Origin of the sequence: Streptomyces sp. NPDC060027 (genome assembly GCF_042737005.1) — a bacterium.
In the GTDB taxonomy this organism is placed as follows: domain Bacteria; phylum Actinomycetota; class Actinomycetes; order Streptomycetales; family Streptomycetaceae; genus Streptomyces.
Window position 1 is genome coordinate 1 of sequence record NZ_JBHWVI010000023.1, and the last position, 57,100, is coordinate 57,100.

Consider the following 57,100-nt stretch of genomic DNA (forward strand, 5'->3'; position numbering starts at 1 on the left):
GCGTGACCGGGCGCGCGGTTCCCCGTACCGGTTAAGGCTTCTGGCCCTCGACCTTCGTCCCGGACGCGTCGGAATCGGGCGCCTCGGACCCGTCGGAATCATCCGTGGCCTCGGACGCGTCGTCGGAAGCGTCGGGTGCCTCGATCCCCTCGGACACCTCAGAGACCTCAGGGACCTCGGACACTTCAGACACCTCGGCGGACTTGGTGTCCTCGGCGTCCTCCGTGTCGTCGCCGTCCTCGAAGTAGGCGTCCAGGACGGCGTCGAGCTGTTCCTCCCACTCCTTGAAGCGTGACCGGGCGCTCGCCTCGATCTCCAGGGGATACCAACGGCGGTCCGGCGTGTGCACCGTGACGGTGAACCGCTTGCCGAAGCGCGGCGACTCCGTCTCGACGGCACCGATCTCGTCCCAGCGGAACTCCGCCTCCTGGTCGTCCAGACGCAGGCGTACGCCGCTGTGGTCGGCCGTGACCGAGGCGCGCCGGTCGGATGCCTCGAAGGCGGGTCCGTCGGGGTCGGGGCCGGATTCCGGTTCCGACCCGCCCTCCTGTTCCGACCCCGAGTCTGTTTCCTCTTCGGTCACGGACTCCTTCGGGGTCTCGGCGGCGGGCGCCTCGTCGGACGCCGCGTCGTCGGAGACCGTCTCGTCGGAGACGGTCCCCTCGGCGGCGGCCTCCTCGGTCTCCTCGACCTCGTCCTTCGGCTCCGCCGGCACGGGTGACGTAAGCCCGGGGATGTAGGCCGGGTTCACCGCGGCGGCGTCCAGGGGCTGGCTCTTCGAACCTATGCGCTGCTCCACAGCGGAAGTATGGTCGAAGATCCTGTGTCGGACACAGCCAGCCCCGACTTAGCGATGCCTCTGTTACACGAAGGGGCACCGCGGCTATACGAAGAGGCTCACCGCGGCGGCCACGGCGAACCCCGCGACGGACAGCACCGACTCCAGAACGGTCCAGGTCCTGAGGGTGTCGCGCTCGCTGATGCCGAAGTACTTGGCCACCATCCAGAAGCCGCCGTCGTTGACGTGCGAGGCGAAGATGGAACCCGCCGAGATCGCCATGATGACCAGGGCGACGAAGGCCTGGGAGTGGTCGCCCTCGACGAGCAGCGGAGCGACGATGCCGGCCGTGGTGACGATCGCGACCGTCGCCGAGCCCTGGGCGACGCGCAGGACCAGGGAGATCAGGTAGGCCAGGAAGATCACCGGGAGGCCTACGTCGTTGAAGGTGTCCGAGAGGGCCTGGGCGACTCCGCTCGCCTTCAGCACGGCTCCGAAGATGCCGCCGGCGCCGACCACGAGCAGAATGTTGCCGACCGGCTTCAGGGACGAAGTGGACACGGTCTCCAGGGACTTGCGGGACCAGCCGCGCCGGATGCCGAGCAGGTAGTAGGCGAGGACCAGGGCGATCGTGAGGGCCACGAAGGGGCTGCCGAAGAACTCGATGACCGAACGCAAGGTGGAAGGATCGAGGGCGATCGAGGAGAACGTCGCCGCGAGGATCAGCACCAGGGGCGTACCGATGATGCCGAGGACCGTGCCGAGCGGCACCGGCTTCTCCTGCGGCTCGGCGCCGTCCTCCGCGCTCCCGGCTCCACCCGGCCGCAGGGTCCCCGCGGCGCGCTGTTCCTCGATGACGGCCAGCTTGGCCTCGGCGGCGGCCTCGACCATGTCCTGCGGTACGGGGACGAAGATCCGCTTGCCGATCCAGGCGGAGTAGACCCAGGCGGCCAGCACGGCGGGGATGCCGCAGACGATGCCCATGAGGATGACCCAGCCGAGCTGGACGTGCAGCAGTCCCGCGGCGGCGACCGGGCCGGGGTGCGGCGGCAGGAAGGCATGGGTCATCGACAGGCCGGCGAGCAGGGGCAGGCAGTAGAGCAGGATCGATTTGCCGGAGCGCTTGGCGGCGGCATAGACGAGCGGCGCGAGGACGAAGATGCCGACGTCGAAGAAGACCGGGATGCCGAAGATCAGGCCGGTCAGGCCCATGGCGAGCGGGGCCCGCTTCTCGCCGAAAAGGTTGAGCAGCCGGGACGCCAGCACCTCGGCGCCGCCGCTGACTTCGAGGATCGCCCCGAGCATCGTGCCGAGGCCGATGATGATCGCGACATGGCCGAGGATGCCGCCCATGCCCGTCTCGATGACCGACACCGCGGTGGACTTCTGGACCGTGCCGAACAGTTCCGTGACGGAGAGTCCGGCGGCGAGGCCGACGGCTATGGAGACGGCGAGCAGGGCGACGAACGGCTGGAGCCTGACCTTGATGATCAGGAAGAGGAGGAGCGCGATTCCGAGGGCGGCGACCGTGAGCAGTCCGGCCGTGCCGTCGAGAAGGAGCAGGAGACCACCGGTGTGGGGTGGTGTCTCCGGGGCCGGGGCTGTCGCTGCGAGCGGATACGACGACATGTCGGGGGGCCTCGTTTTCGTCAGTCCATCGGGCTTTCGGGCAGGGCGGATCGCGGTGCGGCACCCCGGATTCGGCGGGTGCCGCACCGTGACGACGTACGCGGTGCGGGAGGTGATCGGGCGTCAGCCCGGGGAGAGGACGTCAGCCCGGAGAGCGGACGTCCTGCCGGTGAGCGGACGTCAGCCGAGAACGGCGAGTACGTCGATCTCGACGAGGAGTCCGGCCGGCAGGCCGACGTAGACCGTCGTGCGGGCGGCGGGGGGCGCGGTGAGGCCCTGGTCCTCGAAGTACTGGTTGTAGATCTGGTTCATCTCGGCGAAGTGGCCGACGTCCGTGAGGTAGACGCGGATCATCATCGCGTCGTCCCAGCCGGAGCCGCCCTCCTCGAGGATCGCCTTGACGTTGGCGAGGGTCTGCAGTGTCTGCTCGCGCAGGGTCGGCCCGGCGGGCGTCGGGGGCTTGCCCTCCTCGGCGGGCAGGAAGCCGACCTGGCCGGCGACCTGGAGGATGTTCCCCTTCTTCACGCCGTGCGAGAACTTGGCGGGCGGGGTGGTGTGGGTCTTCGGGGTGAGGGCGATCTTGTCGGTCATGCGGTGATCATTCCTTCGGTGCTTCCTTCGTGGGGGCTTTGCCGGAGTAGTCGCGGCTGATGGCGTCCGCCGTACGGCGCACCAGCGGGAGCAGGGTGAGCAGTTCGTCGGCGGTGACGACGACGTTGGGCGCGGAGACCGACATGGCGGCACAGACGCGTCCGTCGGCGCCGCGGACGGGGGCCGCGACGCAGTTGATGGATTCCTCGTGGCCGCCGAGGTCGGTGGCCCAGCCCTGTTCGCGTACCGTCGCCAGCTCCTTCAGGAAGGCGGGGGCGCTGGGGGTCGAACGGGCTGTGTACATGGGGTAGTCGAGCTTGTCGGCGAGGGCGCGGCGCTCGGCCTCGGGCAGGTCGGCGAGGAGCAGTTTGGCGACCGCCGCGACGGTGATGGCGACGGGTTTGCCGATCCGCGAGTACATGCGCACCGGGTAGCGGCTCTCCACCTTGTCGATGTAGAGGACCTCGTTCTCCTCGTGGACGGCGAGGTGGACGGTGTGTCCGCACTGTTCGTTGAGGCGGACGAGGTGGGGGTGCGCGATCTCGCGGACGTCGAGGTTCTCGACGGCCTCCTGGGCGAGGGCGAAGAGGCGGGCGCCGAGGCGGTAGCGCTGGTCGGACTGGCGGTACACGAGGCCGTGCTCGTGCAGGGTGCGCAGCAGACGGAGTGCGGTGGACTTGTGGACGCCGAGGCGGTCGGCGACCTGACCGAGGTCTGCGGGGCCCTCGGCGAGCAGGGGCAGGATGCTCAGCGCTCGGTCGACGGTCTGGCTCATGGCGTGCGTACCTCCTCGGCGGCCCGTGCGTCGGCTTCGGTCCAGCCGGGGCCGAGTCGAAGTGTCTCCCACGCGCGGTCGTCGAGAGCGGCCAGCCGGTCGGCGTGCCCGCGGGCGGGCGGTTCGGCGAGGTCGCCGGGCACGGTGAGGGCGGCGGCGGCCATCAGGTGGCCGTGGCGCAGCCGGTCGCGGACGGGGAGGCCGCGGAGGGTGGCGGAGAGGAACCCGGCGGCGAAGGCGTCGCCGGCGCCGACGGCCGCGACGACGTCGACGCGCAGGGCCCGGACGAAGGTGGCGGTGCCGGTGGCGTCCTCGGTCCCCTCGGGGGCGTCGTTGTCGAACACGACGGCTCCGCCCTTGCCGTACTTGACGACCAGGAGGTCCGGTTCGGGCAGTGCCTCGCGGATCGCGCGGGCCCCGCGCAGCCCCCAGGCCTCGCGGGCCTCGTCGTCCCCGACGAAGACGATGTCGGCGCCGCGCGCGAGGTCGAGCAGGACGCGCGGCCCTTCGGGGTCGCGCCACAGCCCCGGGCGGTGGTTGACGTCGAAGGAGACGAGGGGGCGACCGGGCCGTGGGGCGGTCAGTTCGCGCATCAGGGCGAGGCAGTCGTCGGAGAGTGCGGCGGTGATGCCGGACAGGTGCAGCACGCGGCCCGAGCGGGCGGCGGCCAGGTCCATGTTCCGCGCGGTCATGGCGGAGGCGGCGGATCCGGCCCGGTAGTAGGCGACTTCGTGGGCGTCGGTCCCCCGGTCGCCCGCGGTGCGGAAGTAGACGCCGGTCGGGCGGTCGGGGTCCCGGCGTACGGCGGAGGTGTCGACGCCGTACGCGGTGATCGCCTCCACCAGGTGGTCGCCGAACCCGTCGGCGCCGACCCTGCCGACCCAGCGCGCGGAGTGACCGGCACGGGCGAGCACGCACGCCACGTTGGACTCCGCGCCGCCGATGCCCCGCTCGAACGACGGCACGTCGGCGAGGCGCCCGGCCCGGGTGGGCAGGAAGGTGACCATGGACTCGCCGAGCGCCACCACCTCGACGGTGTCGAGGTCGGCGTCGGAGGACGCGGCACCTGCGGGTCCGTTGCTGGTCACGTCGGTCGGGGCTCCTCGCTCTGGCGGCCGACGGCGGCGAACGGCACCGTTGACCCTGCGTTGGCTGGGATGTTAGACAGCAGTGAGCGACATACGCAATGAGCGTTGCACAGTGTGCAACGCATCCGGGCAGACCAAGGAGGCCCCATGAGTGCCGACACCGCCGCCGCACCGCTGGCCGCTCTCGCGGCGGACCGCGTCGACCACCGTTTCAAGGGCCTGCCCCCGGACGCGGACGGCCTGAGCGTCGGCGAGTTGGCCGCCCAGCGCCGCAACCTCTTCACGGACGGCTTCACCACCCCCGTCCTCGCCCTCTCCGCCGAGCGCCTGACCCACAACCTCGAACTCATGGAGACGTACGCCACCCGGCACGGCCTCGCGTTCGCCCCGCACGGCAAGACGTCCATGGCGCCTCAGCTGTTCTGGCGGCAGATCGAGCGCGGCGCCTGGGGCATCACCCTCGCGGTCCCCCACCAGGTCCGCGTGGCACGGGAGTTCGGCATCGACCGGATCTTCCTCGCGAACGAACTCGTCGACGCGGCGGCCCTGCGGTGGATCGCCACCGAGCTGGCCAGGGACCCCGGCTTCCGGTTCGTCTGCTACGTCGACTCGGTGCGCGGTGTGGAGCTGATGGACGCCGCGCTGCGCGGGAGCGCCCGCCCGGTGGACGTCGTCGTCGAGCTCGCCGCCGGCGAGGGCGCCCGTACCGGCGTGCGTACGGAGGCGCAGTGCGCGGCGGTCGCGGACGCGGTGGCGGCGACGGCGACCCTCCGGCTGGTCGGCGTCGCGGGATACGAGGGCGAGGTCCCGGACGCGGATCCCGGGCGGGTGCACGCCTGGCTGCGGCGGCTGACCGCGCTCGCGGTGGAGTTCGACGGTTCCGGACGTTTCAAGGGCCTCGACGAGGTCGTCGTCAGCGCGGGGGGCAGCGCCTGGTTCGACGCGGTCGCCGACGTCTTCGCGGAGATCCCGGAACTCTCCCTCCCCGTCCTGAAGTTGCTGCGTTCGGGTGCGTACGTCTCGCACGACGGCGGCCACTACCGCAAGCTGACGCCGTTCGCCCGCGTCCCGGAGGAGGGTGCCCTGCACCCGGCGTTCCGCCTCTGGTCGCAGGTCGTCTCCCGGCCCTCCGCCGAGCAGGCCTTCAGCAACGCGGGCAAGCGGGACGCGGCCCACGACCTCGACCTCCCCTTCGCCCAGGTGGTGCGCCGGGACGGTGCCGAGCGTCCCGCGGCCGGTATCGAGGTCAGCGGGCTCTCCGACCAGCACGCCTGGCTGCGTACGGCGCCGGAGGCGGATCTGGAGGTCGGCGACTGGCTCGGCATGGGCCTGTCCCATCCGTGCACGTCCTTCGACAAGTGGCAGCTGATCCCGCTGGTCGAGGCGGACGGCACGGTCGTCGACTACATCCGCACGTTCTTCTAGAAGCCGGAGACGCCCCATGGATCACGCCGACCTGGTCATCCAGGACGTGGACGTCGCCGACGGCAGCGGCGCGGCCACCTACCGCGCCGACGTGGCCGTCAAGGGCGGCCGGATCGTCGCGATCGTCAAGGAGGCCGCAGCGGCCGGCTGCCAGCGGCCGCGCGGCACCCGCGAGCTGGACGCCGAGGGTCTCGTGCTCTCCCCCGGCTTCATCGACATGCACGCGCACAGCGACCTCGCGCTGCTGCGGGACCCGGACCACAGCGCGAAGGCCGCCCAGGGCGTGACCCTCGAAGTCATCGGCCAGGACGGCCTGTCGTACGCGCCGGTCGACGACCGTACGCTCGCCGAGGTCCGCCGGACGATCACCGGCTGGAACGGCCACGGCGACGACATCGACTTCACCTGGCGCTCCGTGGGCGAATACCTGGACCGTCTGGACCACGGCTTCGACGGCGAGGGCATCGCCGTGAACGCCGCCTACCTCGTCCCCCAGGGCACCGTCCGCATGCTCGCCGTCGGCTGGGAGGACCGCGAGGCGACCCCCCAGGAGCTGGACCGGATGCGGCGGTTGGTGGCGGACGGGCTGCGGGAGGGCGCGGTCGGCATGTCCTCCGGGCTGACGTACACCCCCGGGATGTACGCCGAGGACGCCGAACTCACCGCCCTGTGCAAGGTGGTGGCGGAGCACGGCGGCTACTTCTGCCCGCATCACCGCTCCTACGGGGCGGGCGCCCTGGAGGCGTACGAGGAGATGGTGACCCTCACGCGAGAGGCGGGCTGCCCGCTCCATCTCGCCCACGCCACCATGAACTTCGGCGTGAACGAGGGGAAGGCGCCCGACCTCCTCGCCCTGCTGGACAAGGCGCTGGCGGAGGGCGCGGACATCAGCCTGGACACCTATCCGTACACCCCGGGGTGCACCACGCTCGTGGCGATGCTGCCGAGCTGGGCGGGCGAGGGCGGACCGGAGGCGGTTCTCGCCCGGCTGCGGGACGACGCGACCGCCGAACGCGTCCGGCACCACATGGAGGTCGTGGGCGCCGACGGCTGCCACGGTGTCCCCATCGAGTGGGACACGATCGAGATCTCCGGGGTGTCCGACCCGGACCTCGGGTCGTACGTCGGCCGCACGGTCCGGGAATCCGCCGACCTGCGCGGCGAGGCCCCCTGGACCACCGCCCGCCGTCTGCTGATCGAGGACCGCCTCGGCCCGACGATCCTGCAGCACGTCGGCCACGAGGAGAACGTCCGGGCGATCATGCGGCACCCCGTGCACACCGGCGGTTCCGACGGCATCCTGCGCGGCGACAAACCGCATCCGCGCGCGTACGGCACCTTCCCGCACTATCTCGGCCGGTACGTGCGGGAATTGCGTGTCCTCTCCCTGGAGGAGTGCGTCGCCCATCTCACCGGCCGCCCGGCGGCCCGGCTGCGACTGCCCGACCGCGGCCTCGTCCGCGAGGGGTACCGCGCCGACCTGGTCCTCTTCGACCCGGCGACGGTCGCGGCGGGGTCGACCTTCGCGGCGCCGCGCACCCTGCCGACCGGCATCCCGCATGTCCTGATCGACGGCCGTTTCGTCGTCGAGGACGGGCGCAGGACGGACGTACTGGCGGGACGGGCGGTCCGCCGCACGGCGTGACCGCCCGCCCTCCCGCGGCACTACGGCTTGGGCAGGACGCACCCGCTCGCGGTCAGGTCGAGCTTGTTGCCGGTCGTGAAGCAGGCCGGTATCTGGTAGGTCTCCTCGGCGTAGTTGATGCCCTGGCGGACGGTGACGTTGCCGCTCGCGTCGACCTCGCACGGGTTGTTCACCGTGCAGCGCTCGCCGTCCTCGTTGCCGGTGTTGTTGACGGCGACGACCTTGCCGGTGGACTGGTCGACGACCGGCGAGCCCGAGGTGCCGCCGATGGTGTTGCAGGCGGAGGTGTAACGGACCGAGTCCTTCCAGGTCCAGTCGCCCTCCTTGAGGCGGTACACGAAGCCGTCGATGCTGCAGTTGTAGAGCCGCTTCCAGTAGCCGGAGGCCACGGTGATGGCGGTGCCGGCGGTCGGGTGCGTGTTCTGCACGGTCAGCGCGTTGATGCCGTACGAGTTCTTGATGGTCGCGTAGGTGCTGGTGAGCTGGTAGATCGTGATGTCCGTGTCGGTCATCGTGGAGTAGGCGACCTTGCTGGCCCGCAGCGTGGCGACCTTGGTGCCGGCCGCGTTGAGCAGACCGAAGGTCCGGCTGGACGACTGCCCGACGATCACCTCACCGGGGTCCGGGAAGCCGGTCTCCAGGCAGTGGCCGTTGGAGAGCACGAGCGCCGGGTCGGTGTCCGCCGAGTTGGGGAAGCGGACGACCGAGCCGGAGCAGTTGCTGAGCGCGACGGTCCCGGCCAGGTTGACGGCCTGGAGCGTGGGCGCGGCCGCCCCGGTGTCCGCCGGGACGGCCTTGGCCGACACGTGCGTGGGGGCGGACTCGGGCGCGGGTGCGGCGACCGCGGGTGCCGCGCCCGCCCCGGTCATCACCAGGGCGAAGAGAGCGGCGACGAGAGGCTTTCTCATGTGGGGGTCCCCTCTTGCGACTTGGGGCGGCCGAAGGTCATCCGGTCGCCTTCCGTTGACCGGAGGTCTTCCGGCCATCTGTTTGTCATGTGCATTGTGAGGGGGGAGGGAAAGGCGGGCAAGGAGCGGTTTCCGGCCTAGGGAGTGTCCGCAACACGCCCTAGGGGGCGGCCTGTTCGTACGCCTCCTCGGCGGAGCGGAAGAGCAGCGCGCCGCTCGTGGCGACCCGCGCGTCGAGCGCCCCGGCACGGGCCTCGCGGTTCGGGGCGGTGCGGCCGGTGAGGAAGACGGCGGGTCCGGGACACCACTCGCTCTCCCGCCGGCCGAGCAGGGCGGTGAGTCCCGCACCCCGGTCCGGTCCGGTCCGCGCCGCGCCGCGCCGCGGAGATGAGCAGGTCGATCCGGGTGACGCCGAGGACGTGCTCGGCACGGTCCCGTTCCCGGTCCGTGGCCACCCGGACGCAGGCGCCCTGCGCCTACAGCAGCTCGGCGAACCGGGTGTCGCGCCCGGGGTGGCCGTCGAGCCTCTTGATCCGGCGCGGGTTGCGGGCACACGAGAATTCCGTGCCCTATCTCCCCGGGCGGCAGGGCCGACCCACGGGGACCGGCGGCTACCTGTGCCGCCCTCCGCCGCCGCCATGCCCATGGCCATGGCCGCCGATGGAGCCACCCGTCGCCGAGGCGGACGCGGAGGTCGGGGGCGCGGTGGACGCGGAGGCCGGAGGCGCGGTGGACTCGGGGGGCGTGGAGGGGGCGGGCGGCGTCGGGGCCATGGAAGGGCCCCCCGCGCTGGTGGTCGCGCCCGGCGAGGCGGCGCCCGCGCTCCCGGACGCGGTGGCCGAGGCGGCGGCCGACGCCGACGCGGTGTCCGGCCCGGTGGCCGGCGGCTGAGCCGACGTGGCCGCGGTGGATCCCTCGGCCGACTGCGCGGGCCCCGTCGCGAGACGCACCGGCCCGGCCGTCCTCACGGGCGTGCCGCCCGTCCCGTCGGCCGCCCCGGAGTCGAAGGCCCCCACGAAGACGACGCCGAGGACGACGACGCACGCCGCGCCCCCGGCCACGGCCAGCCGCCGGGTCAGCCGGGCACGCCGGCGGCGCAGCAGCCGCTCGTGCCGCCCCGCCGGGTCCCCGGGCACGGCGCCGTCCCCGGGCACCGCGTAGAGAAGGGCGGTGTCGTCGCCGTCCGTGTACGCCTTCCGCCAGCCGTGCGCCTCGGCCGGATCGGTGTACGTCTCATAGGCCGGAGGAGTCTCCCCGTCGCCCTGTGGGAGGTACACCTTCGGCCGGGCTTCGGAATCGCCGGACTGCCAGGACATGATCGCGCATTCTAGGGACCACCAGGGCTTTCGGAGTAGCGCGCGGACAAAGAGGCTCGAATCGCCACGTCTCACGTGGTGAAAAACACGCCCCGGTGTGCGTTACACGGCCGTAAGCTCACGGACATGCAGGTGATCCAGTCCACGAAGCTCGCCAACGTCTGCTACGAGATCCGGGGTCCGGTTCTTGAGGAGGCGATGCGGCTCGAAGCGGCCGGTCACCGCATCCTCAAGCTCAACACGGGCAACCCGGCAGCCTTCGGGTTCGAGTGTCCGCCCGAGATCCTCGAGGACATCCTCCGCAACGTCTCCTCGGCGCACGGCTACGGAGACGCCAAGGGCCTGCTCGCCGCCCGCCGCGCGGTCGTGATGCACAACCAGACCCTCGGCATCGAGACGGACGTCGAGCACGTCTTCATCGGCAACGGCGTCTCCGAGCTCATCGTGATGGCGATGCAGGGCCTGCTGGACGACGGCGACGAGGTCCTCGTACCGGCCCCGGACTACCCCTTGTGGACCGCGGCGGTCTCCCTGTCCGGCGGCACGGCCGTGCACTACCGCTGCGACGAGCAGTCCGACTGGATGCCGGACCTCGCGGACGTGGAGCGGAAGGTCACCGACCGCACCAAGGCGATCGTCATCATCAACCCGAACAACCCGACCGGCGCGGTGTACGACGAAGCCATGCTCCGGGGGCTCACGGACATCGCCCGGCGGCACAATCTGCTGGTCTGCTCCGACGAGATCTACGACAAGATCCTCTACGACGACGCCACGCACACCGCGACCGCCAAGATCGCCCCGGATCTGCTCACCCTCACCTTCAACGGCATGTCGAAGGCGTACCGCGTGGCGGGCTACCGCGTCGGCTGGATGTCGATCTCGGGGCCGCGCGCGCACGCGGAGTCCTACATCGAGGGACTGACGATCCTCGCGAACATGCGCCTGTGCGCGAACATGCCGGGGCAGCACGGGGTGGTGGCGGCGCTCAGCGGGCGGCAGACGATCAGCGACCTGGTCCTGCCGGGCGGGCGCCTGAAGGAACAGCGGGACGTCGCGCACGAGCTGCTGACGCAGATCCCCGGTGTGACCTGCGTGAAGCCGAAGGGGGCGCTGTATCTCTTCCCGCGTCTGGACCCGAAGGTCTTCAAGATCAAGGACGACCGGCAGATGGTGCTCGACCTGCTGCGCCGCGAGAAGATCATGGTCGTCCAGGGGACCGGCTTCAACTGGCCCGAGGCGGACCACTTCCGGGTGGTCACCCTGCCGACGGTCGGGGATCTGACGGACGCGGTGACCCGGATCGGCACGTTCCTGGACGGCTACAGCCAGCCGTGACGCCCGCGGGCGGAGCGGGGCGCGCTCACCCTGTGTACGCGTCGCGACCCATTCCGCGAACCGGCTCAACTTTAGACGGAATCCAAGCTAGGATGGCTTCCTGTCAGGCACAGGAGGCCATCCCATGTACGAACCGATCCGCACGAAGTCGGTCCACACGATGGCCGGCACCCCTTCCTCCGATTTCCCCCACCGGTCGCGCGAGGAGGAGCTGGACATCCAGCTCGCCGGTCACCTCGCGGCATTGCTCGCCGTGACGGACGAGATCCGCGCGCTCGCGCCGTCCGCGGACCTGGACGCCGGCGCCGACCGGCTCACTGAGCAGGTGACACGGCTGCGCGGCGGCACCGCGCCGGTCCGCGCCCCGGCCGCCGCGGCGCCCCCCGCGTCCCGCCTCGCGACCCTTCACCGTCGCGCCCACGCCCTCGCGGGCCGCGCCCTCGTCGTCGCGGCCTCCCGCGCCGACACGGCCGCCGCGATCCTCTCCGCCGAGCGCATGGACGCGCACGCCCTGGCCGTCGGACCCCGCGAGCTGGCCACCCACTGAGCCCCGGGCTCCCCGAGCCCGAGGCCCCTCGTACGGCCCCGGTCCGCGCGCTCCCGCAGCGACGCGCGGACCGGGTGCCACAAGCCGCCGCGCCGACCCTCCGCGCCCTTCACGCGCCCGCGTAGCGGCGGTCCTCCCTCCGGTTGCGTACCGGGACGCGGTGGTCACCCGGTGTTCACCCCCCGAGACCGGGAACGTTGGATTCCGAGGTGCACGCTCCAGGCGTGAGACGCATCGCAGGAATCGTCCTGGCGGTCCTGTTGATCGGCGGAGTGGCAGCAGCCGTCGTCGCAGGCCGCACTGGTCAGGACAAGGGCACGGCAACGAAGACCGTGCAAGGAGTGATCGGTTCGGAGAAGGCGGAGTTCTTCGCCGACCCCGACGTGGTGAAGGCCCTCGCTGCCCAGGGCTACACCGTGAAGACGGAGACCTCGGGGTCCTGGGCCATGGAGGGCCTCGACCTCAAGGGGTACGACTTCGCCTTCCCCTCCAGTCAGGCCCCGGCGGACGAGCTCGCGGACAAGTACCACGTCCGCCGGCCCCTGCCCCGGCCCTTCTACTCGCCCCTCGTCGTGGTGGCCCACCGCAGCGCGGCCCGGGTCCTCGCCGCCAACGGTCTTGCCACCCTCGGCAAGAACACCGGCACGCTGAGAATGGCCGCCTATCTGGACGCGGCCCGGCACGAGCGGACCTGGCAGCAGCTCAAGGGCGCGAAGGCGCACGGCGAACTGACCGGCACGCTGTACATCGCCAGCACCGACCCTGAGACCTCCAACTCCGGCGCCCTCTATCTGGCCGCCGCGTCCTATGTCGCCGACGGCGGGCGTGTCGCCGCCGACAGCGCCGCCGTCGACCGCACGGCGCCCCTGATGCACCGCCTCATCAGCGTCCAGGGTGCCCAGCAGTCCAGCACCGACGCGGAGTTCGGGGACTTCGTCAGCGGCGCCGGCAATCCGCTCGTCCTCGTCTACGAGTCACAGGTCGCCGCCCTGCTCGCCGAGGGCCAGGACACCGGCGACCTCACGGTCCTCTACCCGGACACCACAGCGAACAGCGACCACACGGTCGTACCGCTCACGCCCGAGGGCCGCGCGCTGGGTGAACTCCTCAGCAAGGACCCGGAGTTGCGCAAGCTCGCCGTCCGGCACGGATTCCGGCCGCAGGGCGCGACCGCCGAGTTCACGGCGGCCACCGCGGCCCACGCCACCTATCTCAACCAGAAGCTGACCGGCGTCCGGCAGGCGCCCGTGCCCGCCTCCAAGGTGCTGCACGAGATGGCGCGCCGGGCCGGGAACTAGGGGGAAGCGCACATGACCACCGAAGAGACATTCACCCTCACGCCGCCCGAGGCCGTCGCGCCCGTGCCCCGCGAGAAGGCCGGCGGACTCGTCCCCGTCGACCCGGGTACGCGGGACGAGATGGCGCGACGCGCCGCGGAGTACGTCGGCGGACTTGCCCACCTGGACGCCCGCTCGCCCGAATTCGCGGGCAAGGTCGGGGAGATCGCCGGGCTGGGGTCGAGCGAGATGCGCGGCGCCGCCGCCCAGTCCAACCGCATGCTGGAGCGGACGATCCGCAGTCTGCCCTCCCAGGGCGAGGACGCCCAGTCGCAGGTCGCGGGCTCGCTCGTCGAACTCCGGCGCGTGGTCGAGGACCTGGACCCGCGCGACCTGTCCGCGAGCAAGGGCAGGAAGTTCCTGTCCAGGCTGCCGGGCGGCAACAAACTGCGCGACCACGTCGCCAAGTACGCCTCCGCCCAGGGCACGTTGAACAAGATCGTCGGCTCGCTGCGCGGCGGCCAGGACGAACTGCGCCGGGACAGCGCGGCACTGGGGACCGAACGCGTCCGGCTCTGGGAGACGATGGGCAAGCTCCAGGAGTACGTCGTCCTGACCCAGGCCCTGGACACCGCGGTCGAGGACCACATCGCGGGCGTCGACGCCGCGGACCCCGCGCAGGCCGACACGCTCCGCTCCGACGTGCTCTTCCCGGTCCGGCAGAAGCACCAGGACCTGCTCACCCAGCTCGCGGTGTGCGCCCAGGGCTATCTGGCGATGGACGTGGTCCGGCGCAACAACGAGGAACTCATCAAGGGCGTCGACCGCGCGGCCACCACCACGGTCTCCGCGCTGCGCATCTCCGTGATGCTCGCCTCCGCGCTCGACAACCAGCGCAAGGTCGTCGACCAGGTCAACGCCCTGCGCGGCACGACCGAGGACCTCATCCGCGGCAACGCCGAGATGCTCGCCACCCAGAGCGGCGAGATCCAGCGCATCGCCGCCGACCCGGCCGTCGGCGCCGAGACCCTCCGCGACGCCTTCCAGCAGATCTACCGCACCCTGGACGCGATCGACACGTACAAGGTGCAGGCGACCGAGACGATGGCCGCGACCGTGGAGTCCCTGACCACCGAACTCCAGCACGCCGGTGCCTACTTGGAGCGCAGCCGCGCGCAGGGAGCCCTGGAGGGCGGGCTCGGATGAGGGCGGTCCGACGGACGGCCTGCGCCGTCCTGGCCCTGCTCGCGGTCACCGCCTGCACGGCCACCCAGAAGGAACGGAAGCCCGGCGGCGACGCCGCCCCCGAGCCCGGCACCCTCCGCGTCCTCGCCTCCAGCGAACTCTCCGACATGAAGCCGGTACTGGACCGGATCGAGCAGGACACCGGCATCACGGTCGAGCCCACCTACATGGGCACGCTCGCCGCCGTGGACCTGATCGCGCGGGGCACGGCGGACGACCGGTTCGACGCCCTGTGGCTCTCCTCCAACGCCTATCTGCACCTGCGCCCCGACGCCGCGAGGAAGGTCGTCTCGGAGACGCCGGTCATGTCGAGCCCGGTGGCCATCGGCGTCAGGACGACGACGCTGAGCGGCCTCGGCTGGAAGCCGGAGGACGTCACCTGGTCGCAGGTGGAGAAGGCCGTGACGGACGGGAAACTGACGTACGGCATGACCGATCCGGCGCGTTCCAACTCCGGTTTCTCCACCCTGATCTCGGTGGCCTCCGGACTGTCCGGCGCCCAGTCGGCGCTCACGGACGCCGACGTGGACAAGGCGACGCCGCAACTGCGGGAGTTCTTCAAGGGGCAGAAGCTGACGTCGGGTTCGTCGGGCTGGCAGGCCACCGCCTACGAGCGCCGCGGCACCGTGGACGCCCTGCTCAACTACGAGTCCGTCCTCAAGGGCGTGCGAGGCCTGACGGTCATCCGCCCGCGTGACGGCGTGGTGACCGCCGACTATCCGCTCTCCTCCCTGGCAGCGTCCTCCAAGGACACCCGCGAGACCGTCCGGCGCCTCGCCGAGGCGCTGCGCTCACCGGCCACCCAGAAGCGGATCACCGAGCGGACACACCGCCGCCCGGTCGTCGCCTCGGTCGCCCCGGCGGCCGGCCTCGACACCGGACGACGGCGTGAACTCCCCTTCCCGGGAAGCCGGTCCGTCGCCGACCGGCTCCTCGACTCCTACGAGAACAAGCTGCGCCGGCCGTCCAGGACGGTCTACGTCCTCGACACCTCGGGCTCGATGGACGGCGACCGCCTCGACCGGCTGAAGAAGGCGCTCCGCGATCTGACCGGCGACTTCCGCGACCGCGAGGAAGTGACCTTCATGCCGTTCGGCTCGGAGGTCAAGAGCGTCCGCACGCACGTCGTCCGCCCGGAGAACCCGAAGGCCGGGCTCGACGCGATCCGCGAGGACACCCGCGCGCTGAGCGCCGACGGCGACACCGCGATCTACACCTCGCTGGAGAAGGCGTACGAGCATCTGGGCGCCGACGACGACACGTTCACCTCGATCGTGCTGATGACGGACGGCGAGAACACCAGCGGCGCGGGCCCGTCCGACTTCGACGCGTTCTACGGCCGGCTGCCGGGCGGGCAGCGCCAGATCCCCGTCTTCCCCATCCTGTTCGGCGACTCCGACCGCGGCGAACTCCAGCACATCGCCGACCTGACCGGCGGCCGTCTCTTCGATGCCCGGAAGAGCTCGCTGGACGGCGCCTTCGAGGAGATCCGTGGCTACCAGTAAGTTCGCCGGCTTCCTGGAGTCGCGCAAGAACCTCGCCGGCAGCGCGTGCGGGATCGCCGGACTCGCGCTGACCTTCGCCGGGGTCGCGGGCCCGTACTGGCCGGCCGTCGTCGCGGGTCTGTACGGCGCGGGCGCGCTGATCGCCCCGCCGGAACGCCCCGCCCTTCCCGACTTCCCGGACCCCTCGGCCCAACTGGAGGAACTGCGGGCCGACTTCGACAAGCTGCGGGCGTACCTGGACGGCGTGGAGCTGCCCCCGGCCGCCGCGGGCCGACTCACCGAGCTGACCGAGGTCCTCGCGGCCCTGCTCGACCCCGGCTGGGTCGCCGAGGTCCTCGCCCAGGACCCGGAAGGCGTGCACGCCCTGTCGCGCGCCGTACGGCAGGACATCCCCGAGGCGGTCGACACCTTCGTCCGCACCCGGTGGTGGACCCGCCTGACCCCCGGCACCGAACCCCCGGAGCGCCACCTGGAACGTCAGCTCGGCCTGCTCCACGAGGAGTCGGAGCGGCTCGCGGCGGCCCTGCGGGAGACGGAGGCGCGCCGCCAGGAGTCGCACACCCGGTACCTGGAGGACCGCGGCCGCTCGCAGTGACCGCGGCCTTCCCCGGTGCCGGCGGCCGTCGGCGGTGACCGCGGCACCCGCCGGCCATGACCGCGGATCACGCGCTGGCCGCGATCACCACCAGGATCACGACCACCAGCACGAGCAGCGCCACCTTCAGCGCCGCGGGCCAGGGCTCACCCGGCGTCGGTGGCTGCGGCGGCGCGCCCTGCGCCGGCACCGCGGCGGGCCCGTTGAACACGTCGTGCCCGGTGAGCGCCGCCCGGGTGCACCAGGGGCACGCGGTCAGATGCGAGCCGAACGCGTGCAGCGGGCGGCCCGGGCAGACCCGTACCAGCGCGCGCTCCTTGTCCAGGGCGCGCAGCCACGCCTCGGCCGGGGGCCGGGTGGCCGGGTCGTGCACGCCGGGGCCGAAGGCGGAGCGGGCCAGGGCGAGGAGTTCGGGCGGGAGCACGGAGGGGTCGATGGTGCCGCGCGGGATGACCACCCGCTCGGGGCGCACGACGTACGAGCAGCTGGCGGCGATGTTGTCCTTGACGGTCGACTCGGAGGCGCTGTCGTGCGGGACGCCGCCGAAGGGGTGGTTGCCCGCGGTCAGCAGCTGGTAGACGAGGACCGCGAGGGCGAAGTCGTCGGTGGCGCGGGTGGCGGGGCCGCCGGCCTGCCGCTCGGGGGACGAGTAGTCGGTGGTGTGCATCAGGCAGGGGAAGAGTTCCCCGGTCACCGGGTCGTCGAAGGCGATGGAGTCGCAGTCGAGGAAGGTGACGAAGCCGTTGGCGTCGACGACGACGTTGCTGCTGGAGAAGTCGCCGATGACGAGGTTGTCGTAGTGCATGCGGGCGGTCATGAAGGCGAGGTTCCAGGCGACGCCGAGCAGAAAGCGCCAGTCCGCCCGGTCGGCGAAGAGCTTGAGGCGCTGGGCCCGGGTGAACAGGCCGATCAGCTGGACGTGCTGGGGTTCGCCGAAGCGGCGCATGGCGTAGCCGAGGAACTCGCCCTGGGCGCCGCGGGCGAGGGCGGTCGGCCAGGCCAGTTCGGGCGGCTGGGAGGCGTCGGTGGGGCGGGCCGCGAGGGGGGACATGGTCAGCATCCGCTTCAGTCGGCGCTCCTGCTCGGGGCCCGGGGGTTCGCGGTACAGCTTGACGACGATGCCGTCGTCGCCGACGACGGGGAAGACGGCCGCCTGGCCGCCGCCCTTGAGGGGCAGCTCGGCGAGGGTGACCGGCTTGCCGTCCAGGAACACGGTGAGGCCGCTCATGGGCGCGCCTTGAGCACGGCCCGCAGCAGGGTCTTGTCGTCGGCGTTGAGGGCGGTGAGCCGGTCCGACCGGAGGAGGGTCGCGAGGCCATCGTGGGCGGTCTCGCTCACCGGACCGGGAACGTCGAGGGAGCGGAAGACGGCCTCCGCGAACGACGCGTTCGGGGACAGCGCGCCGCCTCCGGAACGGTTGAGCGCGGCCTGCGCCAGTCCGTCGGTGGACAGCAGCACCCCGTCGATCCCCTCGTCGGACACACAGTCGGTGTGCACCCAGCGGGCCGCGTCCGGCGACGTCAGGAAGACCGTCTCGTTGCTGTACTCGCTGGCCGCCGCCGGCTGCGGCAGCAGATGGAACTGCCGCTCACCGTCCTCCGTACCGGCCCGCAGGACGACGAAGCCGTCGCCCACGGTCAGATGGCCGAGCCAGCCCCGCGCGAGCACGACCACGGTGAGCGTGGTCGCGAAGTCCGCCGCGTCGGCACCCGTCCGGTCCAGGAACACCTTGCAGACGTCGTGGAAGGCGTCCTCCAGCAGCTCGTGCACGGCCTCACCGGGACGGCGGTCCGCCGCGGTGGCGGCCCGGCGCGCGAAGTGCTCGGCGGCCAGCTCGACCGCGAGGCGCGAGCCCTCCTCGGAGCGCGGTCTGCTGCCCGCGCCGTCCGCGACCGCGAGGACCGCCACGGACGCGGTCACCGCGTACGCGCAGGCGTCCTGGCAGGGCAGCCCCTGGCGGCGGTGCCGGTAGCCCTCGACACTCATGCCGTGGATCCGCCACGGCGTCTCCCGCTCGTCGACTCCGGTCATCAGTCAGGAATCCCATCCGGTCATCGGTCACGATTCCCAGGCCGGGCGCTGTGTCTTGAACTGGCTGAAGATCTTCTCGAAGACCTCGTCGCCCGCCCCCTTCTGCTCGGCGTTGGCACTCGCGGACATCATCTGGAGCAGCTCGCGGAACGGGAATCCCTGGAGCCGGGCGTTGAACTTCGGCGCGAACGCCTGGAGCACCTGCTCGCCCCTGTCCGTGATCCCGCCGACGCCGATCGCGTACAGCCGGAAACGGCGGGCCCGCTGCTCGTCCGCGAGCACCGGGATCAACCGGTGCCAGGTGTCGGTGAGATGGCCGGTGACGTCGGTCGGCAGTCCGTCGGTGACCAGACAGATCTGCGGCCGGTAGTACTGGAGTCCGGAGGCGCGCAGCTCGGCCTTGCGGGCGGCGACGATGTGCATGGACAGTTCGAGGGCCTCGGTCATCAGGGTGACTCCGGCGGCGGCGAGCCGCGGCGGCTGGAACATGTGCGCGGGCACGAAGGGGCTCACCGGGGCGCGTGGGGCGAGGAGCTGGGGCCCGCGCCAGGCCGCGACGCCGTTGCCGCCGAAGGTGACCACGGCGACCTCGACGCTGTAGCTGAGGCTGACGTCGTCGTGCAGTTCCCGGGTCCACTCGGCGAGCGCGTTGTTGAGCGTCTGGATGGGCTGACCCGCCATGGAGCTGGAGATGTCGAGACAGAGCACGAGCGGCAGCCGCTGGGCGTTGTTCTCGAACTCGATGTCGGCGTATTCCGCCGGCAGGGTGGGCGGGTATTCGCTGTGCATGGGGATCTCTCCTGGTCTCAGGGCCGGCCGGCTTTGGCGTGCCGTCCGGTGGTCGGCGGAAACGCGTAGAGGACGTCGGAGTCCCGTTCCCGTGCGTCGGTGACGTCGACGAGTCCGCCGGGTGCGGGCGGCGGGCGTCCCGGCTCGGCCCATACCGCCCGGTACAGCACGTGGTCGACCTCGACATAGCCCTGCGGGTGCAGTTCGGTGCGGACGACGGCGGCCCTGACGGGTCCCGGTACGTTGCCGACCCGCCGTCCGTGGCGGGGCGTCGGCGTGACCCTGAGACGGGTGGTGGCCTCGTCGGGCGCCCGGGTGCGCGGCGCGGCGACGGTCGGTACGGCGCCGATGCCCGGCGCGGCGAGCGCGCGCCGGGACAGGGTGCCGACAGCGTGGGAGGAACGGCGGATCAGGAAGAGGAGCAGTCCGAGGAGGAGGACGAGTACGGCGCAGAGGACGGCGAGCACCTGGGTGGCGGTGTCCCAGCCGGAATCGGCGACCGGGTCGGAGCCGGGTTCCGAACCGGGGTCGACGACGTTCCCCGGCTCCGTGTTCCGGCCGTTCTTGCCGGTCTCGCCGTTCTTGTCGTTCTGGCCGGTCCCGCCGGACGGGGAGGTCCCGGTGGGGTCCGGCGTGACGGGTGGCGGGTCCTGGGAGCCGGAGACGGTGTACGTGTGCCGGGAGAGGTCCACGGCCAGGCGCGCTGCGATGAGCTCGCGGCCCTTGAGGGCGCGGCCCTCGCGGAGCGGCGCGCAGAGTTCCTTGCCGTCCTTGGATCTGCACACCCCGACGGTGTCCAGTTCGTCCAGGGTCTTCGGTCCCGGCGGGTCGATGACGGCGTCCTCCGCGACGAGCCTCGCGTTCGGCTCCGCCAGCATGAGGAGTGCCGTTCCGCCCTCTCCGGTACGGCCGCCTCGGGGCACCTCGACCACGAGTCCCTGGCGCTGCGCCAACAGTGCCTTCTCGAATCGCTCGCGGTCCTCGGCAGCGCCGTCGAACGGCACCGCCCGGTCGAGGGTGACGTGAACGGTCCCCTCGTCGATCGACCGGGACCAGCACTGGAGCCGCTGGTCGAAGTGCGCGCCGCACGGCTCGGCAGCCGTCGCCGGTCCCGCCGGAGCGAGTGCGGCCAGCAGTCCGGAAAGCATGGTGAAGGAAAGCCGACGCCGCATCGAAAACCCCCCGTGGCCCAAAGAAACACCCCCGTGGCCCTGAAAGGCACTCGCCCATAGTGGCGGAAACCGGCGGGCGTCCGGAAGGGTTTGAGTCACGCGACAGGCATATCTTCTACAACTCGAACACCTGATGGCAGCGGGTGAACATCTGTCTCGCCCGTTCCACCCAATCGCTGGCCAAAGCATCGAAATCTGTTTGCGTCAGGCGACAGGTCAGGGGAAGGTCGCACACCCCCGCGAGACAAGGGCGCGGGCCCCGTACATCCCACACGGACAACATGGGGTTCAGTTGTTCGGTATTCCACGCGTTCGACGCTGCCGCGGCGACGGCGAGTTGGTCCCGGCGCAGATAATGCCCGTCCGTCGCGAAGGCGACCAGCAGCCTCTTGGTCGTCATGAATCGCACGGTGACCATCCGGCCCGTTTCCTCCAGGTCGAATTGCATGGAGACGGAAACGGTGTCGGTCGCGGTGTGGTAATTCCGTCTGGCCACCCAGTTCTGCACCAGCTGCCGCCAGTGCGTGCCGATTTCCAGGATCTCGTGGCCACGGCCGGAAAGGGACTCAGGCGTCGCCACGGCCCACCGCCTCGGCGACCATGGCGTCGGTCAGACCGGCGTCGAGCAGCGCCTGGGCGTGCGACAGCAGACAAGAGGGTACGGACACGCTGCTGCTCTCCTTGCGGCGCTTCATCAGGTCCTGGGTGCGCGCCTTGATGCTGTGGGCCACCGTGGGCGGCGGCCAGACCGCCTGCCGGGGCTCATGTTCCAGCAACCCGGCCAGGAGATCGTCCAGTTGGGGCCGGTCCTCGGGCCGCTTGGCCAGGCAGCGCGCGACCAGCTCCCGCATCGGCCCGGACATGCCGTCGAGTTCGGGTTCGGCGAGGACGACCCGGTAGCGCACGGCCTCTCCGCCGCCGTGCGGAGGGCGCCCGGTGAGGGCGTACACGAGGACCCCGCCGAGGGAGAAGACGTCGCTGGGCGGGCCCACCGCGGCTCCCTTGATCTGCTCGGGCGACATGAAGGGCGGAGTACCGACGACGACGCCGACCTGGGTGAGACCGGGGGCGCCGTCGACGCGGGAGATCCCGAAGTCGATGACGCGCGGCCCGTCGGAGGCGAGGAGCACGTTCGCCGGTTTGAGGTCACGGTGCACCACGCGTGCCGCGTGGATGGCCTGGAGCGCCTCGACCAGGCCGGCGCCGAGCCGCCGTACCTGCGGCTCGGGCAGGGGCCCGTCGGTGTGGACCGCCTCGGCGAGCGAGGGGCCCGGCACGTACAGGGTGGCCAGCCAGGGCAGTTCGGCCTCGGTGTCGGCGTCGACGACGGCCGCGGTGTACGCGCCGCTGACCACGCGTGCCGCCGCGACCTCGCGCGCGAAGCGCTCCCGGAACTCGTCCTCGGCCGCGAGTTCGGGCCGCACCACCTTCACCGCCACCTCGCGCCCGGAGGGCGAGCGGCCGAGATACACCCATCCCATGCCGCCGGAGCCGAGCCGCCCCACGATGCGGTAGGGACCGATCTTCATGGGGTCACTGACAGGCGTACGCACCCCGCCCACCTCATTTCGGGGCTCACTGCAGGATGTCAGGAGTGTCCCGCGAAATCCCCGCTTTTTCAGCCGTTCCGGCACGGGCGGGGTGCAGGAGACGAAAAAGCCGGGGCCCCGCACAGATGTGCGCGGGACCCCGGCGGGGTGCTGTCACCGCGGCCGACCTCCGCAACGGTCGCAGGTCAGGGCAACTCAGGTCGGCCGCGGAGCCACAGTGGGCGTCAGCCCAGGCGCTGCACCAGCGCGCGGTACTCGTCCCACAGCTCCTTGGGCGTGTGCTCGCCGAAGGTGTCGAGGTGCGCGGGGACCAGGGCGGCCTCCTCGCGCCAGACCTCCTTGTCGACCGTGAGCAGGAAGTCGAGGTCGGAGTCGGCCAGTGCGAGACCGTCGGTGTCGAGGGACTCCCGGGTCGGCAGGACACCGATCGGCGTCTCGACGCCCTCGGCCTTGCCCTCGAGGCGCTCGACGATCCACTTCAGGACGCGGCTGTTCTCGCCGAAGCCGGGCCACACGAACTTGCCCGCGTCGTTCTTGCGGAACCAGTTCACGTAGTAGATCTTCGGGAGCTTCGCCTGGTCCTTGTCCTTGGCGACGTCGACCCAGTGGCCCATGTAGTCGCCCATGTTGTAGCCGCAGAACGGCAGCATGGCGAAGGGGTCGCGGCGCAGCTCGCCGACCTTGCCCTCGGCGGCGGCGGTCTTCTCGGAGGCGACGTTCGCGCCGAGGAAGACACCGTGGTTCCAGTCGAAGGACTCCGTCACCAGCGGCACGGCCGTGGCGCGGCGGCCGCCGAAGAGGATCGCCGAGATCGGCACGCCCCTGGGGTCCTCCCACTCGGGCGCGATGATCGGGCACTGCGAGGCGGGCGTCGTGAAGCGGGCGTTGGGGTGCGCCGCGGGCGTGGCGGACTCCGGGGTCCAGTCGTTGCCCTTCCAGTCGGTCAGGTGTGCCGGAGTCTCCTCCGTCATGCCCTCCCACCAGATGTCGTTGTCGTCGGTGAGCGCGACGTTGGTGAAGACGGAGTTGCCCCACAGCGTCTTCATCGCGTTGGCGTTGGTGTGCTCACCGGTGCCGGGCGCGACGCCGAAGAAGCCGGCCTCGGGGTTGATCGCGTACAGCTGGCCGTCCTCGCCGAACCGCATCCAGGCGATGTCGTCGCCGATCGTCTCGACCGTCCAGCCGGAGATCGTCGGCTCCAGCATGGCGAGGTTCGTCTTGCCGCAGGCGCTCGGGAAGGCGGCGGCCACGTACTTCGACTCGCCCTGCGGCGGCGTCAGTTTGAGGATCAGCATGTGCTCGGCGAGCCAGCCCTCGTCGCGCGCCATCACGGACGCGATGCGCAGGGCGTAGCACTTCTTGCCGAGCAGCGCGTTGCCGCCGTAGCCGGAGCCGTACGACCAGATCTCGCGGGACTCCGGGAAGTGCGAGATGTACTTCGTGGAGTTGCACGGCCACGGCACGTCCGCCTCGCCCTCGGCCAGCGGCGCTCCGAGCGTGTGCACTGCACGCACGAAGAAGCCGTCGTTGCCGAGCTCGTCCAGGACGGGCTGTCCCATGCGGGTCATGGTGCGCATCGACACGGCGACGTAGGCGGAGTCGGTGATCTCGACGCCGATCGCGGAGAGGTCCGAGCCGAGCGGGCCCATGCAGAACGGGACGACGTACATCGTCCGGCCCTTCATCGAGCCGCGGAACACGCCGCCCTCGCCGCCCTGGCCCTGGAAGATCTCCCGCATCTCGGCGGGGGCCTTCCAGTGGTTGGTCGGGCCCGCGTCCTCCTCCTTCTCGGAGCAGATGAACGTCCGGTCCTCGACCCGCGCGACATCGGTCGGGTCGGAAGCGGCGTAGTACGAGTTGGGGCGCTTGATCGGGTCGAGCTTCTTGAAGGTGCCCTTGCGGACGAGCTCCTCGCTCAGTCGCTCGTACTCGGCCTCGGATCCGTCACACCAGACCACGCTGTCCGGCTGGGTCAGTTCGGCGATCTCGTTGACCCACGAGATCAGTTCCTTGTGGTTGGTCGGGACGGGAGCCGCGATGTCGCGCGCCACGATTGCTCCTAAATGAGGGTTTTGTTTTGGTGCCCCGTGGGGGCTGCGACCCGGATGCTTCACGGTGATGGAACCCCTGGCGCTCATCCGGTGCCGACCGCACTCATTTGATGATCCGACTGAGCCGCGCATATGTCCAGAGGGCCGCACACCTGAGCGGAGTGAGCATCGCCACTTGCCGGAAGGTTTCCCCCCGCTCACTCCGGGTTCACCGCGAGCACCCCGCGACGTCCGGCCACCCGCGTGAGATCATGGCCACCATTGCGGTTCGCTTATGCGGGACTGACACGTAACTTACGGTTCCGTAGGTACGATTCGGCCCATGACTGCGTCCGTCCCCGACGCGCCCACGGACACGCCGGCCGCCGGCCCCGCGTCTGTCGCGCACTCCTTGTCGGAAGAGATCAAGCCCAAGCTCCGCGGCTGGCTGCACCTCGGCATGTTCCCGGCCGCCCTCGTCTCCGGACTGATCCTCACCGCGCTGGCGACCTCGACCCGCGCTCGCATCGCCTGCGGAATCTTCGCCCTGACGGCCTGCCTCCTGTTCGGAGTGAGCGCCCTCTACCACCGCGGCAACTGGAGCCCGCGGATGGACGGCGTCCTGCGCCGGCTCGACCACGCGAACATCTTCCTGATCATCGCGGGCACCTACACGCCGCTGACCATGCTGCTGCTGCCCGAGGCCAAGGGGCAGTGGCTCCTGTGGAGCATCTGGGCCGCCGCGGCGGCGGGCATCATCTTCCGGGTGTTCTGGGTCGGCGCCCCGCGCTGGCTCTACACCCCCTGCTACATCGCGATGGGTTGGGCGGCCGTCTTCTTCCTGCCCGACTTCATGCGCACCGGAGGCATCGCCGTCCTCGTCCTGGTGATCGTCGGCGGCCTGCTCTACAGCGCGGGCGGAGTGATCTACGGGATCAAGCGCCCCAATCCGTCACCGCGCTGGTTCGGATTCCACGAGGTCTTCCACTCCCTGACCCTCGCGGCGTTCATCGTGCACTACGTCGGCATCTCACTGGTGGCCTACCAGCACGGCTGATCCTCCTCACCGACCCCCCTCCTCCTTCATGGCCGCGGCTCTCGAGCCGCGGCCATGACGCGTTTCCGGCGCGCGACACCGGCCGGCACCAACCCCCGCGCGGCGACAACACCCTTCCCGCGAGCCCGCGAGTCCACGAACTGGAAGCTACACCGCATTGACAGTATCCACCTTTTGAGAGCTACTCTCATTTCATGGTGACTCCCACGCAAGACGACGCCGTACTGCTCGACCCCCGCCGCTGGTGGGCCCTCGGGGCCCTGGTCGCGAGCATGCTCGTCCTCGGCTTCGACATGACGATCCTCAATGTGGCGCTGCCGACGATGGCCCGGGACCTGGGGGCGTCCACCGGGGAGCAGCAGTGGATGGCGGACGCGTACGTCGTCGTCTTCGCCTCGCTGATGCTTCCGGCGGGCCTGCTCGGCGACCGCTTCGGACGGCGCCGCATGCTCATCACGGGCCTCGGCGTCTTCCTCGTCGGCTCCCTGGTCGGCGCCCTCGTCGACGACGTCGTCTGGGTGATCGCCGCCCGCGCCCTGATGGGGGTCGGCGGCGCGCTGGTGATGCCGCTCGCGCTCGCCGTCCTGCCCTCGCTGTTCGGACCCGACGAGCGAACCAAGGCGGTCGGAGCCGTCTCCGCGGCCTCGGCGCTCGGCCTGCCGCTGGGCCCGATCATCGGCGGCTGGCTGCTGGACCACTTCTGGTGGGGCTCGGTCTTCCTGGTCAACGTTCCGATGGCCGCCATCGGCGTCACCGCCTGCGTCTTCCTGCTCCCCGAGACCCGGGACCCCGCGTCTCCCCGGGTCGACGCCGTCTCCACCGCGCTCACCGCGGTCGGCCTCAGCGTCCTGATCTACGCCATCATCGAGGCCCCCACCCGCGGCTGGGGCGACCCGCTCGTCCTCGGCGCCTTCGCCGCCTCCGTCGTCCTGATCGCGCTGCTCGTCGTCCGCGAACGCCGCAGCGCCCGCCCGATGCTGGATCTCTCCCTGCTCGCCCAGCGCGGCTTCCTGCTCAACACGCTCGCCGCGACGCTCGTCATGTTCGTCCTGTCCGGCCTGATGTTCGTGCTGCCGCAGTACCTCCAGGCGGTACTCGGACACGACGCGCTCGCGACCGGCGTGCGGATGCTGCCGATGATGGGTGGACTGCTGATCGCCTCCAGGGGCGCTCAGCCGCTGCTCGCCCGGTTCGGGGCGCGCTCGGTGATCAGCGCGGGTCTCGTCGTCCTCTCCTTCGCCGCGTTCCTCGGAAGCCGTACGACCGTCGACGACGGGTACGGCGTCACCGCGCTGTGGCTGTCCATCGCCGGGCTCGGCTTCGGCTTCGCCGTGGTGCCCGCGATGTCCGCCGCCCTCGGCGCACTCCCCCGCGACCGGGCCGGCCGCGGCTCCGGGCTGCTGATGACGGTGCGCCAGGTGGGCGGCGCGATCGGTATCGCCCTGCTCGGCTCCCTGTTGGCGAGCACCTACGCCGACCGCCTCGACACCTCCGCGCTGCCGCGCGCCGCCGCGGACGTCGCCACCGACTCGGTGGTCGGCGCCCACGTCGTCGCCGACCGGCTCGGCGACCCCGCCCTCGCCGCCTCCGCGAACGCCGCCTACATCCACGGCATGGACCTGGTCCTGCTGGTCAGCGGGATCGCGGCCCTGGTCACCGCCCTGCTGGCGGCGGCCCTGCTGCCGAGCCCCCGGCGGTCCGCCCCCGTACCGGAGGAGGACACCGACATGGCCCCGGCCCCGGCGGATGCCGGACAATGAGGACCATGGCCGCCACCGCACAGAGTTCCACTCCCGCCGCGGAGCCCCAGCCCGGGCTCCGCGAACGGAAGAAGATCAAGACCCGCATCGCGATCCGCGAGGCCACGTACCGGCTGATCGGGGAGCAGGGGTACGACGCGACGACGATCGAGCAGATCGCGGAGGCGGCCGAGGTCTCCCCGTCCACGGTGTTCCGCTACTTCCCGACCAAGGAGGACATCGTCCTCACGGACGAGTACGACCCGCTCCTGGAACAGGAACTGCGGGAGCGCCCCGCGGACGAGCCGTGGTTCGACTCCCTGCGCCATGTGCTCAGCAAGGCCATCGGTCTCAACGACTCCGAGGACCCCGAGGTCAGCCGGCTCCGGACACGGCTGATGGTCGAGGTCCCCGCGGTGCGTTCCCGGATGATGGAGAGCGCGTCCGTCACCGGGCGGCTGCTGAGCCGGGCCATCGGGGAGCGCGTCGGCCGGGACCCGGACAGCCTGGAGGTCCGCGTCTTCGCGATGTCCCTGATCGGCGGTCTGATGGAGACCTCCCTGTACTGGGCCGAGAACGGCCACCGGGACGACTTCGCCGGCCTCGTCGAGCGCGCCGTGAACGTCCTGGAGCACGGCCTCCCGCCGGGAAACCCGGAGGCCCCGGGCGCATCCCGCATGACATCCTGACCGCGTGAACGGACCGGAGATCCACATCGAATTCGCCCCCGAACTGGGGCTGTTCGTCCCGCACGCCCGCCGCGCGGGAGTCACCCCCGTCGGCACCGACGGCTCCTCCACGCTCGGTCATGTCGTCGAGTCGCTCGGCGTCCCGCTGACCGAGGTCGGCACCCTGGTCGTGGACGGGCGTGACGTGCCCTTCTCGCACATCCCGGCCGCGGGCGAGTCCGTGCGGGTCCGCCCGGTCGAACGCCCGCAGCCGGTCCCCGGCGCACCGCTGCGCTTCCTCCTCGACGTCCATCTCGGCACCCTCGCCCGCCGTATGCGCCTGCTCGGCGTGGACACCGCGTACGAGTCCACCGACATCGGCGACCCGGCCCTCGCCGCCCGTTCCGCGGCCGAGCGGCGCGTGCTGCTCAGCCGCGACCGCGGACTGCTGCGACGCCGCGAACTGTGGGCGGGCGGCTTCGTCTACAGCACCCGCCCCGACGACCAACTCCGGGACGTACTGGGCCGGTTCGCACCCGAGCTGAAACCCTGGACGCGCTGCACCGCGTGCAACGGCCTGCTGGAGAAGGCCACCAAGGAACAGGTCGCGGACCAGCTGGAGAGCGGCACCGAGCGGTCGTACGACGTCTTCGCCCAGTGCGCGGCGTGCGGGCGCGCCTACTGGAAGGGCGCGCACCACGACCGGCTGGAAACGGTCGTGGAGCGCGCCCTCGCGGAGTTCGGGACCTGACGGGCCCCGGGCCGGGGTTCGCCCCCGGTCCAGGGCCCGAGTCCGGACCTAATGCTTGATCAGATCCTTTTTGCCGCAGGCCAGTCCGTCCTTGCTCGGATCGAGTCCGAGCGGATCGTCCTTTCCGTTGATCCGCAGCCGCCCGTAGTCGTTCTTCTTCAGCCACGCGCAGCGGGAGACCGTCGTCTTCTTCACCCCGTCCGGGAAGACCGTCGGCACACAGACGTTGATCGTGCCGTAGTGGCGGTCACAGCCGGAGATGGTGGTGGACACCTTCTGGGAGGCCCGCTTCTTGCCCGGCTCCTTCACGGCGCCCTCCAGCGAGTCGGCGAAGGAGTGCACATGCGCCGAGGCGGTGTCCCCGGCGAGCGCGGACGGCCCCTGGAGATGCACCCACTTGGCCACCGACGGAACGCCGTTGGCGTCGACCGCGAAGAGCATGTACCAGCCGGGCGGCGCCATGTTGGGGTTGCTCGTCACATTGAGGTCGACGTTGTTGCCGTTCACGCTCAGCGGCAGGTCCACGTACCGCTGATTGGGGTCGGACGAGTGCGTCACCGCGGCGGGCCGGATCAACTCCGCCTTCACGATGGGCCGATCGACCGTGATGCGCTGCGTGTCCCCGTACACCCACTCGTTGTCGATCACCGAAGTGATCGTCGGACGGGTGCCCTTGAGGAGGTACGGCGGGGTGTAGATGGACACGTTGTGGTTCCAGGTGCCGTTGCCCGGATTGTCACCGGTGGCCATCACCCGGCCGTCGGGCAGCAGGAACGCGGAGGAGTGGTAGCCACGCGCCTGCGGGTCGGCGGTTACCGGGTCGAAGGTCGAGGTCGCGGGGTCGAAAATCGACGCCTCGAAGACGGGGTCGGCGCGGTTGTGCAGTCCGCCGCCCGTCTCCAGGACCTTGCCGTCGGGCAGCAGTACGGCGGAGACGTACATCTTCCCCTGGGCGCCGGTCTGCGCCACCTTGCCGTTGCCGAGGTCCACCGTGCCCTGCGGGATCTGCGGGCCCACCGTGTACGCCGGGCTGGCGGTCTTGAGGTCGATGATGTCGGTGAGCCGGTTCGCGGCCGGGTTCGAGTCGATGTTGCCGCCACCGATGGTCAGGACCTTCTGGTCCTGCGCGGGAGGCAGCAGCACGCTCGCGGACTGGTCGCGTTCGTCCTTGTTCTGCAGACCGGGGACCGCGGTCGTGGTGTTGGCGTCGTAGTCGTAGATCGCGGAGCCGGTGCCCGGGGTGCCGTTGCCGAAGACATGGCTGCCCGAGTAGAAGAGCCGGCCGTCCTGCATCAGGATCATCGACGGATACAGACCCCAGAACGACCACGTCTGGTTGACCTGCCACAGCGGCAGCCACTGCTGCTGGGCGTTCGACCACCGCTCGGCGGTCACCGAACCCGACGAGTCCTCGCGCAGACCGCCGAACGAGATGATGTCACCGTTGCCCAGCTCGGTGGCCGACGGATACCAGTGACCGTCGTTCAGGTCGTTCGTCTTGCTGTACGTCTCGGTGACCGGGTCGAAGATGTACGAGTCCTTGTACCCCTCGTACCCGTGCCCGCCCGCGACCGGGAAGGCCTTGTTGCCGCTCATCACCAGCACCCGCCCGTCGGCGAGCTGGACGTGCCCGGCACAGAACATGTCCTTGGGTGTGGGGATCACCTTGTACGAGCCGGTCGCCGGGTTGTAGACCGCCGACGTGAACGTGCCCGCGTCGAAGTTCTCCTCACTGTTCCCGGAGCCCGCGATCAGCAGCACCTTGCCGTTCCTGAGGACGACGGAGTGCATGGAGCGCACCGGGTTCTGCGTCGGCAGGACCGTCCACTTCCCGTTCGCGCACTCCTCGGCCGTGCCCGTGCAGGTGGCCGGCGGAACGGGGTCGGCGACCTGCTCCATCGTGTAGTCGTCGGTCGTCGCGGAGCCCGTGCCGTACACGGACACACCCCAGGTGATGCGGTCGGTGCCCGCCGGGACGGCCGGAGTGCGCACCGTCGCCTGCGTCCAGGCCGCCGCCAGGTCCAGGGTCTTGAGGTCGGTCCAGTACTGCCAGCCCGCCGTGGTGTCGTGCCGGAAGAGCGTGATCGCCGCGTCGGGGGTCGTCGTCCTGTAGTAGAGCCCGAGGTCGTACTGCTTGCCCACGGTGACCACCGGCGCGCACGCGGCGGACTCGGTGATCAGCGCCTTGCGGTCGCCGTCGACCCGGCGGGTCAGCGTCACCTTCATGGCCTTGGAGCCGGAATGGGCGTCGGTCACGGTCGCGAAGCTGAAGTCGTTGTCGCCCCAGCCGGACTTCTCCCAGCAGGACGGCATCCCGTCCGTACCGCCGGTCTCGAAGCCCGGGTTCGTGATCAGGTTGACGGCGGACGCGGGCTGCGGTGACACGAGCAGCAGCCCGGCTGCCAGGCCCGTCACGGCCAGCAGGGCGGTTCTCCGACGTGGTCTCACCCGGAATTTCACGCGGTTCTCCTCGCTGTGCGGCTCCCGCGCCCGCTCTGACTGCTGCGGCGCGGTAGATAGACCAGCGCTTCGGTCCCGACGAAGCGCAGAACGAAGGTCGTCACCAGGGCCAGCGCCGTGGCGGACAGGGCACCCATGCCGAAGCGGTGGACGAAGAGCGCGATCAGCGGGATGCGCAGCACCAGATCGGCGTTGGCGAGCAGCGCGAACCGGCCCACGCGGTCCCACCGGTTGCGGTGCTTGCGGCGCTCGCGGAACAGCAGATGCTCGATGAGCAGGAAGTTCCAGGCCACGCCCAGCTGGTTGGCGAGGATCTCCGCCGGGACGTAGTGCACTCCGGCGGCGGTGAGCGCGTACAGGCCGAGCAGGTTCGGCACGAAGCCGGTGGCGCCGATCAGCCCGAAGACCACCATGCGGGCGACCGGCGAGGCGGTGCGCAGCCCGACGAGGTGGCGCAGGAACCGGAAGCCCTCCTGCGCGGTCGACTTGGACTCGCCCGCGAAGCGGTCCTGGAAGACGAAGGGCACCTCGGTGACCTGGCGGGGACGGCTGCGCACGGCCAGTTCGAGCAGGATCTTGTAGCCGAGCGGCTGCAGGACCTCGGCGGTGACCGCGCTGCGGCGGATCGCGAAGAACCCGCTCATCGGGTCGCTGATACCGCGCAGCTTGCGCGGGAAGAGCGTCTTGGTCAGCCAGGTCGCGCCCCGCGACACCGCGATGCGATAGCCGCCCGCGAGTCCTTCCCGGCTGCCGCCCTTGATGTACCGGCTGGCGACCACGAGTCCCGCGTGCGCCCGCTCGCCGGAGGCGACCAACTCCGGTATCAGGGACGGCGGATGCTGGCAGTCCCCGTCCATCACGACGATCCAGTCGGAGCCCGCCGCCTTCAGCCCCTCCACGACCGCGCCGCCGAGCCCGCCCTCGGGCACCTCGCGGTGCAGCACGGTCACCGGGAACGGGCAGTCCTGCGCAGCCCGGCGGATCACCTCGGGGGTGTCGTCCGTGGAGTCGTCCACGAAGACGACCTCACAGGGCAGCCGCGCCGGCACCGACTCGGTGATCTGGTGCAGCAACTCCCGTATGTTCGCCGACTCGTTGAAGGTCGGTACGACGATGGTGACGGCACCGGGCTCCGGGACCTCGGCGGCGCGTACCGCCGGGTCGCCCAGTTCGTCGGGGACAGTGCTCTCGAAGCTGCTCATCGACTGCCTCCGGAACGGGCCGTGGTGGTGGTCTCGGTGCTGACGGTGGTGTCGTCGATCCGCCGGATCTCGATGCGGTCCTCGCCCCTGCCGAAGGTGGCGACCGCCGTGGAGTGCTCGATCGCGGCCTTCACGTTGGGCAGGTCCACCGCGTCGCGCCGTACGGTCGGGGAGGCGACCACGTAGTCGAGGTCCTTCCAGCCGCGCGGCATCGTCTTGGTGACCGCGGGGTCGAGGTCGGCCTTGTAGAACCAGATGGCGCCGAGGCCCGGCCGGTAGCCGTCGTGCACGAGGTCGAGCCAGAGCGCGTCGTCGACCAGGACCCGCGCGTCCTCCGGGTTCTTCACCTCGGTCCTCAGCCATGAAGAGGCCGCCCGGTAGGGGGCGTTGGCGTCGGCGGTCACGGCCGTGTGATCGCCGTCGTACCAGTGGGGCACGACATAGGCGCCGGCGGCCACCACGAGCACCGCCGCCAGCCCGCGGCGCCCCCACGTCACATACGTCCTCTCCTGGTCGGTCCGCCGTCTGCGCAGCACCGCGTGGGCGACGCTCGCGGTGCCTCCGGCGAGGACGAGGGCGAGGAAGGGAAGGGCCTGGATGACGTACATCGCGGGCAGGTAGCCGTTCGGGCGCAGGGCCACCACGGCGAGGATCGCCACGGTGAGCGCCGGTCCGGCCAGGGCGCGCGCGGTCACCGACCAGCGGAAGGTGACCAGGAGAAGCAGGGCGCCCGCGAGTCCGCCGAGCGGCAGGACCCGGTCGTAGTACAGCCAGGACTGCAGGACGCCGTACGAGCCGGTGCCTCTCTCCAGGATGAATCCGGAGCCGGGGCGGCTCATCTGGTAGGTGATGCCCTCCCAGAGCGAGACGTGCCCGCCGCCCGGCAACAACTCGCCCTTCAGCAGGGCGAAGAGCGGGTACGCGGTGCCGATCAGGACGCACGCGGTGACGGCGCCGGTGATCGCGAACTTGCGGGTGTCGCGATGGCTGTGCCGCCACATCGTGATGAACAGCGCGGGCAGGATGACCAGCATCGTCTCCTTGGTCAGCACCGCGGTGGCGGCCGCGAGGCCGGCGCCGAAGTGGTGCCAGAGATGACGGCTCGGCGAGGCGGCCAGGCAGAACGCGAGCAGCGTCCACATCACCGCGATGTTGTCGAGGAAGATCTCCCGCTGGAGCACGACCGAGAGCGGGGAGAGCCCGAAGAGGACCATCGCGAGGCCGGCCGCCCAGCGCGGCAGCGACAGCCGGCGCGCGAGGACGTACAGCAGGACCGCGCTCACCGCGCTGACCACGAGCATCGCGAAGCGCATCGAGCCGACGGTCATCAGCGAGGGGCTGATGTGCGCGGGTATCCAGGTCAGCACGGCTATCTGGATCCAGCCGAGCGGTGGATGGTCGTACCAGTACGTGTAGTGGGCCAGGCCCTTGCCCTGCTGGACGGCCCAGGCCTGGGCGAGGTAGGTGCCCTCGTCGTCGCTGAGGGTCGGGTAGGCGGCGATGTTCCAGCCCTGCACGACGAGGATCGCCGCGAGCAGCACCGCGCACAGGATCAGATCGGAGCGCGAGCTGCGAAAACGCGAGGCCGGAGGGGACGTCGGGACGATTTTGGGCGCAGGAGGCCGCTGCGCGGGGACCGTGGGTGTGGTCGCCGCGGGAAGGGTGGAGGTCACGCAGGAACGTCCTCTCGGATCACTTCGGTGAGATGCGCGCCGACATGACTGGTCAACTCCCAGTCGTTGCGCCCCCGTTGCTCGCGCCATACGGCGCGTACGGCGGCACCCGCGAGCAGCACCTGATAGAAGGGACCGCCGACGACGAGTTTCAGGTAGTGCACGAAGCGGACGCGAAGCCCGTACTGCTTACCGAAGTCGTGCAGTCCGACGAGCTCGAAGACGAAGGTGACCAGAGCCGTCACGGCCGGCAGGAACGTGATGAAGGCGATCCCGACGGGCACGTCGAGGAAGAGCGCGATCGCCACGTTGAGCGGGATGATCACACCGGAGACCGCCTGGAGATACGGCGTCATCAGCGTGTAGCGGGCGAGCAACCGCTGCCCGAAGCCCGGCAGTTGCTTCCAGTCGCGCTTGCGGTAGACCTGCAGGAAGCCCTGGTTCCACCGGGTGCGCTGCTTGAGCAGCGACATCAGGGAGCCGGGGGTCTCCTCCTTGGTCACCATGTCGGAGTCGTACGCGACGACGACCTTTTTGCCGACACTGGACAGCCGGACGCCCAGATCGCAGTCCTCCGCGAGGCAGTTGGGGTCCCAGCCGTCGGCTTCCCGCAGGACCGTCGTCCGTACGAAGACGGTGTTGCCGCCGAGCGGGATGAACCCTTTCTGCGCGTGCAGATGAAGGCGCGAGCGGAACCAGAAGAAGTACTCCAGGCAGTTGCGCAGGCTGTACCAGCTGGAGTGGAAGTTGATGAGCTGCACCCCGCCCTGGACGACGTCCGCCTCCGTCGTGCGGAACGCGTGGTCGACGTGGGCGAGCAGCTCCGGATGCACCTGGTCCTCGGCGTCGAAGACCCCGACCACATCGCCGCGGCAGTGCGGCAGGGCCGTGTTCATGGCCTTCGGCTTGTTCTTCTTCTCGTGATGGTCGACGACGACCCGCACGCGCGGATCGCGCGCCTCGGCACTCCGGGCCACCGCGGTGGTCTCCGGGTCGTCGTGCCCCACGATCACGATGATCTCGAAGTCGGTGTGGCTGGATTCCAGCAGCCGCTGGATGGTGTGGTCGAGCACCGCCTGCTCGTGCCGTGCGGGCAGCAGCAGCGAGAAGGACAGGCTCTCACCCCCGTCCGGACTGCTGAAGCGGGTGGAAGCGAGCACTTCGGGCGTACGCCACGCGTGCATCTGCCACCACAAGGTGAAGGCAGCCATCCAGAAGAGCGCCAGAGAAACGGCAGCGATGAAGACAGACGTGAGCAACAGATCCCCCCAGATCCCCAAAAACCCCCAGTCGCGACAGCGCGTCACTGCTGTCGCGTCACCGTGGCGAGACTATGGGCGATCTGTGAAGTGCACAGGTTGTTCTGGTGAAGAGCGTGTTTCATCACACTCGGTCGACTTCCTGAACAATCCGCACGCTAGGGGCGTTTGGACCGGTTGGGAATCACACGTTTCGGCCGTTCAGAGCCGTGCGAAGCCGGCCAGGATCGGTCGTCGGGGCGTCGCACGCGAAGTTACGGCAGACGTACGCGGCCGGCTTGCCGTCCACCAGCGGTCGGCCGGAAAGCAGCGGCAGCTCGTCACTCTCCGGAACCCCCACCGCCACGACGGCACCCGGCGCGGTCCCCAGAAGGGCCGCGCGCCGCAAGGCCGTTGTGGCCGGATCACTCCCCTCCCCCACCACCGCGACCTCCCGCGGACCGTCGAGCAGCGCCTCGGCCACCGCGAGCCCCCACCCGATGAAGCGGGGAGCCCGCGGACCCAGCGCCTTGACCACACCCAACGCCCTTTCCGCCGCGGTGCGATGGGGCTCCGCACCGGTCTGCGCGGCATACGCCAGCAGCGCTCCGGCCGCCGCGCTCCACCCCGAGGGCGTGGCGTTGTCGGTGGGGTCCTGCGGGCGGCGGATCAGCCGCTCGGCGTCGGCCGCCGTGTCGTACAGCGCACCCGACTCGGCGTCCGTGAACTGTGCCAGGACGTGGTCGAGCAGGAACCCGGCGAATTCCAGCCAGACCCCTTCCCCGGTGACGGAGGTCAGCGCGAGGAAGCCCTCGGCGACATCCGCGTAGTCCTCCAGCACCCCGGCGTGGGCGCCGACCCGGCCGTCCTTGCTGGTACGGGCCAGCCGCGCCCGGTCGTCCATGTGCAGCCGTACGAGGAGGTCGGCGGCGCCGATCGCGGCCTCCACCAGATCCGGGCGGTCGAAATAGGCGCCGGTCTCCGCGAGGGCGGCCACCGCGAGCCCGTTCCAGGCGGCGACGACCTTGTCGTCGCGTCCCGGGGCAGGCCGCCCGGCCCGCGCCGCGAGCAGCCGTTCCCGCAGGGAGGCGACCTTCGCGGCGTCGAACACCCCTTCCTGCTGAGGAAGTTGGAGTACCGAGGCCCCTTCCTCGAAGGTGCCCTCTTCGGTGACCCCGAAGTACTGGACCGCTAGTTCGGCGTCCGCATCCCCGAGTACCTCGCGCAGCTGCGCCGGCGTCCACACGTAGTACGCGCCCTCGACATGCCGGCCGGCGCCGTCATCACTGTCCGCGTCGAGAGCGGAGGCGAACCCGCCCTCGTTCGTGCGGAGTTCGCGCACCATGAAGTCGGCGGTCTCCAGAGCGACCCGCCGGGCCAGCTCGGATCCGGTGGAACGCCAGAGATGGGCGTAGACGCGGCAGAGGAGGGCGTTGTCGTAGAGCATTTTTTCGAAGTGGGGTACGACGAACTCACGGTCGACGGAGTACCGGGCGAAACCGCCGCCGAGCTGGTCGTAGAGGCCGCCGCGCGCCATCCGCTCGCAGGTGTCGACAGCCATCTGCAGAGCGCCCTCGGAGCCGGTCCGCGCGTGGTGGCGCAGCAGGAACTCGATCACCATGGACGGCGGGAACTTGGGCGCCCCGCCGAATCCGCCGTGCGCGGCGTCGTAGTCCCGGGTGAGTCCGAGCAGCGCTCCGGCCAGGTCCTCCTCGCCCGGCACCCGGCTGTCCCCGAAGGACATCTCCCGCTCGGCCAGATCCCGCGTGATCTTCCCCGCGACCTCGGCGACCTCGTCCCGCCGGTCGGTCCAGGCGCCGGACACGCCCTCCAGCACCTGCCGGAAGGACGGCATGCCGTGACGGGGCTCGGGCGGGAAGTAGGTCCCGAAGTAGAAGGGCTCGGCATCCGGGGTGAGGAACACGGTCATCGGCCAGCCCCCCTGACCGGTCGCCGCCTGCACCGCCTCCATGTAGACGGCGTCGACATCGGGCCGCTCCTCCCGGTCGACCTTGATGCTGACGAAGCGCTCGTTCAGATACGCGGCTGTCGCGTCGTCCTCGAAGGATTCGTGCGCCATGACATGGCACCAGTGGCAACTGCTGTACCCGACGCTCAGCAGAACGGGTCTGTTGCTCGCCCGGGCCTCGTCGAAGGCCTCGGCCGACCAGGGCCACCACTGGACGGGGTTATCGGCGTGCTGGAGCAGATACGGGGACGTCTCATGGGCCAGTCGGTTCACCCTTCCACTCTCCCACGGCGTCCGGGACGGCGAAGAAGCGCAGATGCGCCGGGCGTGCCCCTTCGGGGCATCTTCACGAGGGTGGCCGTACGGTCGCGCGGGGCCCGGTCCTCACACGCGCCGCCGGCGAAAGCTCCGCCCGCCCGCCCGCGCACGCGGAAGCGCGTGGCGCCGCCCGGAGCCCCGCGGGCGTCCCGGCGGGGAGAGGCCCACCGGGTCCATCGCGAGTGAGCCCCGGCGGGATTGATCGTCGGCCCTCTCGCGTTCGCGTCCTCCCCGAAGGACACTCATAGGCAAAGGAGTTGCTGCCGGAGGGGGACATGACATGCGGGACAGCCATCGGGCGGAGGCCGAGCGGCTGTTGGCCCGGGCCGTCGAGGAGGAGGTGCGTCGCTCCGGCGGGCGGGTGGACGGCGGTGTGCTGCTGTCACGGGCGCGGGCCGCGCTCGACGCGATGGCGGAGACGGCCGCCGAGGAGTACACGGCGTACACCCGGGCCCTGGACGAGTCGGAAGTGGGCCGGCAGACCTTCGGGCAGCGCTACGCGCGCGAGGGAGCCGGAACTCCCCTGCTGGTGGCGGCCGTCGGCGCGCTCGCGGCCGTCGTCGCCGACCTGGCCCTCGGCACCGGCGCGGGCACGGCCGTCGGCACCGGCGCGACGGTGGCCGTGGCGGGCGCCGCGGCCACCGTCCTGAAGGTGACGGCCTCGCACGTGCCCGCCGCGAGCCGCCGGGCCGGCGCCCTGGGGCAGCCCGGCGGCCCCGAGCAACTGCGTCTGCAGTGGCTGACGGCCCTGGAGGTACGGAGCATCCGTCCGTTCCTCGACCAGCAGCGCGTCCTCAACGCCTCCACCGGCGCCAAGCAGGGTGCGCCCCAGCTGCGGCGCACCGACAAGAGCGCGGCGGCCCGCCGGCGCAGTGTCCTTGAGCAGTCCTTCGGTCAACTGCCGGAACCGGACGGCCCGTTCACCGGGCGGAGAACCGAGCTGTCGCGGGTGGCGCAGTGGGTGCACGCGGCCCGGGCGAGCACGGAGACGAAGCCGACGGTCGTGGTGCTGCACGGCGCGCCCGGCTCCGGCCGCAGCACGCTCGCGGTCCGGGCGGCGCACGCGCTCAAGGACCAGTTCCGCGGCGCGTGCGTGGTGGACCTGCGCGGCGACAGCCCGGACGACCCGCCGCTCCCCACCCGTGACGCGCTGCTCCACCTGCTGAACCGGCTCGGCGCCCCCCGCGAACAGCTCCTCTTCCGCGAGCGCTCCTCGCAGGACCAGCAGGTCAGACGGTTGAGCGAGCTGTATCACCAGCATCTGACGGGCCTGCCGGTGACGATCGTGCTGGACGACGCGAGCGACGTCGAGCAGGTGCGCACCCTGGTCCCCGAGCGCTCGGAGAGCCTGGTCCTGGTCACCGCGCGCAAGCCCCTCGAACTGCCCGCCGACCTCCCCGCCTGGGTTCACCAGCTCCCCGTCGAGGCGCTGGACCCGGCGGGTTCCGAGGAACTGCTCACCGCGGCCGCACAGGACACGTCCGGCCCGTACGACGCCGAATCAGCCGACCAGGTCCGGGAGTTGTGCGGCGGCCTGCCGCTGGCGCTGCGCGTCGCGGGCTCCTCGCTCGGCCCCCGCACCCCCCGTCAGCTGGCCACCGACCTCGCGGCGTACGGCCCGGTGGAACCCGTGGAGCGGGTGCTGTGGCTGCGCTACACGGACCAGTCGGACATGGCACGCCGGCTGCTGCGCCGGCTGGCGCTGGCCGGCCGTGCCTCGCTGGGCGCGGCCGCGGCGGCGTCCCTGCTCGCGACGGACGAGCCCGAGGCCGTCCGGCATCTGACCGCACTCTCCCGGGCGGGCCTGATCGACCACGTGCGCGGCAGCCGCTACCGCCTGCACGATCTCGTGCGGGCCTTCGCCTCGGCCCGCCTCCTCGACGAGGAGGAGCCCTCGGAGCGCACGGCGGCGCAGGAGCGCCTGATCGTGAACTACGCGGAGCTCGCCGACTCGGTGATCCGTCTGGTGGACGGCAAGACGTCCACACGCGCCGACCAGTTCGGACCGCACGGCTTCACCTCCCTGGACGCGGCGCTCCGCTGGCTGGACGACGAGTCGAGCTTCATCACGGCGGCCCTGCGGCACACGGAGGGGGTGGACCAGGCGGCGGTGCTGCACCTCCTGGGCGCTCTGTGCGACTACTGCCTGCTGCGCGGCGACCTCTACCGTCTGGGCGAGATCAGCGAGTTGACGCAGGCCGTCGACCAGGGCCTCCTGATCCGCTCGGTGCAGTGGCGTACCGGCATCGCGGCCCGCCAGCTGGGCGAGCTGGACAAGGCGCGGACGACCCTGGCCTCGGTCGTGGACCTCTACTTCGAGGCCCACCACGACGCGGGGGCGGCCAGGGCACTCTGCTCCCTCGGCATCACGCTGCACCATCAGGGCAACCTCGTCGAGGCCGCGGCCAAGCTCCAGGAGGCGATGGACCTCCAGGCCTCTCCCGAGCTGGCGGCCGACCGTGCCTGGACGATGCACGCGCTGGCGGCGGTCGAGCGCGACAGGTCCCGGCTCGCCCATGCCCTCGACCTCCTCACCCGGTCGCTGGTCCTGCACCGCGAGAGCGGCTCGGTGCACGGCGAGGCCTGGGCCCACTTCCAGCTCGGTCAGCTGGGCCTGCGGATGGGCGACGTGCCGCGCGCCGAGCGTGAGCTGCGCGAGGCACTCGACCTGTACGGCCGTACGCGCGACGCCCGGGGCGAGGCATGGGCGCTCACCCAGCTGGCCCGCGCCCGGCTCGTCGAGGGCGATCCGTCCTCGGCGGTCGACGGGCTGCGCCAGGCGTCCTCCCGCCACCGTGAGAACGAGGACGCGCGCGGCGAAGCCTGGACGGTCTACTACCTGGGGCAGGCACTGGAGGAGACCGGCGATCTGAACCAGGCGGTGCGCGAGCTGGAGCGCTCCCGGACGATGTTCTCCCGCATGCGGGACGTCTACGGCCTGGCCTGTGCCCGCCACCACTCGGCCCGCGTGACCCGCGACCAGCGCGCCGCGCAGACGGGCTCGCTGAGGAATTCGGGCTTCGCCCGTCAGCTCCTCGTGGACGCCCGCGCGGACTTCCAGCGCATCGGGGTGGCCCACGGCGAGGCGTGGACGTGTCTGGAGCTCGCCGTGGTCGACGCGGGAAACGCCCGTACCCAGCAGGCCCTGTCCCTGTGCGACGAGGCCGCCGGGCTGTTCGCCTCGTACGGCGACCGGCGTGGGGAGGACTGGGCCCGTTTCCTGCGCTGCACCCTGCTCCCGTACGCGGCCCCGGGTGGTTACGAGGTGGGCGCCGCGGTGGCCCAGGAGGAACTGTCGCAGCTCTCGCGCACCGGCCACTCGACCCGCGACGGCAGGCTCGACGACTTCATCGAGGCGTATCAGCTGCTGCTGGAACGGGGAGTGGACCTGGACGCCGGGTGGCAGGCCTGGCGCCTGGGCATGGTGCCGGGACGCCACGCGCGCGACGTGATGGGCGTGCCGGTGGTGGCGTGAGGGGGGGCAGCGAAGGCACTCACACCGGACCGCCGGCCACGGCTGAGGCTCCCGCGGGGGCCGGTGCCCCCGCGGGTGCGCGCTCAGCCCTTCGCGGGTGCGGCCTTCCCACCGGAGCCGGAGCCGGAGCCGGTCCGCTCCGCGCCCCCGGAGGCCGCCGCCTTGTCCTCGGGGTCCTGCTCGAAGGTGACCTTGCCCATGTGGCGGTTCATGGACTTCATCAGGCCCCAGACGGCCAGGGCCATCACCGCGAAGACGATGAAGCCGAGGACGCCGGGGGTGACCTTGTTCTCGTCGACCTCCTTGGCGAGGGGGACGAGGTGCGTCAGTGCCAGGCTTGCGCTCATGTCAGGCATTGTCGCGGATGCCCGCAAAGAGGTCGTCCTCGGGGAGGGATGTATCGACGAGGGACTTGGCGAGCTCGTACTCCTCGGTCGGCCAGACCTCCCGCTGGATGTCCATGGGGACCTTGAACCAGCCGCCGTCGGGGTCGATCTGCGTGGCGTGCGCGATCAGCGCCTTGTCACGGATCTCGAAGAAGTCCGCGCACGGAACATGCGTGGTCAGCGTGCGCTCGGTGCGCTCGAACTCGCTCCAGCGCTTCAGCCAGTCCCCGTACGGAGACTCCAGGCCGCGGTCCAGGAGCGCGTTGTGCAGCGCCTCGGTGCGCGGGCGGTTGAAGCCCTGGTTGTAGTAGAGCTTCTGCGGCTCGAACGCGGGGCCGAATTCCGACTCCGGGTACTTCTCGGTGTCCGTCGCGCCCTCGAACGCCACCATCGAGATCTTGTGGGTCATGATGTGGTCGGGGTGCGGGTAACCACCGTTCTCGTCGTACGTGGTGATCACCTGCGGGCGGAACGAGCGGATCTGCTTGACCAGCTCACCGGCCGCCTTGTCGACGTCCTCCAGGGCGAAGCAGCCCTCGGGCAGCGGCGGCAGCGGGTCGCCCTCGGGCAGGCCCGAGTCGACGAAGCCGAGCCACTCCTGCTTGACACCGAGGATCTCGCGGGCCTCGTCCATCTCCTTCTTGCGTACCTCGTGGATGTGCTCCTCGATGTACTTGTCGCCCTGAAGCTTGGGATTGAGGATGGAGCCGCGCTCCCCGCCCGTGCAGGTCACGACCAGCACGTCCACCCCCTCGGACACGTACTTCGCCATGGTGGCCGCGCCCTTGCTCGACTCGTCGTCGGGGTGGGCGTGCACGGCCATCAGTCGCAGCTGGTCAGTCAAGACTCAATCCTCGGTCAGTCGGCTGTCGCCTGAGTAAGTCGGCTGTCGGCGCCCGGCGTGAATCCGCGCTGTGGGCGGCTTCTATAGTGACGGAATCGGGGGGCGAATAATTCCGGGGTCCTCCCGCACGGACCTCAGCCGAGAGGACGATCATGAGCACGGCGAGCACGCAGCTGCCCGAGGGCCGGTACGGCCGCTCCGCGGACGAGCGCGCCGACCGGAAGCTCAAGATCATCGGTGGTGTCCTGGGCGTCGCCCTCATCGGCGTGGTCGGCTGGTTCGGCTACGACTACATCGGCGGGACCGAGATCAGCGCCCAGGTGATCAGCTTCAAGCCGGTCTCGGACAGCGCGGTCGAGGCGCACCTGGAAGTGCGCAAGGACGCGGGCGCGAGCGGCTACTGCACGCTGCGTTCGCAGAGCGCCGACGGCGTCGAGGTGGGCCGCGCCGACTTCCGCTTCGACCAGGACTCCTCACGCGTCGACAAGGTGGTTACCCTGCGTACGACGGCCCGGGGCTCCACGGCGGAACTCCTCGGCTGTCACTCGGGCTGAGCGACACCGCCCACCCGCGTCCGACGGCATCGGCACAGGTCGGAATCATTCTCGGCAACCCATGACTGACCTGCATTGATGTAATTCTGATGTCTTATGTCCTCCCCTCCGAGCCGCTGAATTGTTAGGCTCGTGGTTTCGCCCACCCGTGAGAGAACATGCTTCTGGGTAGGGCGATGCTTTGTATTCCCAGTACCTACGAGGAGCACCTGTGACCCAGACCAGCGAGAACGTCACCTGGCTGACCCAGGAGGCGTACAACCAGCTCAGGGCCGAGCTGGAGTACCTGTCTGGTCCTGCGCGCACGGAGATCGCCGCCAAGATCGCGGCCGCGCGCGAGGAGGGCGACCTGCGCGAGAACGGCGGGTACCACGCGGCCAAGGAAGAGCAGGGCAAGCAGGAGCTCCGTGTGCGCCAGCTGACCCAGCTCCTGGAGAACGCCAAGGTCGGCGAGGCTCCCGCGGCGGACGGCGTGGTCGCACCGGGCATGGTCGTCACCATCGCCTTCGACGGCGACGAGGACGACACCCTGGACTTCCTGCTCGGCTCGCGGGAGTACGCGAACTCCGACATCGAGACGTACTCTCCGCAGTCCCCGCTGGGCTCCGGCGTGAACGGCAAGAAGGTCGGCGAGGACGCCCGGTACGAGCTGCCGAACGGCAAGCTCGCCTCGGTGAAGATCCTCAAGGCCGTGCCGTACCAGGGCTGAGCCCAGGACCAGCGACGACGTCGATGCCCCCGGCCGTAGGCCGGGGGCATCGTCATGTCTGCGTCTGCGTCTGCGTCTGCTGGGTCTACGTCCGTGTCCGTGTCACGCCGTCGCCGAGCGGTACTTGCGGACCGCGAGCGTCCGGAAGATCAGCACGATCAGGACGGAGTAGATGACCGAGGCCCAGATCGAGTGCCGCATGGGCCAGGCCTCGGATTCCGACACCCCGGGGTTGGCGAACAGCACCCGGCAGGCCTGCACGGTGGCGCTGAACGGGTTCCAGTCCGCGACATGCCGCAGCCAGGGCGTCATGTTGGCGGTGTCCACGAACGCGTTCGAGATGAACGTGACCGGGAAGAGCCAGATCAGTCCGCCGGAGGTGGCCGCCTCGGGCGTCCGCACGGACAGGCCGATGAGCGCGCCGATCCAGGTGAACGCGTACCCCAGCAGGAGCAGCAGCCCGAAGGCGCCGAGGACGCGGAGCGCGTCGGTGCTGCCGGTCGTGCCGACCCGCCAGCCGACCATCAGGGCGACGATCGCGAGGACGAGCAGGGTCAGCGCGGTCTGCACGAGGTCGGCCAGGGTGCGGCCGGTCAGCACCGCTCCGCGCGCCATGGGCAGCGACCGGAAGCGGTCGATGAGGCCCTTGTGCATGTCGTCGGCGATGCCCGCGCCGGCGCCCGCGGTGGCGAAGGTGACCGTCTGCGCGAAGATGCCCGCCATCAGGAAGTTGGTGTACGCCTCGGCGCTGGTGCTGCCGCCGATCTTCATGGACCCGCCGAAGACATAGGTGAACAGCACCACGAACATGATCGGCTGGATCAGCCCGAAGATCACCATCTCGGGGATGCGGGACATCCTGATCAGGTTCCGCTTGGCGATGACCAGGGAATCCCGGATGGACTGGGCGATCGGGTTCGAGGGCCCCGTGACCTGCACGGCGTCGCTGACGGCGCTCACTTGGCGGCCTCCTTCTTGCTCTTGCCGGTCCGGGCGTCCGCCGACCGTCCGTCCTCCTCGGCCTTCTCCTCGGCCACGTGGCCGGTGAGGGAGAGGAAGACGTCGTCGAGGGTGGGGCGGCGCAGGCCGATGTCGTCGATCTCGATGCCCCGGGTGTCCAGCTCGCGGATGACCTCCGCGAGGAGCTTCGCGCCGCCGGTGACGGGCACGGTGAGCTTGCGGGTGTGCTCCTCGACCGTGGTCTCGCCCTTTCCGAAGCCGCGCAGCACCTCGGAGGCGGTCTCGATGTGCTCGCGCTCGTGCACGACGACCTCGACGCGCTCGCCGCCGGTCTGCGCCTTGAGCTCGTCGGCGGTGCCGCGGGCGATGACACGGCCGTGGTCGACCACGCAGATGTCGTGCGCGAGGTGGTCGGCCTCTTCGAGGTACTGGGTGGTCAGCAGCAGCGTCGTACCGCCGGAGACCAGCTGCTTGATGACGTCCCACAGCTGCTGGCGGTTGCGCGGGTCGAGGCCGGTCGTCGGTTCGTCCATGAACATCACCGGGGGTGACACGACCAGGGCCGCCGCCAGGTCGAGGCGCCGGCGCATACCGCCCGAGTACGTCTTCGCGGTGCGGTCGGCGGCGTCGGTGAGGTTGAACTGCTCCAGGAGCTCGCCCGCGCGGACCTTCGCGGCCTTCGCCTTCATCTGGTAGAGCTGACCGACCATCTGAAGGTTCTCGCGGCCGGTCAGGTACTCGTCGACCGCGGCGAACTGCCCGGAGAGGCCGACCCTGCGCCGTACCGCGTCGGGGTCCTTGAGCACGTCGATGCCCGCGACGACGGCCTTGCCGCTGTCGGGGCGGAGCAGAGTGGTGAGACAGCGGACCGCGGTCGTCTTGCCCGCGCCGTTCGGCCCGAGCAGGCCGAGCACGGTGCCTTCCGGAACATCGAGGTCGACGCCGTCCAGAGCCCTTACGTCACCGAAGGTCTTCACCAGGCCTTCGGCGTAGATGGCGCCCGGCATGAGAGTTCTCCACGTCGTTGGGGATTTTCGGTTTTTTACGCAATGAGCATATTTTTCCGGTTCGACCCCACTCGGGCGCCGACCGAGACGCGCACACCCTAACGCGATGTATCGCGTGGCTCAATGGAATTTCCCTGCCCGGTACGACCGGGGCTGTGACGGCGGCCCCGACCTCAGCCGATGACCGTGTAACCCGCCTCGCGCAGCGCCAGATTCACCTCGGCGCAGTGCTCGGGCCCCTTCGTCTCCAGGTGCAGCTCGACCTCCACCTCCGTGAGCCCGAGCCGTGGATCGGTCCGTACATGGCTCACATCGAGGACGTTAGCGTCCGCCACTGACAACACCCCGAGAAGTGTGGCCAGAGCGCCGGGCCGGTCGGTGAGACGCAGGGTGACCGCCAGATAACGGCCGCCCGCCGCCATGCCGTGCCGCAGGATGCGCTGCATCAGCAGCGGATCCACGTTGCCGCCCGACAGCAGCGCCACCACCGGGCCCTCGAAGGTCCCGGGCGCGCGCAGCAGCGCCGCGACGGAACTCGCGCCGGCCGGCTCGACGACCAGCTTGGCGCGCTCCAGACACAGCAGCAGCGCGCTGGAGAGGTTGTTCTCGGAGACCGTACGGACCTCGTCCACCAGCTCCTCGACGAGGCGGAACGGCACGTCGCCGGGGCGGCCGACCTTGATGCCGTCGGCCATCGTGGCCGGGTTCTCGATCGCCACCGGCCGTCCGGCCGCCAGCGAGGGCGGGTACGCCGCCGCGCCCTCCGCCTGCACCCCGATGATCCGTACGTCCGGACGCAGCGCCTTCACCGCTACGGCGACGCCCGCCGCCAGCCCGCCGCCGCCGACCCCCAGCACGATCGTGCGCACCTCGGGGCACTGCTCCAGGATCTCCAGACCGACCGTGCCCTGGCCCGCGATGATGTCGGGGTGGTCGAAGGGATGGATGAACACCGCACCCGTCCTCGCCGCGTACTCCTGCGCGGCGGCCAGTGTCTCGTCGACCACTTGCCCGTGCAGCCTCACCTCGGCGCCGTAGTCACGGGTGGCCGCGACCTTCGGCAGCGGGGCGCCGGTCGGCATGAACACCGTGGACCGCACGCCGAGCAGCGAGGACGCGAGCGCGACGCCCTGCGCGTGGTTGCCGGCGCTCGCGGCGACGACACCCGCGGCGCGCTCCTCCGGAAGCAGGCCCGCGATCCGCACGTACGCGCCGCGCAGCTTGAACGATCCGGTCCGCTGCAGGTTCTCGCACTTGAACTGCACCGGTGCGCCCACCAGCTGGGACAGGTACCTGCTGCCCTCCATCGCGGTCACCCGCGACACACCCGTGAGCATCTTCTGCGCGCCGCGTACATCGTCGAGGGTCACGCCGGGAAAGGAGTCAGCCGTGCTGTAGCTCATGACCACCAGTCTCGCAGTTCACGCGGGCGCACTCCCGTGGTGACCACGCTCCGAGACCAGGTTTGCGCAGCGCCGGTACGGCCCACGCCCCGGCCGCGTAATCTGTCCCCCAACCCAGCTCCCCACGCATGAATTGAGCCCCCGGCCATGCCCACAACACCAGAAATGTCGATGGACATGACGACCGTCGGTGACACCGGTCTTCTCGAAGCCCTGCAGCACGAGGTCGCGGTCTTCGCGCGCCGTGCGGAACAGACCCGGCTCGGCGGGGTGGGGCAGGTGCGCAACTCCATGGACCGTGCCGCGTACCTGCTGCTCAACCGCCTCGACAAGGAAGGCCCGATGGGCGTCAAGGCGCTCGCGGCGAGCATGGGGATCGACTCCTCGACCGTCACCCGGCAGGTCGCCCCGCTGGTCGACACCGGGCTCGTCAAGCGCACCTCGCACCCCGAGGACGGGCGCGCCGTGGTGCTCCAGCTGTCCCCGCGCGGCCAGTCCCGCCTGGACGAAGTGCGCACCTCCCGACGTCAGTTGATGGCCGAGCTGACACACGAATGGGCGCCGGAGGAGCGCGAGGCGTTCTGCGCGCTCCTGACGCGCTTCAACAGCGCCCTCTCCGCCCGCCAGGCGGCCCAGGGCATGCCGGCGCCGGAGTCCGAGCCCGCCTCCTGAACCACGCGGGAACTCCGCACCGGACCCGGTGTCCTCGGGCCTCCGTGCCCTCCGCAGTCCTTCCCCGCGCGCGTGCATCCGCGCCGGGCTCTTGACCGGAAGGCGGCACCTGGCCTCATATGAGACCGGGTCCTCGTCGTACGCGTTGCGACGGGCCGCACGCGGCCGCGGGCCCGTTCCTCAGGGTCACCCTCAAGGGGGAGGCGTGGTGCGAGAACGGCATGCGTCCCAAGGCGTCCGCCGGGCCCGGGAGTTCAAGGCATTCGTCGCGGGCGCGGCCGGACGGCTGCTGCACACCGCCACGCTGCTCACGGCGGAACCCCGGGACGCCAACCCGCGCGCGCGGAAGCTGCTGACGCTGGCCCTGGCCCATACGTACGCCTGCTGGGACCGGATGCACGGCGAGGACCCCTACGCCAGCACCCGCCGGCAACTGGCGGCGCGCTTCCAGCGCACCGCCTGGCACCAGTACGGCGGCCTCGGGCGGCTGCGCCCCTCCCCGGACAGCGTCCTGGCCCGCCTCACCCCCCAGGAACGCCTGGTCCTCGTCCTCAGGCTGTACGAGGGGGTCGCCGAGGAGCAGACGGCGGCCCTGCTCGGCCTCCCCACGGAACGTGTACGGGCGATCTGCGCCCGGGCCATGGCGACGCTGCTGCACCCGCCGAGCGGCCCGGCGCCCACCAGGGTGGAGGTGGCATCGTCATGAACCTGCCGGACCGCGAGGCGGCGGTACGACGGATGCTGGAGCAGGACCCGCCCCCGGTGCCGCCCGACCTGTACGGCGAAGCCGTCCGACGCGGAGGGCGCGTGCTGCGCCGCCGGACGGCGGCCCGGCGGCTGCTGTGGCTGGTGCTGTTCGCCGCGGCCGTCGCCTTCGTCGTCTGGGCGACGATGGCCCGTCCCTGGGTGGAGCCGCCGTCCGAGACGACTCCACCGCTGACGGGCTGGTGACCGACCGGGAGGACGGTCGCCTCGCCTAGCCCAGGGCCTGCTGCAGGTCCTGGAGCAGGTCGTCGATGTTCTCGATGCCCACGGAGATACGGACGAGGTCGGCGGGAACCTCCAGCGCCGAACCGGCCACCGAGGCGTGCGTCATGCGTCCCGGGTGCTCGATCAGCGACTCCACACCGCCCAGCGACTCGCCGAGCGTGAACACCTTGGCGCGGTTGCAGACCTCGACGGCCGCCTCCTCGCCGCCCGCGACCTGGAACGAGACCATGCCGCCGAACGCCCGCATCTGCTTCGCGGCGATCTCGTGACCGGGGTGCTCCGGGAGGCCCGGGTACAGAACCCGCGTCACACGCGCGTGCCGGGTGAGCATCTCGGCGACCCGACCCGCGTTCTCGCTGTGCCGGTCCATACGCACGGAGAGCGTCTTGGTGCCGCGCAGCACCAGCCAGGAGTCGAAGGGCCCGGCTACCGCGCCCATCGCGTTCTGGTGGTACGCCAGCTCCTCGCCGAGTTCCTGGTCACCGGTGATCAGGGCGCCGCCCACGACGTCGGAGTGGCCGCCCATGTACTTGGTCAGGGAGTGCACGACGACGTCCGCCCCGAGCGCCAGCGGCTGCTGGAGGTAGGGCGTCGCGAAGGTGTTGTCGACGACGAGCCGGGCGCCCGCCTCGCGCGCGATCTGCGCGACCGCGGCGATGTCCGTGATGCCGAGGAGCGGGTTGGACGGCGTCTCGACCCAGATGACCTTCGTCTTCGGGGTGAGGGCGGCCCGCACCGACTCGAGGTCGCTGGTGTCGGCGACCGACCACTCCACGCCCCACCGGGACACGACCTTCGCGAAGAGCCGGAAGGTCCCGCCGTACGCGTCGTTCGGGATGACCACGTGATCGCCGGGGCTCAGCAGCGTACGCAACAGGCAGTCCTCGGCCGCCAGTCCGGACGCGAACGCGAGGCCTCGGCGACCGCCCTCCAGGGCGGCGAGGTTCTCTTCCAGGGCGGTCCTGGTGGGGTTGGCGCTGCGGCTGTACTCGTAACCGCCGCGCAGCCCGCCGACGCCGTCCTGCTTGTAGGTCGAGACCTGGTAGATCGGCGGCACGACCGCGCCGGTGAGGGGATCGGCGGTGTTGCCCGCGTGGATCGCGAGTGTCTCGAAATGCTGACTGATGTGCCTGTCGCTCATGAGTCCCGAGCCTAGTGCTCCCCCGGGGTTCATGACGGCGCAGACCCTCCCCGGCTACGCCCCGCCCCGCCGGGAGCGGGCAGCGGGCCGCGTCGGATGGCCGGTGCGGAGGCCGTGACGGGAGCGGTGGTGAATCCGGTTGTGGGACCGGTTGGCCAATTGTCGGACCCGTCTGGTTCGCTTGAGGCATGGAGATTCTCTGGGTCCTGATGGCGCTGGCCATGTTCAGCCTGGTCCTGCTGCCGGTGTTCCGGCGCAGGCGCTCCGGTGTACAGCTGGTCTCGCCCGGGGACCCGGACGCCGCGGACCCGGCGAACTACGGGTTCCTGCGGCAGGAGGAGCTGGACATCCGCATGCCGGGACCGGACGCGGATCTGCTGAACGTCCTGGACGTGGTGCAGCAGACCCAGGACTACCGCGCGGCCTCACAGCTGCTGGCCGGCACGGAGATCGAGGGCGAGACCCGCTGGCAGCGGATCCAGGCCTTCGCGGGAGCCGCGTCGCTGGAGCTTCAGCAGCGCCCCGGCGGGGTCAGCGAGACACCCGGCGGACAGTGGCTGCGGGTGTGGCGCGCCGAGGCCCCCAAGGACGCGGGCGGCGCGGCGGTGCACGCCGAGTTCCTGGTGCAGCAGGCCTGGCGGACGTCGACGCCGGGGACCGACGACTTCCGGATCATCATGGAGGAGGCGCGGGCCGCGTGCGGCGAGGCGGCGCTGCTGTCCCCCGGTGACCCGATCCCGTACATCATCGAGCTGTCGGTGGCCCGTGGACTGGCCTACTCCCAGCCGGAGTTCGAGAAGCTCTGGCTGAAGATCCTGGACCGCGCGCCCTCCCACATGGGCGCCCATCTGGCGGCCCTGCACTACTGGTGCGAGAAGTGGCACGGCTCGCGGGAGACGGCGTACGCGTTCGCGGAGGCCGCGGCGGCACGCGCACCGCAGGGCTCCCTCCTCGCGGCGATGCCGCTCTTCGCGGTCTTCGAGCACCTCCCCGAGGTGAACCTGGTCCGCAGCTTCTACCAGAGCGAGGTCGTGACCAAGGCCGTCCACGGTGCGCTGTACGCGGTCCACGCGGCCCGCCCCGACGACCCGATGCTCGCCCACGTCCGCCACCTGCTGGTTTTCTTCCTCGTCCGCGGCGAGCGCTGGTCCGAGGCGATGAACCAGCTGGTGCACGTCGACGGCCACGTCGGCGCCCTGCCCTGGACCCTGACCCACGATCCGGCCGCGGACTACGCGATATACCGCGCCCTGGCGGTCGCGGGCTACGAGGCGAACGGCGGGAACCCGGCGACGCTGTCGCACTGAGCGGGCGACGAACGCGCGCGTGAGGTGCCCCTCTCCGGCGGGCCGGGCGAGAGGGGCACCCTTCGGAATGCCTCCTTCGGAATGCCTGTCCACGCAGGCGTGTTGGGAGCAAATGACGCCGCACCCACCCCTCCCACCCCGGCCTCAGGCCGTGGTGCCCCGGGGGTGCTGGTGTGCCGGCGTCCCCGAGCCTCTGCCCCCGAGGCCCGTGCTGGTGTCCTCGCACCCCGTGGAGAGCGCATGTTCCTGTACAGCCGTACGCCTCAGCTCCCGACCGCCGAGCAGGCGCTGCGCGGCCGCCCCGAACCGATCTTCACGCTCCCCGACCGGCACACCGTCCTCGGTACGCCGCTGCGCGGCCCCTACCCCGACGGCCTGGAGATCGCCGATTTCGGCATGGGCTGTTTCTGGGGTGCCGAGCGCGCGTTCTGGCAGCTCCCGGCGGGGGTGTACACGACGCTGGTCGGCTACCAGGGCGGCTTCACCGAGCACCCGGCGTACGAAGAGGTCTGCTCCGGCCTGACCGGCCACACCGAAGTGGTCCGTGTGGTCCACGACCCCGAACTGATCACGTACGAACGGCTCCTCCAGGTCTTCTGGGAGTCCCACAACCCGACCCAGGGCTTCCGCCAGGGCAACGACGTGGGCACCCAGTACCGGTCCGCCGTCCACACGCACACCCCGGCCCAGGCCGAGTCGGCGACCGCCTCCCGCGAGGCCTACCAGAAGGTCCTCACGCGGTCCGGCCACGGCACGATCACCACAGAGATCCTCCCCGCGGAAACCCGCCCCTTCTACCCGGCGGAGGGCTACCACCAGCAGTACCTTTCGGGCAGCAAAAACCCCGACGGGTACTGCGGGCTGGGTGGGACCGGCGTCTCCTGCCCGATCGGCGTGGCCCCGGCCGCCGGATGAGTCTCGGCGTAGTGCCTGACCGTCTGGCTTCCCTGTGGAGGAACCGGCATCCGTCGGGCCCTCCCCTCGCCCACACGTTCCGCACCTTGTACGCGGACCTCTGGGTACGCTTCCACAGCCTGCCCGGTTCGAAGCGCTACCCGGAGTCCCAGGACGAGTACGCGATCCTGCTGAACCGGTACAACACGATCCTCGACGAACTGTTCGCGGGCACGGACGTGTTCGTGGTGACCATGGACTGGTCGACCACACCGACCGGGCCCGCCGGGTACCCGACACCACGACCGACACTCCACCCCGACGGCATCCGCTGGTGGATCGAGTCGGATGAGGACGACCCCGACCCGGAGTTCCACACCCACACACGTCTCTACGCCGACCGGCGCCCGTGGGAACACGGCTGCGTCGATGACCTGTTGCGCGCTGTCGCGGACGAAGCACTCGTCGAAGTGTTCTTCACCGACAAGGAACTACGACGCATCTACCATCCCTACGACGGCGGCGCAGACGTCATCCTCACCACGCCCGAGGAGCGACACCGACTCCGCGCGCTGCACCCCGAATGGCTCTCCAGCCACCCGACCGGCCTCTGAAAGAGGAGCGGATACCTCCGCAACTACCGAGCGGAATTCAGAGCTCCACGTTACAACAACGGCATTGACGTGTAATCAAGAGCACCTCGATATAGCCCTGTTGATGATTTATGATCAACATGATGCTCGGGGCCCTGACCAGGCCATCGGAGCGCGCGCCGATCGAAGACATCGGTGGCGTCTTTTCGGGGGAGTATTTTTTGTGCCGCTTGATCGGCCATTCCTGCATGCCATCGGCCTTGATCGCTTCCCGCGTTCCGTCCCGACTTCAGTGTCGCCCGTGGGCGTCACCTGTCCCGATGGAATTCAGGGGAGGATTCTTCGATGCGCTCCGTGCGTAAGGGCGGCAGATCCGCCGTTCTCTTTATCTCGCTCGCTTTCGCCATGACCCCGGCCAGCGGATACGCCGCTGACAGCGTTCCGACCAGCACTGCGACGACCGTTGACTCCGGTAGCGATGCCGACCAGACCGACGATGTCGACACCTTGCCCGACGAGCCGTCGGGCCTTGCTTCCGCGCAGCACATTGACTGCGATCATGGCGGGCACACCGGGGATCCGCGGGAACGTTGCACGAAGCTGGAAAACGGATGGATGGTGCACGGCAAGAAGACCGTCGACAACTACACACGCGCTTACACCCGCTACGAGAAGAGCAGCGGTGGCAGTGTTTCGCTCAAACTCGGCTACACCCGCAACGGCAGTGAGCACTGGAGCAGCTACTTCACGATGAGGTCCGGTGATTCCAAGGGGAAGTCCTGGAACTTCGGTCGCATGAACTTGGAGTGCACCTCGTCGATCGGACTCCTGCAGCAGCGGGGCCAGGACAAGCGCCAGACCCCTATCGCCAAGTGCTGACCTGACGGCAATTCGTGTGCGCCCCCGAGTCGCCCTCGGGGGCGCTTTGGGCACCGAGCGAGAGAAGAGCAAGGATTTGTTTGGCGCTGTCTTCGGTGACGACGTTTGGTTCCTGGCCGGGCTCGCTGTCGTCGCCACAGTTGTGGGGCTGTCCGCGTCGGCTGTCGCCCATCGCCGCGAAGTGCATCACGCGGTCTGGTGGTTTCTCCTGGTGTTCTGTCTGACCGGCGTTTTCGGCGTCACCCTCGCACTGCGGGGCGGCGAGTCGGGGCCGGCCTCATGCGTGATCAACCATGAGATCACCGAACCGCTGAACACCACGCAAGGCTTGTGGAACCTGGCTATGTTCGTCCCGCTCGGCCTGTTCGGTGTTCTGGCTCTACGGCGTCCGCTGCCCGTGCTTGCCGGTGTGCTCGTGTTGCCGTGCGCTATCGAACTCGCCCAGGCCCTGGCCCCGTTCGTGAGCGGCATCTGCGACAGCGCCGATGTCGAGATGAACGTCAGCGGGGGTGTAATGGGCGCGGCCGTCGCGCTCATGCTGGTGCGGGGCCGCGTCGACTGGTGTTCATGGGCCAAGCCCACGCTGCTCGTGGCGGGAGTGCTCGCCGTGGCCGGGACGACCGTTTTCCAGGCGGCGATCACCGCTGACCACGTGGACGGCTCCACCAGTCACGACGCACGGGGCGACGAACGGAAGGCCGCCGAGCGTGCCATACGTCAGGCCTTCGGCGATCACTACCGCGTCGATGCCGTGCGAGTCAGCCCCGGCCTCGACGGTTACAACGGCTGGATGTCCATCCAGATCGCCGACTCGTTTCCCGCGCAGCTGATGTGGCCAGGCGGGCGTCAACTGAGCGTGAGCTTCGAGGACTCCACGCACCCGACCCGGGCAAGCTTCCCCGTCCCCGGCGCCACCACACCCCATGACGCCCGGGACGCGTACCGCATCGCTCGCTCCTACATGAAGACCCACTACCCTTGGGCGGCGACTGCCTCCAGGCATGAGACGCAACCCGTCGGCAGCAAAGCTGAGTTCGGGTGGCTCACGTCATGGAGATTCGAGGAACGCGGGGTGGCCATGCCACGAAGCCTCGACGTGCAGATCAACCGCTCAGGCCGTGTCTCCCAGATGCTGGTCGACCTCGGACCCAGGCACGTGAAACTCCCGGCGCGGCTGATCCCGGCCGAACAAGCCGAGGACATCGTCCGCAAGGAGCAGCAACGGAACGGCGCCGATCCCCGTGGCCTGCGGATCCACGCCGACGTGTTGAAGACCGAACGCGCAAAGGGCTGGCAGGGACCTTGGCTCGTGGTGTGGTCCGTGAGCGTCACCGACACGGGGTGCACGCCCGACGAGGACGGCGGCGGCTGCGACCCGACGAACACGGTCCTCGACGCCAGCACGGGAAAGATTCACGCCGAGTGGCCCTGATCGGGCGCGGAGAGCAGCCCCTCAAGTCATGGGGTGCCTGTCACCACCGCGAGCCCGATCGGCGCGACGGGGCGGCGGTCCCACCGGTCGGCCAGGGGGCGGAACGGCAGTGAAAATGGATGGCCACGCGCACCGGCCGGCAACCACGCTGTACGTCATGGAACAACCGCAACGCGGGATCCGTGCGGTGCACACGCTCGCAAAGGTCTGTGAGCACGGCTTTACATGGATCATCATGCCGCGTTGACAGACTCCATCCGTGACCCAGGTCCGACGTGCCGTCCCGGTGACGTCCAGGGACCTTCACAGGTCTCCCGAGGGTTCGACTCGTTGGGCTTGCCAGAGGGATCGCACTGTGGCGACCGCTCGTTGCACTGCCTCGCGGGTCATGTCCCCTGTGGCGGTGTAGCTGTTCAAGCGGCGTGAACGCGCGGGTGTCTGCCCGGGGCGTGCACCACTGTTGGTGACTGCTCCCTGAACAAGGGCAGGACACCGCGCAAGTCTCCGAAGTGAACGAGCAGTTCAACCGGAGGCGCGCACGCGGCGCCGGCGCATCGACCGGGCCTTGGAAGATCTGGGGGGGTACCAACCCGCTGGAGCGGCTGAACCGGGAGACCAAACGGCGAGCCGACGTCGTGCAGGTCTTCCCCGACCCCGCCGCCCTCGGCCGACTCGCCGCCGCGGTCCCGGCTGAACTCCACGACGAATGGCAGGACTTCGACCGCCGTTACCTCTCCGAAGCCTCCATGGCAGAACTCCTCACCACCGAACCAGCCGAGGACAACCACCAGCTTCCTCCACAGCCGGAAACCCAATCAGCTCGGCCGGTGACAACACCGCTCGGCGGGACACCGTCCGACTTCTGATCCGATGGGAGGAGCAAGGCGACAGCACCGCGTGCGCTGACCCACCACGGAATCCGACTCATCAACCGCGAAAGCCTCCTGGCAGGCACCCAAAGTCTGAGGCCTGCCAGGAGTTTCATCAGCCCGTACCCGCTCCGCCTGGATCGCTGAACAGTGCTCATGCCGACGCGACTGTCAACTCTCGGTGTGACCTCAGTGTGGCCTCGGGCCGAGACAAGCAGGAGGACATCTTGACGGGATCCACGGGGACTTCGGAGCGCCTTGCTTGCTACGACGTGACGTTGTAGACGTTGGAGCAGGTGAGACCGATGCTGTTGCTGCCGATGCAACCCCAGAACGTGTAGGTCACGTTCTCGGTCAGGTCCCTGTGCGCAGTGGCCGTGTACGGAGAGTTGTGACCCCCCGTGTCGGCGATGAGATACGGGTTGGCGGTCACGTATCCGGAGATTCCGTAGCCGTCGGCATAGGAGTCTTTCGCGGTCAACGTGTCCCCGTCGGCTGTCCACTTGACGACGCCGGCGGTAGTGCCGTCCTCCTTGATGGTGATAGTGCGAGAGCCGTCACTCTGCAGAGAACCCACCGAGAACGTGATGCCGCTCGGGCCCGCCGCAGCCGAGCCCGCGCCGAGCGTCAGAGCAGCGCCCGTCATGACAGCAGCTGCTGCGAGCACAGTTATCGAGCGCTTACGAAAAGAAAAGTTCACTTTATCTCCAATATTAGCGGCACTAAAAGTTAAAATGAACTTACTCGAACGCGCCCTGCAGAGCCACTGGGTTTAAAAGATATGATAGAATAGCCCGATTGCCCGAATTTAGACATTTGAATTCCGCTGCGCCTGCGGGACAACGGCGCGCCGCCTTGCCCTACGGTGCATCGACAGGGTATGGGCGACCCCGCGGGACAAGAGGGCATGGGATCACGCAACCGGAATCTCCACCCGGTCTCGTGGGTGCCCATTCCTCCAGGTTCGACTCGGAATCCGGAATCCGAGGCGTCACTTTCGCGAGCGCTCGATGCACCGAGATCTCGCAGCGCTGTGCCTGCCGCAGAGCCCCCCGGGGCCGGCCCTCGAAGCAAGAAGACGGCGCGATAACAACCGTGACTGACTCAAACTCGATGTCGGAACAATCGGCGTGCCTGCGATTTTAGATTCGTACCACTTGGCCCATTTCAAGCCGATCCGCCGATGCCACGACGGAGCGGCCCCGCGCAGCAGACGAGCGCGCGGCGCTCTCGAACGCAGGAGCGCCGATCCGGCTCGGCGACAGAGAGAGCGGCTCAAGCTCCCGTCAGGCCTCGCCCCGGCGTGGCGGTGGGCGGCGACTGCGCCCCCGAGAAACAGACAGCATCAGCCCGCCCCAACCCAAGCCCTGTCGCCACTCGATCCGATGCCGACAGCAGGCTTCGGAGGTTTCAAGTCAGACTTCTCGCCACCCAGAAACCAGGGCTGCAATCGCAACACAGGTCGACCCTGTCGAGATACGCAATGAAATGAAATCGCCTATTTCTCCGCGACCACAGGATCGATCATTTTGTGAAGCTTGGTGCCATCGACACCTCCGAACGTCCGGGCCGCGATTTTTCCTTCTTTATCCAGAATGACAGTGGCAGGGACTCCCTGAATACTCACCGTCCCCTTAGGGAATCCTGAAAGGATCAGCTTTCCAGTCGGATCGTAC

The 57,100-nt window shown here is 70.2% G+C and carries 51 protein-coding genes and 1 pseudogene (1 of these 52 cut by a window edge); 24 read left to right on the forward strand and 28 right to left on the reverse strand.

Annotation, left to right across the window (positions count from 1 at the left end):
* Positions 1-31: 31 nt before the first annotated feature.
* From ACFWBT_RS08625 to ACFWBT_RS08645, 5 genes are all read right to left on the reverse strand, one after another.
* Positions 32-799 carry a hypothetical protein gene (locus ACFWBT_RS08625; RefSeq protein WP_385697425.1) on the reverse strand — a complete coding sequence of 256 codons (768 nt, stop codon included), beginning with the start codon at positions 797-799 and terminating at the stop codon, positions 32-34.
* An 84-nt stretch (positions 800-883) separates the two neighbouring features.
* On the reverse strand, positions 884-2,407 hold the full coding sequence (locus ACFWBT_RS08630) for a GntP family permease (RefSeq protein WP_385697426.1): 1,524 nt from the start codon (positions 2,405-2,407) through the stop codon (positions 884-886).
* A gap of 180 nt (positions 2,408-2,587) precedes the next feature.
* Positions 2,588-2,998, reverse strand: coding sequence for a RidA family protein (locus ACFWBT_RS08635; RefSeq protein WP_385697428.1), 411 nt, complete (start codon positions 2,996-2,998; stop codon positions 2,588-2,590).
* A gap of 7 nt (positions 2,999-3,005) precedes the next feature.
* A complete protein-coding gene (locus tag ACFWBT_RS08640; RefSeq protein ID WP_385697430.1) occupies positions 3,006-3,773 on the reverse strand; it encodes an IclR family transcriptional regulator in 768 nt (255 codons plus the stop codon).
* Positions 3,770-4,861: a sugar kinase gene (locus ACFWBT_RS08645; RefSeq protein WP_385697432.1), complete on the reverse strand. Its 1,092-nt coding sequence runs from the start codon at positions 4,859-4,861 to the stop codon at positions 3,770-3,772. The genes ACFWBT_RS08640 and ACFWBT_RS08645 overlap by 4 nt, the downstream gene beginning before the upstream one ends.
* Before the next feature lie 147 nt (positions 4,862-5,008).
* Between ACFWBT_RS08645 and ACFWBT_RS08650 the strand changes: the two genes are divergently transcribed.
* On the forward strand, positions 5,009-6,286 hold the full coding sequence (locus tag ACFWBT_RS08650; RefSeq protein ID WP_385697434.1) for an amino acid deaminase: 1,278 nt from the start codon (positions 5,009-5,011) through the stop codon (positions 6,284-6,286).
* A gap of 16 nt (positions 6,287-6,302) precedes the next feature.
* A complete protein-coding gene (locus ACFWBT_RS08655; protein WP_385697435.1) occupies positions 6,303-7,931 on the forward strand; it encodes an amidohydrolase family protein in 1,629 nt (542 codons plus the stop codon).
* A gap of 20 nt (positions 7,932-7,951) precedes the next feature.
* Here ACFWBT_RS08655 and ACFWBT_RS08660 read toward each other — a convergent pair whose 3' ends face one another.
* The 3 genes from ACFWBT_RS08660 to ACFWBT_RS08670 form a co-directional block, all read right to left on the reverse strand.
* Positions 7,952-8,839 carry a serine protease gene (locus ACFWBT_RS08660; protein WP_385697437.1) on the reverse strand — a complete coding sequence of 296 codons (888 nt, stop codon included), beginning with the start codon at positions 8,837-8,839 and terminating at the stop codon, positions 7,952-7,954.
* 160 nt (positions 8,840-8,999) lie between these two features.
* On the reverse strand, positions 9,000-9,269 hold the full coding sequence (locus ACFWBT_RS08665) for a hypothetical protein (protein ID WP_385697438.1): 270 nt from the start codon (positions 9,267-9,269) through the stop codon (positions 9,000-9,002).
* A gap of 181 nt (positions 9,270-9,450) precedes the next feature.
* Positions 9,451-10,155: a hypothetical protein gene (locus tag ACFWBT_RS08670; RefSeq protein WP_385697440.1), complete on the reverse strand. Its 705-nt coding sequence runs from the start codon at positions 10,153-10,155 to the stop codon at positions 9,451-9,453.
* 126 nt (positions 10,156-10,281) lie between these two features.
* Between ACFWBT_RS08670 and ACFWBT_RS08675 the strand changes: the two genes are divergently transcribed.
* From ACFWBT_RS08675 to ACFWBT_RS08700, 6 genes are all read left to right on the forward strand, one after another.
* The gene (locus ACFWBT_RS08675; protein ID WP_266762220.1) at positions 10,282-11,493 is read left to right on the forward strand and encodes a pyridoxal phosphate-dependent aminotransferase; all 1,212 of its coding nucleotides are present in this window, start codon (positions 10,282-10,284) and stop codon (positions 11,491-11,493) included.
* A 124-nt stretch (positions 11,494-11,617) separates the two neighbouring features.
* A complete protein-coding gene (locus ACFWBT_RS08680; protein WP_385697442.1) occupies positions 11,618-12,040 on the forward strand; it encodes a hypothetical protein in 423 nt (140 codons plus the stop codon).
* 224 nt (positions 12,041-12,264) lie between these two features.
* Positions 12,265-13,338 carry a hypothetical protein gene (locus ACFWBT_RS08685; RefSeq protein ID WP_385697443.1) on the forward strand — a complete coding sequence of 358 codons (1,074 nt, stop codon included), beginning with the start codon at positions 12,265-12,267 and terminating at the stop codon, positions 13,336-13,338.
* A gap of 12 nt (positions 13,339-13,350) precedes the next feature.
* The gene (locus ACFWBT_RS08690) at positions 13,351-14,523 is read left to right on the forward strand and encodes a toxic anion resistance protein (RefSeq protein WP_385697445.1); all 1,173 of its coding nucleotides are present in this window, start codon (positions 13,351-13,353) and stop codon (positions 14,521-14,523) included.
* Positions 14,520-16,067, forward strand: a complete 1,548-nt coding sequence (locus ACFWBT_RS08695) for a substrate-binding domain-containing protein (RefSeq protein WP_385697447.1) — start codon at positions 14,520-14,522, stop codon at positions 16,065-16,067. The genes ACFWBT_RS08690 and ACFWBT_RS08695 overlap by 4 nt, the downstream gene beginning before the upstream one ends.
* On the forward strand, positions 16,054-16,662 hold the full coding sequence (locus tag ACFWBT_RS08700; protein WP_385697449.1) for a hypothetical protein: 609 nt from the start codon (positions 16,054-16,056) through the stop codon (positions 16,660-16,662). Before ACFWBT_RS08695 ends, ACFWBT_RS08700 begins: the two co-directional genes overlap by 14 nt.
* Positions 16,663-16,729: 67 nt before the next feature.
* Here ACFWBT_RS08700 and ACFWBT_RS08705 read toward each other — a convergent pair whose 3' ends face one another.
* The 7 genes from ACFWBT_RS08705 to ACFWBT_RS08735 form a co-directional block, all read right to left on the reverse strand.
* A complete protein-coding gene (locus ACFWBT_RS08705; RefSeq protein WP_385697450.1) occupies positions 16,730-17,890 on the reverse strand; it encodes a hypothetical protein in 1,161 nt (386 codons plus the stop codon).
* Positions 17,887-18,693 carry a PP2C family serine/threonine-protein phosphatase gene (locus ACFWBT_RS08710; RefSeq protein WP_385697452.1) on the reverse strand — a complete coding sequence of 269 codons (807 nt, stop codon included), beginning with the start codon at positions 18,691-18,693 and terminating at the stop codon, positions 17,887-17,889. Before ACFWBT_RS08710 ends, ACFWBT_RS08705 begins: the two co-directional genes overlap by 4 nt.
* A gap of 27 nt (positions 18,694-18,720) precedes the next feature.
* Positions 18,721-19,482: a hypothetical protein gene (locus tag ACFWBT_RS08715; protein ID WP_385697453.1), complete on the reverse strand. Its 762-nt coding sequence runs from the start codon at positions 19,480-19,482 to the stop codon at positions 18,721-18,723.
* A 17-nt stretch (positions 19,483-19,499) separates the two neighbouring features.
* On the reverse strand, positions 19,500-20,654 hold the full coding sequence (locus ACFWBT_RS08720) for a hypothetical protein (RefSeq protein WP_385697454.1): 1,155 nt from the start codon (positions 20,652-20,654) through the stop codon (positions 19,500-19,502).
* Between the two features lie 115 nt (positions 20,655-20,769).
* Complete coding sequence (locus ACFWBT_RS08725; protein ID WP_385697456.1) at positions 20,770-21,234, reverse strand: hypothetical protein; 465 nt, start codon at positions 21,232-21,234, stop codon at positions 20,770-20,772.
* On the reverse strand, positions 21,221-22,183 hold the full coding sequence (locus tag ACFWBT_RS08730) for a serine/threonine-protein kinase (protein WP_385697457.1): 963 nt from the start codon (positions 22,181-22,183) through the stop codon (positions 21,221-21,223). The genes ACFWBT_RS08725 and ACFWBT_RS08730 overlap by 14 nt, the downstream gene beginning before the upstream one ends.
* Before the next feature lie 245 nt (positions 22,184-22,428).
* Positions 22,429-24,255 (reverse strand): phosphoenolpyruvate carboxykinase (GTP), encoded by a 1,827-nt coding sequence (locus ACFWBT_RS08735; protein WP_385697459.1) that lies wholly within the window; start codon positions 24,253-24,255, stop codon positions 22,429-22,431.
* Between the two features lie 322 nt (positions 24,256-24,577).
* Between ACFWBT_RS08735 and ACFWBT_RS08740 the strand changes: the two genes are divergently transcribed.
* From ACFWBT_RS08740 to ACFWBT_RS08755, 4 genes are all read left to right on the forward strand, one after another.
* Entirely contained in the window at positions 24,578-25,291 is a 714-nt protein-coding gene (locus ACFWBT_RS08740; RefSeq protein ID WP_385697461.1) for a hemolysin III family protein, read from the forward strand.
* Positions 25,292-25,485: 194 nt separating this feature from the next.
* On the forward strand, positions 25,486-27,051 hold the full coding sequence (locus ACFWBT_RS08745) for an MFS transporter (RefSeq protein WP_385697462.1): 1,566 nt from the start codon (positions 25,486-25,488) through the stop codon (positions 27,049-27,051).
* Complete coding sequence (locus tag ACFWBT_RS08750; protein WP_385697464.1) at positions 27,048-27,719, forward strand: TetR/AcrR family transcriptional regulator; 672 nt, start codon at positions 27,048-27,050, stop codon at positions 27,717-27,719. The genes ACFWBT_RS08745 and ACFWBT_RS08750 overlap by 4 nt, the downstream gene beginning before the upstream one ends.
* A 4-nt stretch (positions 27,720-27,723) precedes the next feature.
* On the forward strand, positions 27,724-28,449 hold the full coding sequence (locus ACFWBT_RS08755; RefSeq protein ID WP_385697466.1) for a Mut7-C RNAse domain-containing protein: 726 nt from the start codon (positions 27,724-27,726) through the stop codon (positions 28,447-28,449).
* A gap of 48 nt (positions 28,450-28,497) precedes the next feature.
* On the opposite strand, the gene ACFWBT_RS08760 is transcribed toward ACFWBT_RS08755, so the two are convergent.
* The 5 genes from ACFWBT_RS08760 to ACFWBT_RS08780 form a co-directional block, all read right to left on the reverse strand.
* A complete protein-coding gene (locus ACFWBT_RS08760; protein WP_385697514.1) occupies positions 28,498-30,762 on the reverse strand; it encodes a galactose oxidase-like domain-containing protein in 2,265 nt (754 codons plus the stop codon).
* A 143-nt stretch (positions 30,763-30,905) separates the two neighbouring features.
* On the reverse strand, positions 30,906-32,111 hold the full coding sequence (locus ACFWBT_RS08765) for a glycosyltransferase (RefSeq protein WP_385697467.1): 1,206 nt from the start codon (positions 32,109-32,111) through the stop codon (positions 30,906-30,908).
* Entirely contained in the window at positions 32,108-33,784 is a 1,677-nt protein-coding gene (locus ACFWBT_RS08770) for an ArnT family glycosyltransferase (protein WP_385697468.1), read from the reverse strand. Before ACFWBT_RS08770 ends, ACFWBT_RS08765 begins: the two co-directional genes overlap by 4 nt.
* Positions 33,781-35,043: a glycosyltransferase gene (locus tag ACFWBT_RS08775; protein ID WP_385697469.1), complete on the reverse strand. Its 1,263-nt coding sequence runs from the start codon at positions 35,041-35,043 to the stop codon at positions 33,781-33,783. The genes ACFWBT_RS08770 and ACFWBT_RS08775 overlap by 4 nt, the downstream gene beginning before the upstream one ends.
* A gap of 184 nt (positions 35,044-35,227) precedes the next feature.
* Positions 35,228-37,264 carry a thioredoxin domain-containing protein gene (locus tag ACFWBT_RS08780; RefSeq protein WP_385697470.1) on the reverse strand — a complete coding sequence of 679 codons (2,037 nt, stop codon included), beginning with the start codon at positions 37,262-37,264 and terminating at the stop codon, positions 35,228-35,230.
* Positions 37,265-37,589: 325 nt separating this feature from the next.
* Between ACFWBT_RS08780 and ACFWBT_RS08785 the strand changes: the two genes are divergently transcribed.
* Positions 37,590-40,784 carry a tetratricopeptide repeat protein gene (locus ACFWBT_RS08785; RefSeq protein WP_385697471.1) on the forward strand — a complete coding sequence of 1,065 codons (3,195 nt, stop codon included), beginning with the start codon at positions 37,590-37,592 and terminating at the stop codon, positions 40,782-40,784.
* Positions 40,785-40,867: 83 nt separating this feature from the next.
* Here the strand turns inward: ACFWBT_RS08785 and ACFWBT_RS08790 are convergent, their stop codons facing one another.
* Together ACFWBT_RS08790 and mca are read right to left on the reverse strand one after the other, a co-directional pair.
* On the reverse strand, positions 40,868-41,140 hold the full coding sequence (locus tag ACFWBT_RS08790) for a hypothetical protein (RefSeq protein WP_385697473.1): 273 nt from the start codon (positions 41,138-41,140) through the stop codon (positions 40,868-40,870).
* Entirely contained in the window at positions 41,133-42,014 is an 882-nt protein-coding gene (gene mca, locus ACFWBT_RS08795; RefSeq protein ID WP_385697475.1) for a mycothiol conjugate amidase Mca, read from the reverse strand. The genes ACFWBT_RS08790 and mca overlap by 8 nt, the downstream gene beginning before the upstream one ends.
* A gap of 152 nt (positions 42,015-42,166) precedes the next feature.
* On the opposite strand from mca, the gene ACFWBT_RS08800 reads away from it, so the two are divergent.
* Together ACFWBT_RS08800 and greA are read left to right on the forward strand one after the other, a co-directional pair.
* On the forward strand, positions 42,167-42,568 hold the full coding sequence (locus ACFWBT_RS08800) for a DUF4307 domain-containing protein (protein ID WP_385697477.1): 402 nt from the start codon (positions 42,167-42,169) through the stop codon (positions 42,566-42,568).
* A 211-nt stretch (positions 42,569-42,779) separates the two neighbouring features.
* Positions 42,780-43,277: a transcription elongation factor GreA gene (gene greA, locus ACFWBT_RS08805; protein ID WP_351541254.1), complete on the forward strand. Its 498-nt coding sequence runs from the start codon at positions 42,780-42,782 to the stop codon at positions 43,275-43,277.
* Between the two features lie 102 nt (positions 43,278-43,379).
* Here greA and ACFWBT_RS08810 read toward each other — a convergent pair whose 3' ends face one another.
* The 3 genes from ACFWBT_RS08810 to ilvA all read right to left on the reverse strand — a co-directional run bounded on the left by ACFWBT_RS08810 (position 43,380) and on the right by ilvA (position 46,647).
* Positions 43,380-44,237, reverse strand: coding sequence for an ABC transporter permease (locus ACFWBT_RS08810; RefSeq protein WP_385697478.1), 858 nt, complete (start codon positions 44,235-44,237; stop codon positions 43,380-43,382).
* Positions 44,234-45,244: an ATP-binding cassette domain-containing protein gene (locus ACFWBT_RS08815; protein ID WP_385697480.1), complete on the reverse strand. Its 1,011-nt coding sequence runs from the start codon at positions 45,242-45,244 to the stop codon at positions 44,234-44,236. Before ACFWBT_RS08815 ends, ACFWBT_RS08810 begins: the two co-directional genes overlap by 4 nt.
* A 173-nt stretch (positions 45,245-45,417) precedes the next feature.
* Complete coding sequence (gene ilvA, locus ACFWBT_RS08820; protein ID WP_385697482.1) at positions 45,418-46,647, reverse strand: threonine ammonia-lyase; 1,230 nt, start codon at positions 46,645-46,647, stop codon at positions 45,418-45,420.
* Positions 46,648-46,812: 165 nt separating this feature from the next.
* Between ilvA and ACFWBT_RS08825 the strand changes: the two genes are divergently transcribed.
* The 3 genes from ACFWBT_RS08825 to ACFWBT_RS08835 all read left to right on the forward strand — a co-directional run bounded on the left by ACFWBT_RS08825 (position 46,813) and on the right by ACFWBT_RS08835 (position 48,270).
* Entirely contained in the window at positions 46,813-47,319 is a 507-nt protein-coding gene (locus ACFWBT_RS08825; protein WP_266848293.1) for a MarR family winged helix-turn-helix transcriptional regulator, read from the forward strand.
* 208 nt (positions 47,320-47,527) lie between these two features.
* Entirely contained in the window at positions 47,528-48,025 is a 498-nt protein-coding gene (locus tag ACFWBT_RS08830) for a sigma factor-like helix-turn-helix DNA-binding protein (protein WP_385697484.1), read from the forward strand.
* Positions 48,022-48,270, forward strand: a complete 249-nt coding sequence (locus tag ACFWBT_RS08835; protein ID WP_385697486.1) for a hypothetical protein — start codon at positions 48,022-48,024, stop codon at positions 48,268-48,270. Before ACFWBT_RS08830 ends, ACFWBT_RS08835 begins: the two co-directional genes overlap by 4 nt.
* A gap of 25 nt (positions 48,271-48,295) precedes the next feature.
* Here the strand turns inward: ACFWBT_RS08835 and ACFWBT_RS08840 are convergent, their stop codons facing one another.
* A complete protein-coding gene (locus tag ACFWBT_RS08840; protein WP_385697488.1) occupies positions 48,296-49,450 on the reverse strand; it encodes a cystathionine gamma-synthase in 1,155 nt (384 codons plus the stop codon).
* A gap of 188 nt (positions 49,451-49,638) precedes the next feature.
* Here ACFWBT_RS08840 and ACFWBT_RS08845 point away from each other — a divergent pair, with 188 nt between their 5' ends.
* The 6 genes and pseudogenes from ACFWBT_RS08845 to ACFWBT_RS08870 all read left to right on the forward strand — a co-directional run.
* Positions 49,639-50,757, forward strand: coding sequence for a hypothetical protein (locus tag ACFWBT_RS08845; RefSeq protein WP_385697490.1), 1,119 nt, complete (start codon positions 49,639-49,641; stop codon positions 50,755-50,757).
* Between the two features lie 240 nt (positions 50,758-50,997).
* Complete coding sequence (gene msrA / locus ACFWBT_RS08850; RefSeq protein WP_385697492.1) at positions 50,998-51,672, forward strand: peptide-methionine (S)-S-oxide reductase MsrA; 675 nt, start codon at positions 50,998-51,000, stop codon at positions 51,670-51,672.
* 86 nt (positions 51,673-51,758) lie between these two features.
* Positions 51,759-52,265, forward strand: a complete 507-nt coding sequence (locus ACFWBT_RS08855; RefSeq protein ID WP_385697494.1) for a hypothetical protein — start codon at positions 51,759-51,761, stop codon at positions 52,263-52,265.
* A gap of 324 nt (positions 52,266-52,589) precedes the next feature.
* Positions 52,590-53,123 (forward strand): hypothetical protein, encoded by a 534-nt coding sequence (locus ACFWBT_RS08860; protein WP_385697496.1) that lies wholly within the window; start codon positions 52,590-52,592, stop codon positions 53,121-53,123.
* 46 nt (positions 53,124-53,169) lie between these two features.
* Positions 53,170-54,555 (forward strand): VanZ family protein, encoded by a 1,386-nt coding sequence (locus tag ACFWBT_RS08865; protein ID WP_385697498.1) that lies wholly within the window; start codon positions 53,170-53,172, stop codon positions 54,553-54,555.
* A 569-nt stretch (positions 54,556-55,124) separates the two neighbouring features.
* Positions 55,125-55,421: pseudogene (locus ACFWBT_RS08870) on the forward strand (transposase); the annotation flags it as partial.
* Positions 55,422-55,689: 268 nt separating this feature from the next.
* Here ACFWBT_RS08870 and ACFWBT_RS08875 read toward each other — a convergent pair.
* Together ACFWBT_RS08875 and ACFWBT_RS08880 are read right to left on the reverse strand one after the other, a co-directional pair.
* Entirely contained in the window at positions 55,690-56,070 is a 381-nt protein-coding gene (locus ACFWBT_RS08875; protein ID WP_385697500.1) for a hypothetical protein, read from the reverse strand.
* Positions 56,071-56,922: 852 nt separating this feature from the next.
* Positions 56,923-57,100 carry the end of a TlpA family protein disulfide reductase gene (locus ACFWBT_RS08880; protein ID WP_385697502.1) on the reverse strand. 419 nt of this gene lie beyond the right edge of the window, so only the last 178 of its 597 coding nucleotides appear in the window; its start codon lies beyond the right edge, outside the window; it ends in the stop codon at positions 56,923-56,925.

Coding starts and splice junctions, on each gene's coding strand:
- ACFWBT_RS08630 (WP_385697426.1), bottom strand. CDS start 2,407: ATGTCGTCGTATCCGCTCGCAGCGACAGCCCCGGCCCCGGAGACACCA.
- ACFWBT_RS08635 (WP_385697428.1), bottom strand. CDS start 2,998: ATGACCGACAAGATCGCCCTCACCCCGAAGACCCACACCACCCCGCCC.
- ACFWBT_RS08640 (WP_385697430.1), bottom strand. CDS start 3,773: ATGAGCCAGACCGTCGACCGAGCGCTGAGCATCCTGCCCCTGCTCGCC.
- ACFWBT_RS08650 (WP_385697434.1), top strand. CDS start 5,009: ATGAGTGCCGACACCGCCGCCGCACCGCTGGCCGCTCTCGCGGCGGAC.
- ACFWBT_RS08655 (WP_385697435.1), top strand. CDS start 6,303: ATGGATCACGCCGACCTGGTCATCCAGGACGTGGACGTCGCCGACGGC.
- ACFWBT_RS08660 (WP_385697437.1), bottom strand. CDS start 8,839: ATGAGAAAGCCTCTCGTCGCCGCTCTCTTCGCCCTGGTGATGACCGGG.
- ACFWBT_RS08670 (WP_385697440.1), bottom strand. CDS start 10,155: ATGTCCTGGCAGTCCGGCGATTCCGAAGCCCGGCCGAAGGTGTACCTC.
- ACFWBT_RS08675 (WP_266762220.1), top strand. CDS start 10,282: ATGCAGGTGATCCAGTCCACGAAGCTCGCCAACGTCTGCTACGAGATC.
- ACFWBT_RS08680 (WP_385697442.1), top strand. CDS start 11,618: ATGTACGAACCGATCCGCACGAAGTCGGTCCACACGATGGCCGGCACC.
- ACFWBT_RS08690 (WP_385697445.1), top strand. CDS start 13,351: ATGACCACCGAAGAGACATTCACCCTCACGCCGCCCGAGGCCGTCGCG.
- ACFWBT_RS08695 (WP_385697447.1), top strand. CDS start 14,520: ATGAGGGCGGTCCGACGGACGGCCTGCGCCGTCCTGGCCCTGCTCGCG.
- ACFWBT_RS08705 (WP_385697450.1), bottom strand. CDS start 17,890: ATGAGCGGCCTCACCGTGTTCCTGGACGGCAAGCCGGTCACCCTCGCC.
- ACFWBT_RS08710 (WP_385697452.1), bottom strand. CDS start 18,693: ATGACCGGAGTCGACGAGCGGGAGACGCCGTGGCGGATCCACGGCATG.
- ACFWBT_RS08715 (WP_385697453.1), bottom strand. CDS start 19,482: ATGCACAGCGAATACCCGCCCACCCTGCCGGCGGAATACGCCGACATC.
- ACFWBT_RS08720 (WP_385697454.1), bottom strand. CDS start 20,654: ATGCGGCGTCGGCTTTCCTTCACCATGCTTTCCGGACTGCTGGCCGCA.
- ACFWBT_RS08730 (WP_385697457.1), bottom strand. CDS start 22,183: ATGAAGATCGGTCCCTACCGCATCGTGGGGCGGCTCGGCTCCGGCGGC.
- ACFWBT_RS08740 (WP_385697461.1), top strand. CDS start 24,578: ATGACTGCGTCCGTCCCCGACGCGCCCACGGACACGCCGGCCGCCGGC.
- ACFWBT_RS08745 (WP_385697462.1), top strand. CDS start 25,486: ATGGTGACTCCCACGCAAGACGACGCCGTACTGCTCGACCCCCGCCGC.
- ACFWBT_RS08750 (WP_385697464.1), top strand. CDS start 27,048: ATGAGGACCATGGCCGCCACCGCACAGAGTTCCACTCCCGCCGCGGAG.
- ACFWBT_RS08760 (WP_385697514.1), bottom strand. CDS start 30,762: ATGCCGTCCTGCTGGGAGAAGTCCGGCTGGGGCGACAACGACTTCAGC.
- ACFWBT_RS08765 (WP_385697467.1), bottom strand. CDS start 32,111: ATGAGCAGCTTCGAGAGCACTGTCCCCGACGAACTGGGCGACCCGGCG.
- ACFWBT_RS08785 (WP_385697471.1), top strand. CDS start 37,590: ATGCGGGACAGCCATCGGGCGGAGGCCGAGCGGCTGTTGGCCCGGGCC.
- ACFWBT_RS08790 (WP_385697473.1), bottom strand. CDS start 41,140: ATGCCTGACATGAGCGCAAGCCTGGCACTGACGCACCTCGTCCCCCTC.
- ACFWBT_RS08800 (WP_385697477.1), top strand. CDS start 42,167: ATGAGCACGGCGAGCACGCAGCTGCCCGAGGGCCGGTACGGCCGCTCC.
- ACFWBT_RS08815 (WP_385697480.1), bottom strand. CDS start 45,244: ATGCCGGGCGCCATCTACGCCGAAGGCCTGGTGAAGACCTTCGGTGAC.
- ilvA (WP_385697482.1), bottom strand. CDS start 46,647: ATGAGCTACAGCACGGCTGACTCCTTTCCCGGCGTGACCCTCGACGAT.
- ACFWBT_RS08825 (WP_266848293.1), top strand. CDS start 46,813: ATGTCGATGGACATGACGACCGTCGGTGACACCGGTCTTCTCGAAGCC.
- ACFWBT_RS08835 (WP_385697486.1), top strand. CDS start 48,022: ATGAACCTGCCGGACCGCGAGGCGGCGGTACGACGGATGCTGGAGCAG.
- ACFWBT_RS08840 (WP_385697488.1), bottom strand. CDS start 49,450: ATGAGCGACAGGCACATCAGTCAGCATTTCGAGACACTCGCGATCCAC.
- ACFWBT_RS08845 (WP_385697490.1), top strand. CDS start 49,639: ATGGAGATTCTCTGGGTCCTGATGGCGCTGGCCATGTTCAGCCTGGTC.
- msrA (WP_385697492.1), top strand. CDS start 50,998: ATGTTCCTGTACAGCCGTACGCCTCAGCTCCCGACCGCCGAGCAGGCG.
- ACFWBT_RS08860 (WP_385697496.1), top strand. CDS start 52,590: ATGCGCTCCGTGCGTAAGGGCGGCAGATCCGCCGTTCTCTTTATCTCG.
- ACFWBT_RS08875 (WP_385697500.1), bottom strand. CDS start 56,070: ATGACGGGCGCTGCTCTGACGCTCGGCGCGGGCTCGGCTGCGGCGGGC.